This is a genomic window from Neochlamydia sp. AcF84 (genome assembly GCF_011087585.1).
Classification (GTDB): Bacteria; Chlamydiota; Chlamydiia; order Chlamydiales; family Parachlamydiaceae; genus Neochlamydia.
On record NZ_VJOT01000052.1, the window covers coordinates 1 to 57,671 of the forward strand.

The 57,671-nt window shown below is 38.2% G+C and carries 45 protein-coding genes, 1 tRNA gene and 1 pseudogene (1 of these 47 running past the window's edge); 28 read left to right on the forward strand and 19 right to left on the reverse strand.

The genetic code is table 11. The features are described from left to right. Positions 1-220: 220 nt before the first annotated feature. Complete coding sequence (locus NEOC84_RS05765) at positions 221-514, reverse strand: hypothetical protein (protein ID WP_166156492.1); 294 nt, start codon at positions 512-514, stop codon at positions 221-223. Positions 515-1,349: 835 nt separating this feature from the next. Then, positions 1,350-2,549: an aromatic amino acid transport family protein gene (locus NEOC84_RS05770; protein ID WP_166156495.1), complete on the reverse strand. Its 1,200-nt coding sequence runs from the start codon at positions 2,547-2,549 to the stop codon at positions 1,350-1,352. A gap of 293 nt (positions 2,550-2,842) precedes the next feature. On the opposite strand from NEOC84_RS05770, the gene NEOC84_RS05775 reads away from it, so the two are divergent. The 3 genes from NEOC84_RS05775 to NEOC84_RS05785 all read left to right on the forward strand — a co-directional run bounded on the left by NEOC84_RS05775 (position 2,843) and on the right by NEOC84_RS05785 (position 8,036). Beyond that, positions 2,843-3,760, forward strand: coding sequence for a glycosyltransferase (locus NEOC84_RS05775; RefSeq protein WP_166156498.1), 918 nt, complete (start codon positions 2,843-2,845; stop codon positions 3,758-3,760). 193 nt (positions 3,761-3,953) lie between these two features. After that, the gene (locus NEOC84_RS05780) at positions 3,954-5,048 is read left to right on the forward strand and encodes a polysaccharide biosynthesis/export family protein (RefSeq protein ID WP_166156501.1); all 1,095 of its coding nucleotides are present in this window, start codon (positions 3,954-3,956) and stop codon (positions 5,046-5,048) included. Positions 5,049-5,072: 24 nt separating this feature from the next. Next, the gene (locus tag NEOC84_RS05785) at positions 5,073-8,036 is read left to right on the forward strand and encodes a hypothetical protein (protein WP_166156503.1); all 2,964 of its coding nucleotides are present in this window, start codon (positions 5,073-5,075) and stop codon (positions 8,034-8,036) included. 343 nt (positions 8,037-8,379) lie between these two features. Here NEOC84_RS05785 and queF read toward each other — a convergent pair whose 3' ends face one another. Together queF and NEOC84_RS05795 are read right to left on the reverse strand one after the other, a co-directional pair. After that, positions 8,380-9,207, reverse strand: a complete 828-nt coding sequence (gene queF / locus NEOC84_RS05790; RefSeq protein ID WP_166156505.1) for an NADPH-dependent 7-cyano-7-deazaguanine reductase QueF — start codon at positions 9,205-9,207, stop codon at positions 8,380-8,382. Between the two features lie 478 nt (positions 9,208-9,685). Beyond that, positions 9,686-13,078, reverse strand: coding sequence for a penicillin-binding transpeptidase domain-containing protein (locus tag NEOC84_RS05795; protein ID WP_166156508.1), 3,393 nt, complete (start codon positions 13,076-13,078; stop codon positions 9,686-9,688). Positions 13,079-13,204: 126 nt separating this feature from the next. Between NEOC84_RS05795 and NEOC84_RS05800 the strand changes: the two genes are divergently transcribed. The 4 genes from NEOC84_RS05800 to NEOC84_RS05815 all read left to right on the forward strand — a co-directional run bounded on the left by NEOC84_RS05800 (position 13,205) and on the right by NEOC84_RS05815 (position 16,066). Then, positions 13,205-13,275, forward strand: a tRNA-Gly gene (locus NEOC84_RS05800). Positions 13,276-13,355: 80 nt separating this feature from the next. Continuing rightward, complete coding sequence (gene rpsB / locus NEOC84_RS05805) at positions 13,356-14,171, forward strand: 30S ribosomal protein S2 (protein WP_166156511.1); 816 nt, start codon at positions 13,356-13,358, stop codon at positions 14,169-14,171. 3 nt (positions 14,172-14,174) lie between these two features. Continuing rightward, the gene (gene tsf / locus NEOC84_RS05810) at positions 14,175-15,029 is read left to right on the forward strand and encodes a translation elongation factor Ts (protein ID WP_242678210.1); all 855 of its coding nucleotides are present in this window, start codon (positions 14,175-14,177) and stop codon (positions 15,027-15,029) included. Positions 15,030-15,145: 116 nt separating this feature from the next. Next, positions 15,146-16,066, forward strand: coding sequence for a DMT family transporter (locus NEOC84_RS05815; RefSeq protein WP_166156514.1), 921 nt, complete (start codon positions 15,146-15,148; stop codon positions 16,064-16,066). A 496-nt stretch (positions 16,067-16,562) separates the two neighbouring features. On the opposite strand, the gene NEOC84_RS05820 is transcribed toward NEOC84_RS05815, so the two are convergent. Further along, positions 16,563-17,306, reverse strand: coding sequence for a hypothetical protein (locus NEOC84_RS05820; protein ID WP_166156517.1), 744 nt, complete (start codon positions 17,304-17,306; stop codon positions 16,563-16,565). Positions 17,307-17,369: 63 nt separating this feature from the next. Continuing rightward, complete coding sequence (locus NEOC84_RS05825; RefSeq protein WP_166156520.1) at positions 17,370-18,812, reverse strand: bifunctional trypsin-like peptidase domain-containing/SEL1-like repeat protein; 1,443 nt, start codon at positions 18,810-18,812, stop codon at positions 17,370-17,372. 1,179 nt (positions 18,813-19,991) lie between these two features. On the opposite strand from NEOC84_RS05825, the gene NEOC84_RS05830 reads away from it, so the two are divergent. The 5 genes from NEOC84_RS05830 (at position 19,992) to secA (ending at position 26,875) form a co-directional block, all read left to right on the forward strand. Beyond that, the gene (locus NEOC84_RS05830) at positions 19,992-20,789 is read left to right on the forward strand and encodes a TatD family hydrolase (protein WP_166156523.1); all 798 of its coding nucleotides are present in this window, start codon (positions 19,992-19,994) and stop codon (positions 20,787-20,789) included. A gap of 67 nt (positions 20,790-20,856) precedes the next feature. After that, positions 20,857-21,717, forward strand: a complete 861-nt coding sequence (locus NEOC84_RS05835) for a hypothetical protein (protein WP_166156526.1) — start codon at positions 20,857-20,859, stop codon at positions 21,715-21,717. A gap of 285 nt (positions 21,718-22,002) precedes the next feature. Further along, positions 22,003-22,392 (forward strand): hypothetical protein, encoded by a 390-nt coding sequence (locus NEOC84_RS05840; protein ID WP_166156529.1) that lies wholly within the window; start codon positions 22,003-22,005, stop codon positions 22,390-22,392. Between the two features lie 5 nt (positions 22,393-22,397). Beyond that, complete coding sequence (gene asd, locus NEOC84_RS05845) at positions 22,398-23,309, forward strand: archaetidylserine decarboxylase (protein ID WP_166156532.1); 912 nt, start codon at positions 22,398-22,400, stop codon at positions 23,307-23,309. Between the two features lie 470 nt (positions 23,310-23,779). After that, positions 23,780-26,875, forward strand: a complete 3,096-nt coding sequence (secA, locus tag NEOC84_RS05850; RefSeq protein WP_166156535.1) for a preprotein translocase subunit SecA — start codon at positions 23,780-23,782, stop codon at positions 26,873-26,875. A 384-nt stretch (positions 26,876-27,259) separates the two neighbouring features. On the opposite strand, the gene NEOC84_RS05855 is transcribed toward secA, so the two are convergent. Further along, on the reverse strand, positions 27,260-27,709 hold the full coding sequence (locus NEOC84_RS05855) for a phage holin family protein (RefSeq protein ID WP_166156538.1): 450 nt from the start codon (positions 27,707-27,709) through the stop codon (positions 27,260-27,262). A gap of 93 nt (positions 27,710-27,802) precedes the next feature. Between NEOC84_RS05855 and NEOC84_RS05860 the strand changes: the two genes are divergently transcribed. The 4 genes from NEOC84_RS05860 (at position 27,803) to NEOC84_RS05875 (ending at position 31,852) form a co-directional block, all read left to right on the forward strand. Continuing rightward, entirely contained in the window at positions 27,803-28,498 is a 696-nt protein-coding gene (locus NEOC84_RS05860; protein WP_166156541.1) for a hypothetical protein, read from the forward strand. A gap of 788 nt (positions 28,499-29,286) precedes the next feature. Then, positions 29,287-29,766 carry an NAD(P)/FAD-dependent oxidoreductase gene (locus NEOC84_RS05865; RefSeq protein WP_166156544.1) on the forward strand — a complete coding sequence of 160 codons (480 nt, stop codon included), beginning with the start codon at positions 29,287-29,289 and terminating at the stop codon, positions 29,764-29,766. A gap of 182 nt (positions 29,767-29,948) precedes the next feature. After that, positions 29,949-30,929, forward strand: a complete 981-nt coding sequence (lipA, locus tag NEOC84_RS05870) for a lipoyl synthase (RefSeq protein ID WP_166156547.1) — start codon at positions 29,949-29,951, stop codon at positions 30,927-30,929. Continuing rightward, on the forward strand, positions 30,926-31,852 hold the full coding sequence (locus NEOC84_RS05875) for a hypothetical protein (RefSeq protein ID WP_166156550.1): 927 nt from the start codon (positions 30,926-30,928) through the stop codon (positions 31,850-31,852). The genes lipA and NEOC84_RS05875 overlap by 4 nt, the downstream gene beginning before the upstream one ends. Before the next feature lie 107 nt (positions 31,853-31,959). Here NEOC84_RS05875 and NEOC84_RS05880 read toward each other — a convergent pair whose 3' ends face one another. Then, on the reverse strand, positions 31,960-32,148 hold the full coding sequence (locus tag NEOC84_RS05880) for a hypothetical protein (RefSeq protein WP_166156553.1): 189 nt from the start codon (positions 32,146-32,148) through the stop codon (positions 31,960-31,962). Positions 32,149-32,203: 55 nt separating this feature from the next. Here NEOC84_RS05880 and NEOC84_RS10170 point away from each other — a divergent pair, with 55 nt between their 5' ends. The 4 genes and pseudogenes from NEOC84_RS10170 (at position 32,204) to NEOC84_RS05890 (ending at position 35,742) form a co-directional block, all read left to right on the forward strand. Beyond that, a complete protein-coding gene (locus tag NEOC84_RS10170) occupies positions 32,204-32,953 on the forward strand; it encodes a hypothetical protein (protein ID WP_207391814.1) in 750 nt (249 codons plus the stop codon). Between the two features lie 15 nt (positions 32,954-32,968). Then, a pseudogene (locus tag NEOC84_RS10175) lies at positions 32,969-33,082 on the forward strand (leucine-rich repeat domain-containing protein); the annotation flags it as partial. A 48-nt stretch (positions 33,083-33,130) separates the two neighbouring features. Then, the gene (locus NEOC84_RS05885) at positions 33,131-34,171 is read left to right on the forward strand and encodes a leucine-rich repeat domain-containing protein (protein ID WP_278248313.1); all 1,041 of its coding nucleotides are present in this window, start codon (positions 33,131-33,133) and stop codon (positions 34,169-34,171) included. Positions 34,172-34,464: 293 nt separating this feature from the next. Further along, positions 34,465-35,742: a leucine-rich repeat domain-containing protein gene (locus NEOC84_RS05890; protein ID WP_166156556.1), complete on the forward strand. Its 1,278-nt coding sequence runs from the start codon at positions 34,465-34,467 to the stop codon at positions 35,740-35,742. A gap of 101 nt (positions 35,743-35,843) precedes the next feature. On the opposite strand, the gene NEOC84_RS05895 is transcribed toward NEOC84_RS05890, so the two are convergent. Further along, complete coding sequence (locus NEOC84_RS05895) at positions 35,844-37,217, reverse strand: MATE family efflux transporter (RefSeq protein ID WP_166156559.1); 1,374 nt, start codon at positions 37,215-37,217, stop codon at positions 35,844-35,846. A gap of 798 nt (positions 37,218-38,015) precedes the next feature. Between NEOC84_RS05895 and sctJ the strand changes: the two genes are divergently transcribed. The 6 genes from sctJ (at position 38,016) to NEOC84_RS05925 (ending at position 42,687) form a co-directional block, all read left to right on the forward strand. Continuing rightward, the gene (gene sctJ, locus NEOC84_RS05900; protein WP_242678211.1) at positions 38,016-39,008 is read left to right on the forward strand and encodes a type III secretion inner membrane ring lipoprotein SctJ; all 993 of its coding nucleotides are present in this window, start codon (positions 38,016-38,018) and stop codon (positions 39,006-39,008) included. Positions 39,009-39,019: 11 nt separating this feature from the next. Next, the gene (locus NEOC84_RS05905) at positions 39,020-39,883 is read left to right on the forward strand and encodes a hypothetical protein (RefSeq protein ID WP_166156562.1); all 864 of its coding nucleotides are present in this window, start codon (positions 39,020-39,022) and stop codon (positions 39,881-39,883) included. Beyond that, on the forward strand, positions 39,880-40,536 hold the full coding sequence (locus NEOC84_RS05910; RefSeq protein ID WP_166156565.1) for an HrpE/YscL family type III secretion apparatus protein: 657 nt from the start codon (positions 39,880-39,882) through the stop codon (positions 40,534-40,536). Before NEOC84_RS05905 ends, NEOC84_RS05910 begins: the two co-directional genes overlap by 4 nt. Beyond that, positions 40,529-41,416 carry a type III secretion system export apparatus subunit SctR gene (sctR, locus tag NEOC84_RS05915; protein WP_242678212.1) on the forward strand — a complete coding sequence of 296 codons (888 nt, stop codon included), beginning with the start codon at positions 40,529-40,531 and terminating at the stop codon, positions 41,414-41,416. The genes NEOC84_RS05910 and sctR overlap by 8 nt, the downstream gene beginning before the upstream one ends. Positions 41,417-41,426: 10 nt before the next feature. Further along, complete coding sequence (gene sctS, locus NEOC84_RS05920) at positions 41,427-41,708, forward strand: type III secretion system export apparatus subunit SctS (protein WP_042241710.1); 282 nt, start codon at positions 41,427-41,429, stop codon at positions 41,706-41,708. 97 nt (positions 41,709-41,805) lie between these two features. Next, the gene (locus tag NEOC84_RS05925) at positions 41,806-42,687 is read left to right on the forward strand and encodes a flagellar biosynthetic protein FliR (protein ID WP_166156571.1); all 882 of its coding nucleotides are present in this window, start codon (positions 41,806-41,808) and stop codon (positions 42,685-42,687) included. A gap of 307 nt (positions 42,688-42,994) precedes the next feature. Here NEOC84_RS05925 and NEOC84_RS05930 read toward each other — a convergent pair whose 3' ends face one another. Next, positions 42,995-43,390 carry an IS1634 family transposase gene (locus NEOC84_RS05930; protein WP_166156574.1) on the reverse strand — a complete coding sequence of 132 codons (396 nt, stop codon included), beginning with the start codon at positions 43,388-43,390 and terminating at the stop codon, positions 42,995-42,997. 21 nt (positions 43,391-43,411) lie between these two features. Further along, positions 43,412-43,702, reverse strand: coding sequence for a DUF4277 domain-containing protein (locus NEOC84_RS05935; protein ID WP_166156577.1), 291 nt, complete (start codon positions 43,700-43,702; stop codon positions 43,412-43,414). Positions 43,703-44,222: 520 nt separating this feature from the next. Here NEOC84_RS05935 and NEOC84_RS05940 point away from each other — a divergent pair. Continuing rightward, a complete protein-coding gene (locus NEOC84_RS05940; protein WP_347566657.1) occupies positions 44,223-44,441 on the forward strand; it encodes a hypothetical protein in 219 nt (72 codons plus the stop codon). Positions 44,442-44,961: 520 nt separating this feature from the next. Here the strand turns inward: NEOC84_RS05940 and NEOC84_RS05945 are convergent. The 7 genes from NEOC84_RS05945 to NEOC84_RS05975 all read right to left on the reverse strand — a co-directional run bounded on the left by NEOC84_RS05945 (position 44,962) and on the right by NEOC84_RS05975 (position 54,940). Then, positions 44,962-45,897, reverse strand: a complete 936-nt coding sequence (locus NEOC84_RS05945) for an L-threonylcarbamoyladenylate synthase (protein ID WP_166156580.1) — start codon at positions 45,895-45,897, stop codon at positions 44,962-44,964. After that, entirely contained in the window at positions 45,882-47,120 is a 1,239-nt protein-coding gene (locus NEOC84_RS05950; RefSeq protein ID WP_166156583.1) for a cysteine desulfurase, read from the reverse strand. Before NEOC84_RS05950 ends, NEOC84_RS05945 begins: the two co-directional genes overlap by 16 nt. Beyond that, on the reverse strand, positions 47,101-48,447 hold the full coding sequence (gene sufD / locus NEOC84_RS05955) for a Fe-S cluster assembly protein SufD (protein ID WP_166156586.1): 1,347 nt from the start codon (positions 48,445-48,447) through the stop codon (positions 47,101-47,103). The genes NEOC84_RS05950 and sufD overlap by 20 nt, the downstream gene beginning before the upstream one ends. Further along, on the reverse strand, positions 48,444-49,229 hold the full coding sequence (gene sufC, locus NEOC84_RS05960; RefSeq protein WP_166156589.1) for a Fe-S cluster assembly ATPase SufC: 786 nt from the start codon (positions 49,227-49,229) through the stop codon (positions 48,444-48,446). The genes sufD and sufC overlap by 4 nt, the downstream gene beginning before the upstream one ends. Positions 49,230-49,235: 6 nt before the next feature. Further along, positions 49,236-50,675: a Fe-S cluster assembly protein SufB gene (sufB, locus tag NEOC84_RS05965; RefSeq protein ID WP_166156591.1), complete on the reverse strand. Its 1,440-nt coding sequence runs from the start codon at positions 50,673-50,675 to the stop codon at positions 49,236-49,238. Positions 50,676-51,177: 502 nt separating this feature from the next. Further along, entirely contained in the window at positions 51,178-53,742 is a 2,565-nt protein-coding gene (locus NEOC84_RS05970) for a toxin-antitoxin system YwqK family antitoxin (RefSeq protein ID WP_166156594.1), read from the reverse strand. Between the two features lie 34 nt (positions 53,743-53,776). Next, complete coding sequence (locus NEOC84_RS05975) at positions 53,777-54,940, reverse strand: MFS transporter (RefSeq protein WP_166156597.1); 1,164 nt, start codon at positions 54,938-54,940, stop codon at positions 53,777-53,779. Between the two features lie 586 nt (positions 54,941-55,526). Here NEOC84_RS05975 and NEOC84_RS05980 point away from each other — a divergent pair. Beyond that, positions 55,527-55,910, forward strand: coding sequence for a hypothetical protein (locus NEOC84_RS05980; protein ID WP_207391816.1), 384 nt, complete (start codon positions 55,527-55,529; stop codon positions 55,908-55,910). 895 nt (positions 55,911-56,805) lie between these two features. On the opposite strand, the gene NEOC84_RS05985 is transcribed toward NEOC84_RS05980, so the two are convergent. Then, positions 56,806-57,671 carry the final stretch of a leucine-rich repeat domain-containing protein gene (locus NEOC84_RS05985; protein WP_166156600.1) on the reverse strand. Its footprint extends 1,240 nt past the window's final position, so only the last 866 of its 2,106 coding nucleotides appear in the window; the start codon falls outside the window, past its right edge; its stop codon occupies positions 56,806-56,808.

The window sequence follows — 57,671 nt, forward strand, 5'->3', positions numbered from 1 at the left end:
GCCCTTCTTCCCCGTGCTTTTATTTTCCCTCCATCCTTTAATGGTTTCATCCGAAAACCATAAAGTTATGCTTCCTCTTTGTTCTAAAGCTTTGTTATACTCAGACCAATTACGTATACGGTAAGTGAGTTTTTTTTCCATAGCCTGCCTATATTTTTGTTGTTGCAAACTAATTTTATAGCTCTTATGTGTTAAAGGGCAATCTTATCGCATACGCTTCTTAGCATTTACGCAACAACGCCCCTTTTTGTAAATTTTTTTCTTTTTCCTTATATTGTTCTTCATACTCTTTAATTTTATCTGTAGTAATAGATATTATTTTTGGCAAAGTTGCCTTGCGATAACTAAAATCTTTTGCTGTCTCTTTAGTTATAGAAATAGCAATGTGAGTTTCATTAGCATTTAGGTAAACATATTGCCTCTTACCTTTCTTCTCTCCTTTTAAATAAGCTTGAGTATAGGGAATCCACTCGGTAAGAGAAATTGAGGGTAAATAATTACTGGGAGGTTCCATAACATTCTCCTTCAATTTTTCTTTTAAATTGCAACAAAGTTTTTATTATTATTATTATTATTATTATTATTTCTAAAATAAGTTGTTATAATTAATTTATATTAATTATTAAATACACAAATAAAAACTATCGGATATTTATTTGCTTATTTTCGAATAGATGTCTTGAGAATTATTTATAAGGTTGAATGACTGTGGTGAATAATTCGAATTTCCGCAAAAGATCTAGATAGGGAGAATGTAAACCACCTTTAACGAGTCCTCATAGGATTAATTAACAGAAATTTTCATCTATTCTAACTTTTTGATGCTGAATTTCTTTGAATAAAATCTTCCTTTAACAAATATTTTAAATAGGGTATTTGAAAACATTTCAAGCCATCTAGTCCCTATAAGGTTTTGTTTTTTTAAGGTTTAAAAAAGTTGCAAAGCATTTTGGAGGAATTAGGGTACTTCAACTTTTGTTTGCACTAAATCTTTGTTAACTTTATCTAATTATCTCGCGTTTGCATATTTAAAACTTCTTTATTTATAGGGCTCAGAAACAAAGAAGCTTCTTTTTTAAGATACTTTTATCAAATACTTCTCAAAAAATTCCCCTACAGCCAAAGGGAGTAATCAATTACATGCTTTATGCTTAGGAGGAAAATTATTTGAAAGGCATCTATTTTAAGAGACAGAAGAAGTTCAGTTAAAACACATAAGATTAAAAAGGAGGCTGCTGTTTTCTTATTTCTTGAAGCTTTTTATCTACAACTTTGCCTTTAGCCGTTTAAAATAAATTAAGCAGGTAGCCAGAGAAGAGCGCCGAGGTTAGCAAGTAAAAGCTTTATGGTTAGCCTCTCACCAGATGGTAAGTTTCTAGAGCAATGATCAATAATGTGAATGCTAATAAAGCTAATAACAAAGGTTTGCCACCTCTCACCTGTTCTTGCGTGGGTAGGTGAAATCTGTAGCGACCGAGCCAGACCATGCCAATAGGAAGCAGCCCATTAAGGATCGCTTCCCCAAAGCCACCCGCAATTCCTAAAGCCTCTAAAAATATTCCGGGATAGCTGCCAGCAAAGATAGCAGGAGGGATAAAAACTATTAAGCAAAGAAGTATACGCGTCCATCCTTGGCTTTTTGCCGCAATTCCATCGGCTAAAAAATCTACCATAGAAAGAGAGACCCCTAAAAAAGAGGTAATCAGAGCAAAATATCCAAAGTAGGTAGCTAGAAAGCCAATCCAAGGGTGTCCTGTAATGGTATGGAGAAGTTGAGTAACAGGGATTCCTTCAGCGACCGCCTTAGCTATTTGCGATTCAGGAATTGTTCCAATAATCATCCATTGCCATAAGGTATAGATAATAAAGGGTAGGCTAGTGCCTATCACAATAGCCTTCCGTAGTTGGTGCACATTACGATGCATAAGGGTGGTTAAAGAAGGTATAATATTATGGTAGCCATAAGCGCTAAAAAGGGTAGGCATTGCTAATAAAAATGCGTTCCAATTTCTCCGAGTAAGGAAGCTTATTTGTACTTCGGTACTTCCTAATCCTATGAGCAAAAAGTAAGAGAAAACAAGCGCTATCATAAGAATTAAATTTACCCGGTCTATGACTTGAGAGCCTAAGAAAACAATGAAACCAAAAAGGCTAGCAAACGCTATGTAGCCTTTATAACCGGTGAGATGAAAGCCCAAGCTTTCGACTTGGGAGATGAAAAGAGGAGTACCGCCAGCAATGTAAGAGACCTCCAAGCAATAATAAAGAAAGAGAAAAGCTGCGCCTGCTATCCACTTACCATAAGGTCCAAAAAAGCGTGCCGCCATAGATAATACGTTTGCCTCCTCTTTCATCCAGAGCGTGGCTTCCAAAAAAAGCAGGCCAGTGATTAGCATAAATATCCAACAGATAAGATTGACTGCCATAGCTGGTAAAAATCCTGAAAAGCCAGTCACAACAGGGAGGGCAAGCATGCCTGCCCCAATGCAAGTGCCTGAAACAAGTAATATTCCACTAAGAGTGCTGAATTTGTTATGTAGGGTAGGCATAGAAATTTAATTATCCTAGGGTTGGTACGCAGGAAAAGAGATGTTAAAAATTGCTTTAAGGCAGAAAATTATCAAAAAAACAGATAAAAACAAAATGTTTTTGCAAATTAGAGGGTTTTAAGCTTAAATTAGCATTTTTTAGGAAATAGGATGAAATTTGTTGGATTGAGAGTTAGTGTGTCTCCATCCGTTTCTTCTTTTTTAGGTAAAGCTCGCCATGAAAGAGAGATAGAAGGCCAAAAATTCTAACTCCTCGTACATTAAATGAATTTAATTAAGGTAGTTCAAAGGTTATGAAATCAGTGGGCGTAGTCGTTCTAACATTAAATGCTGAAAAGCATCTGGTACGCTGTCTTAGTCCTATCATGCAGTCTTCGTTAAGCCCAAAAATCCTTGTAGTAGATTCGTCCTCGAAGGATCAAACCAGATCGCTTGCTTATTCATTAGGTGTAGAAGTTTTATCAATCCCACAAGCAACTTTCAACCATGGTAAAACCCGCGAGTTAGCAAGGAAACACCTAGGCACCGATTTGGTAGTCATGTTAACCCCTGATGCCTATGCGGTAAATCCGCAAGTTTTAGAAAAATTGATTGAACCCATTTTACAAGGCAAAGCATCGATTGCCTATGCTAGGCAAATTCCCCATGAAGGAGCTGACTTTTTTGAATCTTTTCCTCGGCATTACAATTATCCTGCTCGAAGTGAAATTCGAAGTATTGCTGATAGGCGTCGTTATGGCTCCTATACATTTTTTTGTTCCGATTCATGTGCTGCGTACTTAAACAGCGCTTTAGATGAAATTAAGGGCTTTCATCCCGTTCTTTTAGGGGAAGATACTTTAGCGACTGCTCAGCTTTTAAAAATAGGACATAAAATTGCTTATGTAGCAGAGGCGGAAGTGAGGCACTCTCATCGCTATAGTTTACGCCAAGAATTCTGTCGATATTTCGATACAGGATTGATGCGAAAAAAATATGAAAATATTTTAAATTGCGCAGAAGGCGATCGAATGAGAGGCAATCACTATGCTGCATGCATGCTCAAGCAACTATATCAAGAAAAACCTTTATTGCTCCCTTATGCTTTAATGCATATAGGTGCTAAATGGGCAGGATATCGCTTAGGACAGGCTAGCATTAATGCTCCCTTGTGGTGGAAAAAAGCTTTAAGTAGCCAAAAGTATTACTGGAAAAAAATTACTACCTCTTAAAATGCAATAGGTTTAACATTATTATACTGCCTTATTATTCCCTCCAAAAAAGCTGTTGTAGATTCTATTATCTGTATGTAAAGCTATAATGCAATATTAAGAGATATAAATAAGGTAGATTGAATTAAGAGAAGAAAGATTGCTTTAATTCTATCCAGTTTAAAAATTCATTTTATTCAACGAGGCTTATGACATGCCTTTAAGCAAGAAAAAAAAGAAAGTAAAGATTAATTTTTTATTTTCACCTTTTGTTTTACTAAATCTATCTCTCCTTATAATTTTTGCTTCTTGCTCAACTGCTAATTTTGATTATCCTATTATGGGACCTGACGAATTTGTGATAGACTCTTATCGCATACGTCAAGGAAAGCTAGCTATCTTGGAGCTTGAGGGAGTAGAGCTTGGAGAGCTAGCAGAAGAGGATATGTTAGAGTATCGCGATGTGATCGCTGAAGATGATATTTTAAACATCGCTGTTTATCACCCCACGCGTAAAGATTTAATGCAGTCTATTCAGTTTATCAATGAGTCAACGGGTGGATTTAAAGTCTATCAAGGAAAAATAGATGTGCCAGATTTACCTCCCCTTGAAGTCAAAGGGCTCACTTTAGAGGAAGCTCGTGAGGAATTACAAAGAGCTTTTAGAGACCAAATTCAGGATATAGAAGTTTATGTCAATTACCGGGATCGCCTACAACGCCGTGTAGAGTTAATAGGTTTAGTTTCTATTCCTACAGTACCGGTGGATGGAAAAATGCGTCTTTATGAAGTGCTTGCCAGATCTCATATTCCGCCAGGCGCTAACTTATTTAAAAGTTATGTAATGCGCGAAGGACGTCAATTGCCTATTGATTTGCATAGGTTAATCAATGAAGGGGATATGAACCAGAACATTGTAATGCGTGGAGGGGATAAAATCTTTATTGCTGCTCCTTCGGATGCTACAGTTATGGTGATGGGAGAGGTGCGGGCTCCTCGCCCAATCAATGTTCCCTACGGCTTTATTTCTCTACGTGAAGCTTTAGTAACGGCCGGAGGTATTCCTTTTACGGGCAATGGCAATTGTATCCATGTGATCCGTGGAAATATGCTTTGTCCTAAAGTTTACCTAGTCTCTTTAGATCACATTGTGCATTTGCCTAACGATAGCCTATTATTGATGCCTGGGGATACTGTCTATGTAGCCGAAAAGCCTTTGACGCAATGGAACAGATTTATTGAGCAGTTGATTCCTAGCTTTACTGGCCTTCAAGCAGGATATGGAACATATCAGTTAATTAACGATTAATTGTAGTAGAGGTTTACTTTAAAAATGCCGCCAATAGATAAACATCCCTCAGAAAGTGTGATTACCATCACTGATCTTTTGCATATTTTAAAGATACATAAGGTTGCTATTATATCTACTGCCTTATTTTGCTGCATCTTGGCTGCCTGCTTTGCTCTATCTCGACCGGTTATTTACAATATTTCTGGCACGTTCAAAGACAAAGGTAAATCAAAGTCGGGTCTTTCTACATTGAGCCAGCTTCTTATTTCTGGTGCTAATGAGACTGAAGGTGAAGCTTTAGCTACTATCAAATCTCGCAAGCTTATGGAGAAGCTAATCTACCGACGGGGCTTGCAGGGCTTATTGGTTAAAATGGAACCCCGCTTTGATTTACTTGGATCCATACCGGAAAATATTCTAGTTGAATATGCTCATTTCGTTGCCCTTAAAAAGCCCATCTTACCTGATCATCCGCCAAGTTTATGGCTTCAAGATGTAGCTTACAACGATGAGATTTCTAAAGTTTTTACTCTTCATTTCATTAACGAAGAATTTTTTGAAATTTACGATGAAAATAATAGAAAGATAGGGAAGCATGAGTGGGGGCGAAAAGTAACAGGTAAAGATTATGCTTTTACTGTCATGAAGAAATCCTCTGAGCCTTTGGCCGGTACTAAATGGTATTTAGAGTTGATGCCCTTGCACAGAGTATCGGAAGATTTATTGGCCGCCTTATCTATCCAAGCGGATCAAAATGACCGCAATCTCCTTCATATTAAATTACAACATGCTAATCGCCATGTAGGCACCGAAATTTTAAATTCTATGATGCTGATTTATCAGGAACATATTCGCCAGGAGCAAAAGCGTATTTCTCAAGAGCAGATTGCTTACTTAGAAAAACGCCAGCAGGAAATGGGAGCTAAGTTGCGTCAAATGATGGTTGCTCATGCAAAAAATATGTCATCGGATATATCTACCAGTGGATTTTTTAATTCCCTTAAAGCCATAGAGTTTTATTCTGCTAATCAAACGCATTACCAGCAGAAATTATACGATATAGAATTAGCAATTAGGAGATTAAGCCATGCCCAGCAAGAAAACTGCGCTTTTTATGATCTACAAGGCGATCCAGGGGTTATCAACCAATCATTGGCAGAAATTAGAGCTTTAAAGCAGCAAAGCGATGCCTTAGATATGGCTTTAAAAAATGCTTATCCTGTTGGTAATCCTACTTTTCATGATAGCTTTACAGAACAGTTATTAGATTTAGAACAAGCCAAGCGTTTATCTACAGAAGCTACTTGCTTGCTAAGAAGCTTAGAAAGTGGGCAAGACCAGCCTACTATAGATAATCTAGTTAATGATTCAAGATTTGCTGTACAAGCTTGGCAAGATAAATTGTTAGTCGCCCAAAATGATATGGATAGTTGTTTTTCTGAAGAAGAAAGGAGTGACAGGGCTTTAGCATTAAAAACAGCGAAAGAAAACTTTATAGCCTATTTAAAAAATTTAACACATCTTTTTGATGTGCAAGAAAAAGTCATTCAAGAGCGCTTAGCCTTTCAGCAAAGCCCTCAAAATGAATTTCAAGGGATTGATATTACCACTTCTAAGGAATTATATATCTCTTACACTCGCATGCTTAATGAAGTGCAAGGTTTAATCCGCCAACTAGATTTTATGATTGAGCAGTTGAAAAATCCTCACTTTGAAGTTACTTCAATGAGTGGAATTCAAAATGATTTTGTCACCAACGAGATGATTTCTAAAGCTTCGCAAATTGTTCAGGCCCTCAAAGATCAAAACAATCGTAGTGCTAAAGAAATGGAACGTTTGAAAGAACAATTAGATGTTCAAAAAGATTTCTTGCGTCAACACCTAAATCAAGCTGCTACGCTTCATAAGCTTAAAGAACAGCTAATTAAGGAAAAAATTGTTTCCCTACAAAGTGTAACACTAGGCCTGTTACGTCAGCAAATTTCTATTTTAGATAAGCACATGCAGGAATACATGGCTATACGCTTAAATGACTTAAAGCAGGAGACTAACCTCATCGTTCAGCATCAAGAACAGCTGCGTAAAGAAATGAAGGATCTACCTAACAAATGGGTCGAAGAGCGTTTAATCGATCAGCAGCTACTCATCAATCAAAAGATGGTGGAAGAAATTACAAGTTTAGTAGAATCAAAAAATTTGACGAGTAATTTAGAGATCTTGCAATCTTATCCTCAGGATTTTGCTCTGCCTCCTCTGCATCCAAAGTCTCCCCGTAGTTTGTTGTATGCTGCCTTTGGTGCGTTTACCGGGGCCTTTATAACTTTTACCTTCTTTATTATTAAATCTACTATCTCTGGCATTCGGGTGAGCCCCTCTAATCTTAAAGCTAATGATTTACACTTCTCTGGCCATCTAACTCCTAAAGCTTCTAATGAGTCTAATGAAAATTTGATGGATCAAGATTTAGATGTGCTGCGTCGTATGATTGCTTATATGACCAATAGCTCGCAGGCGCCGATAGGACAGTCCTTACTTCTCCTTAATGGAGCAGGAATTGATTATTCTTATCATTTAGCCAAGCTCTTAACCAAGCTTGGCCAAAAGGTTGTCTTAATACCTATCTGCTTCAAAGCAACAAGCCAAGGGTATGGAACGGGATTAATTCAATACCTGCAAGGAGAGATTGAAGAACCGATGATTACTTCCCAAGGCTCTTTCGATTGCATTTACGAAGGAGGTGTCTCACGTTTTGCCGTAGAATTAATCGGCTCTCACCGTTTCAAAAATTTATTAGACCAGCTTGTGCAAAGATACGATTGGGTTTTAGTCGTTAGTGATGCCATGCCGGCTAGTGGGCAAGCGGATCTCTTAATAAGAATATTTGGTCATGTGGCTGTTAACTTGACTCATGAGTCTCTTTCAGATTTGAAAACTTATATGCCTTATAAAGAACATTTAGCAGATAAGAAAAGAGTTACTTTTGTTTTTAGCCCTACAGAAAGTTAGAGGAGAAGTAAATGTTTTTGCTATCAGCTTCTTTGCATCTACTTTGAAAGCTCGGAAGGAAAAAGTTTTTTTCTCTCTATAAAAATAACAATAAGGGCCATCAAAAGGAGGATCCAGAGAAATTAATGGGATTGCATTTCTCCTCACCAGGAAAATAATAGGTTTTAAAAAAACTTAGTCTGCATACCTAGCTCTCTGAAACATGTCTCTCTGCTCAAATAAAGAGATTTTATAAAGTAGGGGACTGTCTAAGAATTGGCTCAAAAGGTATGATCAGGAAATATTTTTCCTATTCTTCTCTTAAAATCTTTTTTTGCTTTACGCCTTTTCATCTTTTGCCCACTTATTGGCGATAGTCCCGGATATTTCTTAAGGAGCTTTCAAAATTTGAACGAAAGGGATTTAAATCTATGCCCCCTCGTCTTGTGTACCGGCCATAAATTGTTAACTTATGACAGCGACAATGTTTTTGCACATCCATGAAAATACGTTCAATACAATGCTCTCCAAATTCGTAGTGGCTGCGAAAGGAGATAATATATTTAAGAAGGGCCTCTTTGTTAATTTTAGGCCCTATATAATGAATGTAAAGGCTTGCCCAGTCAGGTTGTTTAGTAACCGGGCAATTAGATTTTAAAAGATTAGAATAAAATTCTTCCTCCACAAGTTCTGCTGCATGTTCAAGAATGGAGGGATCGACTGCATAAAGATTGGTTTCAATATCTAAGTTGTCTAAGCAAAACCCCGGGAGGTTTTTAAAGCAAAGGCTTGCATAATCTTTAGATTGAATAAGGTTAACTTTTACTGGCTGGCCCACACATTTTGTTAAATCTTTTTCTAAGATGGCCTGAACATCTTCAAGATTGGCAAAAGTGGTTTGATGGAAAGAGTTCAAATAAAGCTTAAAGGATTTAGATTCTACAATATAAGGGGATTGGCAAGGAAAGAAAAATTCTCCTATCGCTAGGAGAGGTTTTCCTTTTACGTTAAGCCATGACAACTCATAAGCATTCCAAACATCGTAGCCTTGAAAAGGTAAATTTACATCGGCGATCCCAAGGGCTTGGCGTTGTTTATCTCTAGGTAAAGGGCATAGTAAGCTAGGATCATATACAGTCACATAAAAGGTCTGTTTTCCTAGCGGTGAATTGATAAGAGTTTCATCCTTCATAAAAGCCACTTTTCCGATAAAATAAAGTTTAATTTAAGCATCCACCATACTCTGCAAAATGATATTTTTCAATGGTTAACTCTTAAGAGAGCTAGCTTAAGCATCTCTAAAAATAGAGCTATACATGGAAGTAGAGCTTTTTTTGCAAAATAAAGAAGGGGCTAGTTTATAAATCTGAGAGAAAATGGAATCTAAATAAGCACTTAAATCTTCTGAAAATTTTCTTTTTAATTAAAGATAGTTTTTTAAAATGTATAGTTTTATTAAGAATTGCTTAAAAGCTTATAAATAGACAATTGGCTGTTTTCTAATAGTATTTTTTTTATAAGCGGCTGTCATATAAAAAAGAGCATTAGATTTAAGCGTGGCTTATTTTTTAACCCTCTAAGAGGGGAAGAGTATAAGCTTTTAAAGAAAAACTCTTAAGAGCTGAATGAAGTAAAATTTGGTTTAAAATCTCACGTAAAACATTTCGCAATTAGCGATGAGCTTCATGACGAGCTTTGATTTCTCGCCATTTTCGCACCATTTGAGCTCCTAAAGGAGCCGATTCTTTTCCCCAGGCGCCATATTTTAGGTAGACCACGACCACCAATTCAGGATTGCCCCAGCGATCCAGATAGAGGAGAGCATGCGAATCGTTAGGTATTTTTTGATTAAAAGCAATGCCTCCAAACCAGACGTGAGTATAAAGGTTTGTCCCCTCGTAAAAGTCTAAGTCAATATTCTCCATGGATTCAGCTGTGCTGGTTTTTCCAACCATTTCGTCTTTGAGCTCAAGATAATCGGCAATAGCCTCAGGATACTCACGATATAAGCGGGAAAGGCTAGTCAATCCCTCAGATAATTGTTTTAAAACTACTTTATGCATTCCAATAAGCAAAATATTGCGAATAATATCAGGCATAAACAGGTTTCTTTGAACGAAGGTAGGAGCTTTTTTCACGATTTGGGAGTGATCAAGGCAGGCAGCTTCAAGGGGCTGTTTACTCTGTGCTTGTGAACGGTATCCGGCTGTTAAAGAAACTATCTTGGGCTTCAAAACATGTCCTTTATTAGCTATCGCAGACAGCATGATGCCAGCCTGCAGGGGAGTAACGACTAAAGTATGTTGACCATTAGCCATAGCATAAAGGCCTGTACGATTAGTTATAAGATCATTAGGAACTTTTCCTGCAATTTCACCAGGCAAGTCTATACCTGTGCGGGTGCCATAAGAGAAATCTAAAGCTGCCCGCGAAAGATCCTCCGGAGAGCTTAAATACTCTGCAGCTAGAATAGAAAAATAAGGATTACTAGAGGTTTCAATTGCCCGAATCAGATCAATTTTACCAATGTTTTTTGCATGGCTTTTAAGCATACGGCCCCCCTTGTAATATTGAGGAATAGGAGTGCCATCTTGATGATAACCTACAAAAGTATCCCTACCTTTTTTAAAGATCTGGTCGACCATAATCAAAGGATTGAGGCTGCTTGGGGAGAGCTTATCATTGTTCAGATGATGATAGCGTTGCTTTAACGCTTCATAAGAGGTAATTAACTTGAAAATAGAGCCCTGCGTTGCAGCTTGCCTATAGGCTTGAGAACGCCCGTAACCATATCCCCGTAGAGGATAAAAAGCACGAGCAAGATCTTTTTCTATTTGCTTTCCATTAGTTTTGTTGAGGTAACGATAATATCCAAGTAAGGGTCTATCCAGATGGTGAAAGCTGCGAAAAGTACGCAAGTAATCTTTCGCCAACCCATCATCTAATCCTTTCAAAACAAAAGATAAATTAAAAAAGGCATTTTTCCAAGGAAGCGCCGCATGAGCACCTGCTTGCAGTTCGTTATGCCAGGTTAAGAAATGATTAAGATAGGGTATAATTTCTACCGATACATGAGGTGAAATGCGACCCGTCAAAAAGGCTAAAAGTAAGTCCCCTTGATGCTCATTCCAAAATGAATTAAACATCTCTTTTTCTTGCCTATCAAAATAGTCTATATAAGGCTTGGGGTATTGATGATGAGCTTTTTCTTCTGCCCGTTTTTCTTTTAAAAAAAGCTTTTCATTTTCTTGGCGCCAGGGTAGGAAATGTTGTTCATGAAATAATTCCTTAGCCATCTTTTGCGCTGTTTCTTGTAAAGAAATGTAGGCAGCGGAAGAATTTTTATAATCCTCAAGCGATTGGTGTCCTTTTGCAGCAAGGAGCTGGGGAGAAAAGCGATCGCTGCAGACGGCAAGGCGGCATAGATCCATAAGTAAGATCTTATCATAATGTAATAATAAAGCAGAAAAATAGGGATCTAATATTTTTTTTTGCTGCTCAACACTGTCGGCATGTACTTTTAGATTATTTTCAATCGCCATTTTTGCTTGAAGGGAAATTTTTTCTTTTTGGACGTGAATTCCATCTTCGCCATACAGTAACTTTAACAGCAGATAGATATTACAGGTGCCACTTAATTCAATTAACTGATCGATAGCTTGTTGGATGCTTACCGCTTTTTGCACGCTATCCACCCCTTGGATGGCCTGCATGATTGGAGTATCGGCTTTTAGTATAAGTTTTAAATAATTATTCCAATCAATCATTAAAGTATCTTCATAAAATTCTTTAGCTTCCTCCTGATAAAATTCTCTTTCTAACGGGCGTTTTTGATCCCACATTTCAGCTACATAATTCTCACTTTCAAACCAGCGAATGATGCTGGCCATTTTCTTTTTTGCCACCTCGGGATTAGCAGCGGGAATAAAATCGTTAGGATCTGTGCGGGGGTAAGAGGCCAAAGCAAGAACTTCTCCTGATTGGGGATCTAATGCTACTATAGCCCCCCCTTTAATCCATGGTTGCTTGGTAGGCTTGGAAAGGTATTTTGATAAACGCGTTTCGCGAATGCGCTCATTTTGAATGAGAAGTTGTTCTGCATATTCCTGCAGCTCAGCCGAAATCGTAAGAAGGATACGCTGTCCTGCTACAGGCTCATGCGAGCCTGATAATTCTCTTAAGAAATTGCCACGAGAATCAGAGTAATAACTTTTCTTGCCATGATAGCCTCTTAGATTATTTTCAAAGCTGCCTTCAACACCTGCTTTCCCTACATAGTCATTAATCGTATAAGCATGATCGAGGAGATCTTGAAGGCGCTGGCGGGCTTGAGCTAAATTGTCAATACCGGAGGGAAGAGGTATTTCGTCACCTGCATCACTACCTTGAATGTATGCTTCTAGTACTTTGATCTCCAGCATGATCTTATCATATTCCTGACGGTTGATCGCCCCCATATAGCCAATGATATCCGCCGCTACACGCCCTTTAGGATAGTGGCGCTTAGGTACTTTTTGCACATGAATACCTAACCAGTCTTTTTCAAGCATTTTCAAGCGATAATATTCTTTTTCGGTAAGATCTTCTTTAATTACGAAAGGTATCTGCCCATAAAATGAGCTTTTAGCATGAATAAGGTCTTCAAGCCTTAGAGGATCTAAGTGAAGCTCTTCTCCTAGTAGCTGGGCCAGCTGTGTAATATACTCTTTACGTTTAAATTTCTTTTTTTTATTTCCTTGAGCATCCTTTTCCCATCTAATAGAAGGAATCTGGCGCAGCTGAGAGTAGATGATAGCAGCCCGATAAGAAATTTTATTCAGAGCTAAGGGATAGTTGAAGCGGTCGCGAATAGTAGCTCTTTTAGAGGGTTCAATGACAGTCTTGCGTTGAGGCTTAAGGGCCTCCTCTAATTTGACCTCATATTGAATAACAGCCAGGTACCAAATGCGCAGGATAATTACAACCAAGGCGATAAAAATCAGATTAAGGATTTTATTAGCCTTTTCGGGTATATTAAGATTGCTTTTTGCTCTGCGAGAAGAGGAATGTATATGTCTTGCCATGATTTTATTGCCCGGCTTTGAGAATATACGATTTTGAATTCTAAAGCAAAATAGGATTGCAAAAATTGAATTGATGTTGCAAAAGAATTAGCCTATCAGGTATAATTTAGCTCGCAATCATTAAATGCGCCTGTAGTTCAATGGTAGAACAGTAGCCTTCCAAGCTACGAGTGTCAGTTCGATTCTGATCAGGCGCTCAATTTACAAATTCTAATATCAACCAAGACCGAAATTCTATCCTAAGTAGAATGCCGTCGTCAAAATAAAGGGACAAGGCTTGGCAACACAACAACAAGTTAATGTTACTATTAAAGATCTTCTAGAGGCTGGTGCTCACTTTGGTCACCAAACCCGTCGATGGAATCCAAAAATGAAACGTTTCATTTTTGAAGCGCGCAATGGATTATACATCATAGATTTAGCTAAAACACTTCAACAAATAAGATTGGCTACAGAAGTAGTTAAAGAGGTGGTCGCAAAACATCGTTCCATTCTATTTGTGGGGACAAAAAAACAAGCGAAAGTAGTCGTACGTGAGCTAGCTGAGCAAGCGGGAGAATTTTATGTTTGCGAAAGGTGGCTAGGTGGTATGTTAACTAATATGTCAACGATCCGTCAATCCATTAAAAAGCTTGAACGTATTGAAAAACGTATTACTTCTGGTGGAGAAGGGTTAACAAAGAAAGAGCTTTCTTTGCTAAATAAGGACTACTTGAAACTCAATGGCAATCTCTCAGGAATAAGAGGGATGCGTAAGCTACCAGGCCTGGTGATCGTAGTAGATCCAAGTAAAGAACATATCGCTGTAGCTGAAGCTAACAAATTAGGCATTCCTGTGATGGGCTTAGTGGATACAAACTGTAATCCTGACCCTATCGAATATGTCATTGCCTGTAATGACGATGCTCTTAAAAGCGTTAAACTTATCATCCAAGCATTAGCTCATGCTATTATAGAAAAGAAAAATGAAATGCAAATTGCATTCGGCAAAGGCGATGTAAGAGAAGATGAGGAAAACGAAGAAGGTGTAAGCGGCAAATATGATGAAAAAGATGAGGCCGATGAAAAAGCTTCTGCAATTTCGGAGGTTTAATTTATGTCCAAGATGCCTATTACTGCTACAATGATTAAAGAACTGCGCGAGAGAACCGGCGTAGGGATGGGAAAATGTAAGGAAGCTTTGGAAGAGGCTCATGGGGATATGGAGCTTGCTATTTCAAATCTCCGTAAAGCAGGCATTGCTTCTGCTGTTAAAAAGGAAGGTCGTACCACTAATGAAGGGATGATTGGCTTTTTTGAAAATGACAAGACTGCTGCTATTGTTGAAGTTAATTCAGAGACAGACTTTGTAGCCAAAAACGAGCGTTTTAAAGAGTTTTTGGAAAACATTGCTGCAGAAATTGCTAAAACCCATCCTGCTTCTTTAGAAGCATTTCTTGCGCAGCCTTATTCTAAAGATACTTCCATATCTATCGACCAATATCGTGCAACAGTCGTCCAAACGATTGGCGAAAATATCCAGATTAAACGCTTGTTTACAACTGCAAAGTCTCCATCTAAATCGATTGGTATTTATTCTCACCTTGGTGGTAAGGTCGTTACAATGGTTGAGATAGAAGGCTCGGATGCGGAACAATCTTTAGCTAAAGATATCGCTATGCATGTAGCGGCTGCTCATCCAGAATTTCTTTCTCCTGAAAAAGTTCCCCCAGAGCTTATAAACAATGAGAAAGAGATTGCAAAAAGCCAGATCAAAAACAAGCCAGAGAATTTTATCGATAAGATTGTGGAAGGTAAGCTCAATGCCTACTATGAAAGTGTATGCTTAACCAAGCAAAAATTCATTAGGGATGATAGCAAATCGATTGCCCAGATCGTTGAAGATCGAGCCAAGCAAAGCGGCAAGCCTCTTCAATTGACTAACTTCTTGCGTTGGACTGTGGGTCAATAGTTAAAGCTCTACTTTTTATAGTTTTAAAACGGGAGAAAAAATACTCCCGTTTTTTCATTTGCGATTATTTCTTTGTTATAGGTATCATGAATACAACAATTATTCTTTAGTTTAATATGACACCTATCAAGCGATCGCTTTTAATACTGGCTCTGACATTGATGTGGAGCCCTTGTTTCCTCTTGATAAAACTTGCGTTGGTTGATTTTAATCCTGCCACTATTGTTTTTCTGCGAGTTAGCCTAGCTAGCTTAATATTTTGGATAGCTTTACGCTTACAGGGAGGATCTTTACCAAAAAGCCTTACTTTTTGGAAACATTCAGCTTTTATGGCCATATTCTCTTCGGGACTTCCTTCCTTCTTATTTTGTTATGCTGAGACCTCTATAGAAAGCGCTCTTGCAGCAATACTCAATGGCTGTTCACCCATGTTTACAGCCATTTTGGCTCATTTGTTTTTACCAAATGATAGAATGTCTATTCATAAACTCATAGGAATTTTAATAAGCTTTTGTGGAATTTTATTACTATTTTCCCCTAACATTGCTCAAGGCATGGATGGAGATTTTATAGGTATGTCTGCTGCTTTAATAGGTGCTTTTTGTTATGCTATTAGCCATGTGTATGCTAAAAAGTTTATTGCTGGGCAACCTCGTTTTGTAGCTCCAACAGCCCAATTATTCATGACAGCATGGATGATGTTACCTTTTGTTTTAGGTTCTATAGAGACAAAATCTACTTTTATCTTTCCCTCATTAACTAGCATACTAGCTATTCTAGGGTTAACTTTGCTAGGTACATATTTAGCTTTTTTGATTTATTACTATCTTTTAGAGCACTGCGGTCCCACAGCTATATCAATGGTTTCTTGTTTCTTTCCTGCGGTAGGCATGTTATTAGGCTATTTATTTCTTAACGAAGCTTTAACGGCAGGCGGCATTTTTTCAGCAGGTTTAATCCTTTTAGGCATGTTGATTGTCAATGAAGTCATTAGCTTTAAATGGCGGCGTCCAAGATTTTTTCAGCAAGAAGCTTAAGCCTTGAAACTTACCTATTTGATAATCGGAAAGATTTTTTCTTAAGCGTTATATTTATTAGGAAGTGCTGAGGATTTTTTTATCTTGTATGCTTTGTTTCTTTATAAGGGTTTAAGTTAACGCCCTTGCCCAACGCTTTTAGACTAAAATCCCATTCTAGTTTCTCTATAAATATTTTTTAGCAAAGGTTTTCACTAGGAGTGGATTGGCTGGCAAAGAGAATACTTTCTAAAAAAGCTAAGGGATAGCTTATTCAATAAATAACCTTGAGCAATTAAGTTTTGTAATCTTTCGTTTAGCCTTTAAAAGCGCTTGCGAAATAGATTTCTATTTTTCTTTTGCTGATAAACTTACTGGGCGTTTTTCCAAGCTACTTTTAATCTAGGCCGAGTTTAATCTTTATACAGACTTTAGCAATAAGATATTTAAATTTTTTTCCTTTCTTCTTACTGTTGACTAAGAGAAGGCTCTAGAAACAGCAGGTTAGAATAGAAAGCTATAAATAGACCACCTTACAAACAAGCGGGTCATATTGGGATTTCTTAAAATTTACAAGAGCTAATTCAGCATATTTATTGTTAAGCTTATCAAGCATGAGCTCGAGAGTTTCCTGGATGCGAGGGGGATAGTGTTCCTTATAATATTCTAAATCTTCAGCCTCTAGGTAATAAGGATTATGATTATAGGCTTTAGAAGTTGAAATTTGAATAGATAAAAGCACATAAAAAGAATCATTTTTAAGATTAAATCCCCGCCCTTCATAACCTTCATCCCATAGGGAGTGACCGTAATATACATTCTTCAACTTTCCTTCAGAGTTGAACTCTAATTCAGCTAGGTTACATTCTTGAGTATTAGCATATTTAAGGGAGTCATCAAAATTAATAGACAAAATAGCTGAGGAAAGGGATTTTTTTAAAATTTTCAGGTTATTGTCGGTTAATTTATTTAAAGGGTGATTTTCATAATATTTTTTCCATTGAATTTTGTGTTTATAAGAACCTAGTATTTCTTTGGAAACGAATATAATTGTATTAATGATAGGCACACAATAGATTAGAGCTGTGAATAAGCAAACGATTTTCTTGCTAATGGATAGGGGTTCTAGCTGATCTGAGCAGTAAGCCTTATTACAAAAAGTTATGCTAAAATTTTTATAAGCTTGCTTAAAAGGTTCTTGGAATATTGTCTTAGCTGACAGATGAAAATCTCGTTGATTCCTCAAAAGAGCTATTTGCATGCCTAAATCGTTTCCTTGGTATAAGTGTCCTCAAAAACTTTTTATATACATTTTTTCGTACAATTACATCAATAGGCAATTTGGTCCCTCAATTTTTATTACATCTTTATGACCGAAGGCATGAGCGAGGTCAAAATAATATTGAGCTAATTTTGAGTCTTTCTCCGTTCCTATTCCACTTTCATAGCACTGGAATAAATGGTAAGCCGCATTTTTATAGCCATTATCGAAAGACTTTTTAAAACACTCAAAAGCTTTCCTTAAATCTCTTCTTGTACCTAGTGATCGTTCATAGCATATGCCTAAATTGCATAAGGCTTCTCGATGATCTTCGATAGCAGCTTGGCTTAGATATTTAAAAGCTTTTGCTTTAACCGAGCAGATCCATGCTTCATCTTCCTGGTCGGAAATACAAATGCTAAGATAGAAATTTAGGTAATGAGCTCCCATTTCACTTAACTCAGCAGTCTCTAGATTTTTATTCTGCTTTTTTAGCTTTAATTTTTTTAAATGAATTTTTACGAAAGACATGCCATGAGTGGTTTGGCACAAATGGGTGCGGTTGGTGGGGTTAGGCCTTAATTGGTTAGTAGGAAGATTCATTTTTGTGCTGGCTTCATAGCCAGATGGTGTGGTCCAGGGCTTATTACTTACATTTCCTGCAAAAAGGATGCTTACTACTTCTAGATTTTCGTCGATTACCGGGGAGCCTGAATTTCCATGAAAAGAGTCTAGATTAGTTTCAATATGTTGATCACTACATTCTTTTTTTACGGAGGCCCCTAGATGAATTTTCAAGGGTAAACCCCGAGGGTGTCCTAGCATAAAGATTTTTTTATTTAATAAAGACTTTTTTATAAAATTAACTGCTAAAGGTGGACGCCCGATAACTTCTCTATCTAACTTTATTAGAGCCCAATCAATTAGGTAATCCGGCGCACATGTATAATTAAAAAAAACAACTTTTTTAAAACTGTAAACATCTGATTCGCAAAATTCATAATCCTCAGTCCTCATGTTTTGGCTTTTCATCTGAAAACCAAACACAAATTTAATACGTTCTAATTCGCTTTGCGCTTTTAGACTTGTTCGAACAATTACGCCCCTTGCTTTTTTGGGTTTTAATTTCGTATAGGGGTTTGAACGTGTAACACAGTGAGCCACAGTAACAACATGTTGAGGCGCGACTAAGAAGGCTGTACTTAATCCAGGGGTAGGCTCGTGGAGAAAAGAATCAGTATGACCTAGGGGTATTCCTTTAGCTTTTTTAGAAATACGTTCCCCTAACGTCCTAACTCTCTCCGTATCAAATTTATAAGTAATAAAACCCTGATTATTGATTCTATTTAGCTTATGATCTGGCATCATGCATGCTACGCTGTCGGCTTGCTCTTGAATAGTTTTTTCTAGAGACTCACCTAAATTTAGTTCATGGAGTTTATAAAGGTTTTCAATGCAAAAATCTTGAGAGTAAAATTGTGAATTAACGCTTTGTCCAATAGCCATGTTACTTCCTTTTTACAAAAACTATTAATAAGCTTTATTGTTTGATCCCTAATTCTTAGATTCGCAGATTTATTATATTTCCTTTCCCTATAGAGAAGACTCTATAGAGAGAAAATAGCCGCTAGGATAGAAATTCTACTACCGAATAATCAAACGACTAAAAAAATAAATAATGAACACTTCTTACCATGCCAAAAAAGTAATTTTGCTAAAAGTTAAAAAGTTAATTCTTATTTCTTTAAGCATGTAAGCTTTATTTTTAAAGATTTATCTATACACTTGCTTTTAGGTTAACTCCATTTTGGAAAGATTTTTCTTTTATGAAGAAGGCTGTCTGGCTATTCTTTGTGAAGAAATTTTAAAATGTTAGAGCTCTCTTCCTTCCCTTTAGCTATCCATGGACAACTCTCATCAAGCCACTTGTAAAATTTTTTATCCTTTAGCTTATTATCGCTTTTAGCTGTTGTATTGTTTACTGTTTTTAATGCCCTCTAATCCAAAATTTAACTTGGGAGAAAAGAGTTTCCTGCTTGATAAAATTATTTAAAGGCTCGCCTCAGGTTGGCACTTTTATATTGCTTCTATTGGCTAAGAAAATAACGCGTGAGCTTAAAAGATGAGGGTAACAATATTATGACTATTAACAAAGCTATAGCAGAAAACAAAATAATTAAAGAGGGATCTTATATAGGTGGGCTAGAGAACGAAACAATAGCTTCTTTAGCTCTTTAGGTCTTGCTTAAGCAGGCTTTCGTGAGAAAAAAATATAAAATGATGAGGAAATAAGCGGGGATTTTAGCTAAAGACTTCTTTAGAACTTTTTACGCTGGAATTAAGATTAATCGACCTAATAGCACCTAAGGAAAAAAAAAGATAAATAAATTTTTTTATATTAATTATTTGCCTAGAATTGTATAGCGTAGATTTTCTACCAGTTAAAAAAGCAGGTTATTTTTATCTTCCTTATTGCTCTTGTTTAGAGTAGGAAAGGTTGACTAAGATTAAAGCAATTAAGGAGGATAAATAATGTTTTCTTCTATCTAAATTAAGAGATACAGCTAAAAAAGCTTTGATTGGCTTTCTTGGCACCTAGTGGAAAGGTGATTGTAAATTATTAGAGCTATATTCTATGATACCCGAGCTAAGAAAGAGCAAAGGCTCCTTAAAGAGGATGAAGTAATGGTGGCAAATGCAATGCAATGGGTGGATTCGCATGCTCATTTAACAGATTCTACCTTTACGGCTATTGATTCAATTTTACAACGTGCGCAGCATGCAGGTGTATGCTCAGTTATAAATATTTGCACCAGTATTAGCACCCTAAACGCAGGCTTAGAATTAGCTAAAAATTATCCATGGATTTATAATGCTGCCGCTACGCCTCCTCACGATGTAGAAAAAGAAGGCGAAAACGTTTTTGCTGTTATTGCTAAGCATGCACATAGCGGACATTTGGTCGCTATAGGTGAGACGGGACTAGACTACCATTATTATGCTTCTTCGTCTGCTATTCAAAAAGTTTTCTTGCGACGTTACTTTCACTTAGCCTTAGAATGTAAGTTGCCGGTGGTGATTCACTGTAGAAATGCTTTTAAAGATTTCTTTGAAATTTTAGATAAAGAATATATGAGTAGTAAGGGTAAACATCAGCCAGGAGTTTTGCATTGCTTTACGGGCACTATAGAGGAGGCTGAACAAGTCATAGAGCGAGGATGGTACTTATCAATAAGTGGGATATTGACCTTTAAAAAAAGCGAAGAGCTGCGCCAGATTGTAAAAAAAATTCCTCTAGATAAATTGTTGATAGAGACAGATGCTCCTTATTTAGCCCCGCAGACTCGTCGGGGAAAAATAAATGAACCTGCTTATATAGTAGAAACAGCCCAAACTATTGCTCAGCTAAAAGATATCTCTTTGAAAGAATTAGCAGACCAAACAGTTAGAAATGCTTGTGAACTATTTAAAATAAAAATTTGATAAAGCTTTTAAAAATTGTAAGATTAAGTTAATATCATGCACAGTCACATGTTTATATGGTTAATGTATGGCAAATAATATTATGCGCATCTGCAGCTTAGGGGATCACTTTTGGTATCCTGAAATAAATAAACAGATTAATTTGCTTATAAGGCATCCTAGGCACCATGTAGAGGTGGATTGTAAAGTCCTTTATAAAAAGCATTCAAAAACACTTGCCACGCAGATTACTGTAATTGCTTCTAAAATTTTTCATAGTTTGAAATTATTTTTTCTTTTCCAATACCGGCTAGATTTTGACCGTGCCGTTAAAACTCTTATTTATTCCGAAGAAATAAAATCAAGAGTATTCAGTAAGCCATTTATTGCTTCGGAGTCTGAGCCTCTTAAGCCTTTATCAGAAGATGAGCCTTTTAAACCTTTAACGGATGTACTGGTGGCTGAAAAGATTGCAAAAAGAGAACAGCTAGCTTTATTCAATAAAAGAAATCAGGCAGCAATAGCTATTCAAAGATTTTACCGCAAAATGAAATATATTGATAAAAAAATAGAAGAAGAAAAAGCTTCCCGAATCCATGTTCTAAATGCTTTTTATGATTTAATTCAATATAGTACCCATAAAGAAAATCTTAAAAGATTGGATGAAAATCTTAATTCTCAATGGCGTATAGTAAGTTTTTTTAAAAGCGAGAGCGACCTTGATCAGCATATACGCCTGACAGCTTTAGAGCAAATGAAGACTTTACGAGAAAAATTATGGGAAAATGCTAAAATTTCTTCTTCCGTAAAAATAAAAATAGACGATGAGAATTTAGATCCGGCTACCGTGCTAAAAGAAATTAACCGCGAGATCAGCATTCAAGGAACAAATTTGGCAAAAATTGATAAACGTATTATAGAGTTGAGAAGTCAAAAGATAGCTAAGTAGCCATAAAATGCAAAACATTTAAGCATTTGTTCATAAAAAGCCTATCGGTGGCCTTTTTTCTTATTATGCGACAACTTTAAGCTTTTTACTAAAGAGACAATTGTTTTAAAGGGCTTATAAGCCTCACTAGGAAAAAAGCTACAAAGCAGCTGAAAGTACATAGGCAGATTAAATGGGTCAGAGAAATAGGTAGAAAGCCTAAATTTTTTTACGCTCTATGCCTGATAGATTAGCTCAGCCCTTAACAAAAATCTCCTCCCTACTCATTAAAAAATTTAGGACATAATGAACTATACACTCTTTTTAATAGCTATATTTAGTTGTTTAAATCGTTTAATTGCTGTTGAACCTTTTTATAATTTGAAGGAAACAGAACCTGCAGTAGTAGTAAAAAATGAACTTAAACGTTTAGACCAGCTAATCTTTGTTACTGAAAGGAATTTAGAGCAGCAAAAAGCTTTGCGCGAAATTTTTCTCCATTACCAAGAGCGGCAATCTTTCTATTTACAAAATCCTCAGGATAAAGAATCTACTCTACATATGGTGAAAGCTGCTTATCAATTGTTAGAAGCTATAAAAGCCAACCATCTGCTTCAGACTTTTGACACAGAGTTTATAAGCCAATTGACTTTCTTCGCGCAATTTGCGACTAAACAGGGCAGTTCCACCCCTTAAAAGATATGGATATTATTTACTATCTCGATCGAAAAAATGGTAAGCGTGAAATAGAAAAAGTGTATGGGGCCAGAGCCCTAAGACTTTTATACGGTCAGGATTGGATAAGCAAAATAGTAGGCCCTCTACTTTTACATAGTTTAGTAAGATATTCTTTTTTTTCAGCTTGGTATGGTAAATGGCAAGCCTCACGAAAGTCTAAGAATAAAATAGAGCCTTTCATTCGTGAATTTGGCTTAGACCCCTTGGAATTTCTAGAAGAAGTTTCTTCTTTTAAGTCTTTTAATGATTTTTTTATTCGCAAGCTTAAGCCCACAGCTCGCCCTCTTGCTTCTGGAGAGGATGTAGCTATTATTCCTGCCGATGGACGTTACTTATTCTATCCCGACCTATCACAAGTGGATGGTTTTATCGTTAAGGGAGAAAAATTTGATTTAACAAGCTTATTAGACGATGCTGATTTAGCCGCACACTATGCTAAGGGAGCTATGGCCATTGCGCGGCTTTGTCCTACCGATTATCATCGTTATCATTTTCCATGTGATTGCGTGGCCGGCAAAACAAAAATCATTAATGGTTGGCTTTACTCTGTCAATCCTGCGGCCTTAAAAAAAGATATTCATATCTTTACTAAGAACAAGCGAACGCTTTGTAAATTAGCTACATCCTGCTTTGGTTGTATTTTGTTCTTAGAAATCGGAGCGACTAATGTAGGTAGTATTCACGAAACCTATCAACCCGATGTACTGCAAAAAAAAGGAGATGAAAAAGGCTATTTTTCATTTGGGGGTTCTTCCCTTATTTTATTATTTGAGCCTGGTAAGATTCAATTTGATCAAGACCTGCTAGCTGCTAGCCAGCAAGGCTTAGAAATTAAATGTTTAATGGGTCAGAGTATGGGAAAAGCACTTAGCTGACCTTGGCAAATACCAAACGGCTCTTTATTCTTATTTTAAATAATTTTTCTATAAGTTTATAGAGCTTATCATTTTTCGCTTTAGGTAACCTTTCTTCCTTACCAACTGCATGCCTAATCGTATATCTAATTCTTAATCTCAAGCCTTCCCAAGCAAGAAACTTTCCACAGATTCTGTTGAAGGTATGCAAAGGAGGGAAACTTTTATCTAGATAACTTAATTTTTCTTTTAATGAATTTAAAAAAGGAAAACTTAAGCCTGCATTTAAAAAAAAGTACCCCTTTAGCGACTTTCTAGCTTCTTAAAGGCTTGTTTTTTTTAATAGATGATCGCGTAAGAAGCTTCCCTGAAGCATATAAATAAAGAAAATGCTTTTGAGGCTTATTTCTAGAGTTTATGCAGGTTGCTTGTATTAAAAGCAATTTTTAAGTATTCTTATCTTCTTAAATGCCTAAAAAAGTTGAGATATCATGTTTGGATTTTTAAAAAAAATTTTTGGTTCAGCTCAGGATCGTCTAAGACGAAAATATTTTAAAATAGTACAAGAAGTTAACGAGTATGACGCTAAATTTCAAAATTTAAGTGATGAGGCACTGCGGGCAAAAACGCAGGAGTTTCAGGAACGATATAGAAAAGGTGAAACATTAGAGCTCTTACTTCCAGAAGCCTATGCAGTGGTAAAAAACGCTTGTAGACGCTTAGCAGGCACAGAAATTCACGTTTCAGGTTATCATCAGAAATGGGACATGGTTCCTTACGATGTTCAGGTAGTAGGAGCCATTGCTTTACATCATGGCTCCATTGCAGAAATGCAAACGGGCGAAGGTAAAACCCTAACGGCTGTAATGCCTCTTTATCTAAATGCTCTTACTAAAAAACCTGTTCACTTAGTCACCGTTAACGATTATCTGGCCCAGCGTGACTGTGAATGGGTAGGAACGGTTTTTCGTTGGTTGGGATTGAGCACAGGTGCTTTAACCAATGAAACGCCAATGGAAGAGCGTAAAAAAGTTTATCTCAGCGATATTGTTTATGGAACTGCCTCTGAATTTGGCTTCGACTATTTACGCGATAATTCCATGGCTTCTAGCCAAGAAGAGCAAGTTCAACGTGGCTACTATTATGCTATTATTGATGAAGTGGACTCCATTTTAATCGATGAAGCTAGAACTCCCTTGATTATCTCAGGGCCTGTACCTGTCAGCCGACAAATGTATGATGAGCTTAAACACAGCGTAGCAGATATGGTGCGCTTCCAACGGGATTTATGTAATCGTCTTGCTTCTGAAGCTAAAAAAACTTTAGATAGCCTAAAGCTTAGTGAAGGTTCTTCTATAAAAACAAAACGCGATAAAAAAGAAGAAGAACAAGAAAAAGAGGCTTATCGCAAGCTATGGTTAGTAGGTAAGGGCACGCCTAACAATAAAATCTTAAAACGTATGAAAGAGGATCCAGATGTTCGAGCTGCGATCGATAAATGGGATTTATACTATTATGCAGATCCTAATAAAGAAGAAAAGCATACAGCTTTAGCAGAGCTTTATATTCTCATCGATGAAAAAAGCAACGAGTATGAATTAACAGACAAAGGCATTAATCTCTGGAAAGAAGTTGTAGGAAGTGATCATGGCGATGACTTTATCATGCTAGATATTAGCCATGAATACCTACAAATCGATGAAGATACCTCTTTAGATGAAACTGCTCGAGTACAAAAAAAACTGGAAGTGCAAGAGGAGGATGCTAAGCGGAAAGAACGAGCTCACAATCTTCGTCAGTTATTGCGTGCGCATTTACTGATGGAAAAAGATGTCGATTATATTGTTCAGGATGACAAAATTATTATCATTGATGAAAATACCGGGCGTCCTCAGCCTGGTAGGCGTTTTTCTGATGGCCTGCATCAGGCTATAGAAGCAAAAGAAGCTGTTTCTATCCAAAAAGAGACGCAAACGTATGCCACCATAACTTTACAAAACTTTTTCCGTATGTATGAAAAGATAGCAGGGATGAGCGGGACTGCTGTAACAGAAGCTAATGAATTTAAGCAAATTTATAAACTAGACGTATTAGAAATACCTACTCATAAACCTTGCTTGCGCAAAGATTTCAATGATGAAATTTATATGACCGAACGTGAAAAATACAGCGCAATTTTAAAAGATGTTCGTGAGGTGCATGAAGCAGGCCGTCCTCTTTTGATTGGAACAGAATCGGTAGAAGTTTCAGAGAAACTTTCCCGTATTTTCAAACAAAATAAATTAGAGCATACCGTTTTAAACGCTAAAAATCATGCTAGAGAAGCGGAAATTATAGCGAGTGCGGGTAGACGGGGAGCTATCACTATTGCCACTAACATGGCAGGTCGGGGAACCGATATTAAACTTGAAGCTGGTGTCGCTGGAATAGGGGGTCTCTATGTCATGGGGACCACTCGTCATCAATCACGTCGTATTGATCGCCAATTGCGAGGCCGTTGTGCTCGTTTAGGGGATCCTGGTTCATCTAAATTCTATGTTTCTTTTGAAGACTCTTTACTGCGCTTATTTGCTTCTCCTCGCTTGACAGCTGTGTTGCAGAAATTTCGTCCTCCTGAAGGGGAGCCGATTTCTGCTTCCATGCTTAATAAATCTATCGAAACTGCTCAGAAACGTATCGAGCAACGTAACTATACAATTCGTAAGCATACCTTAGAGTATGATGATGTAATGAATAAGCAAAGAAAAGAAATTTACTCTTTCCGCAATGATATTTTACATGCGCTAGATATTAAGCCTCTGGCTATTGAAGTTTTAGAATCTGTTTGCCAAGCAGCTGCAGAGAAGTATTTTAAAAATCGTGGAGAGGAGAGCGGATGGGATGCAGAGGGGTATCGCCATTGGTTAATTAGCCACTTTCCTGTAAGCTTTCCTGAAGGATACTTCGATGATGAGCATGCAGATATGATAGATCTTGAAAAAAAAGCGATCGATCAAATCGTAAAAGCCTTTAATGAAAAATATGAACGTGAAGATTTAAAAGCTCCTGTCCAAGCTGGGCAAGGGGAAAAGCTAAAATCTGCTACCAAACCTGTTAATGAAGCTATTCGTAATCTAATGATCCGTAAGCTAGATCAGCGTTGGCAAGAACATCTTTTAGCCATGGATCATTTGCGCGCAGATGTTAACTTACGTACGTTTGGCCAGCGCGACCCTTTGATGGAGTTTAAGCAAGAAGCTTTTACTCTTTTTGATGAATTAGGTAATTTATTAAGAGGCGAGATTGCCCAAGGACTCTTTCGTTTTGAAATCTTAACGCAGGATCATCCTGCTATCCAACATTTATTAACCCAGATGCGTCTTGAAACCCAGCGCTCGCTGGTCGCCGACTTAGATGGAGACTCTCAACCTGCTTTTTCTACAAGCCATGCTGAAGAGGCAAGGGAAAGTAATGCTCCTACTGTTCGTTTACAACCCTTAGTTGTCGAGCCCAAGGCAGGACGTAATGAAAGCTGCCCCTGTGGCAGTGGTAAAAAATATAAAAAATGCTGTGGGCTTCAACAAGAAGTGGGAGAGCAAGTTTCTTAAAAGCATGGATTAGGAGCTCTTCTTATCAAGAGGGCTCCTTTTTTGCTTGTATCTTTTAAGGTCTCTGCTTAAACAAAAAAATCTTAGCTAAATTTTTAGAGTTTATGAAAAGCAACAGCAAACAGTCGCCCTCATTCTCACCTGAATTCTCTTAAATTTATTTAATGATTTTAAAAAAGGGGAGGGGCTACTTGATCTTTTAAGATCTTATTTCTTCATAGGCGCTTTGCTTATAGAAAGCAGCTTAAAAGCACTCATTTTCTGTACAGAAGAAGGCTTAAAGTTAAGGAAAAAGAAAGAAGAAAAGCTTATAAGATAATCGAAAGGTTTCTTATATAGCTAACCAATACTCTTACCCCTTACTCTTGAAAGTATCCCTACCTGCTAATTCAAAGGGCGCATGGCTCGCCAACCCAAAAAAATTAAAAGCCCAGCAGTCCCTAAATATAAAACCCAATAATTAGCATTCCATTGTAATGTTAGAATGCCTTCTTGAGAAAAGCTGAATAAAATGATTCCAAAAATAAGAAAAACAGAGCCTGTGAGTAATAAAACAAAAGGTAGCAGAAAGCTTGCTGGATAATTAGCAGAAGAATTAGCTGCCTCCAAGTCTTCTTCCTCAGAAGATTCTTCGTCTACTTTATTGATATCATAAGCTTCAGAGGGATCTTGACGATAAGAAGGAAAAGGAGCAATATGGGTCAAGCTTTTATCATGCTGGGTAAGAAGAGAAGAAGAGCTTAGATACACACCACAATAAGGGCAGTTCTCATCAGAAAATGCGACACGACCTTCGCAATTCCAGCATAACTTCTTTTTGGGTAGGGCACTCATAACTGGCTCTGTGTTAAATGGGTTAAAAACAATTTCATGGCCTTATTTATAATTTCTTGCAAGAAATAATTCAACTGATGTTAAGGAGTTTACTTGTCTAACTACTTTGCCAGAAGCTACTTTTTCTATCTACCATTGTGTGTAATGATTGGATTATTTTATAGCTGTGCTGCTTACAAGTACCCTACAGAGCGTTATTATGTTGAGCCTCCAGGCCTTTTAAAGCAGGAAGAGAAGATTTTATATGATACTTATCATTCTCAAGCTTCTTCTCATTGGCTTTATTATCTAATTCCTCGGCATCGTAGCCAAATCTATTGGTTTGATTTAGGCCATTGGTGCACATGGGCTCTTTTTGGAAATGATGATCATGGACTTTTTGCTGAAGCCCAACTACCCTTGTTTAAACCTTGCAGGCCTACTAGCTTTCTTAAGGCTTTTGCTTGGATGGTGCGCAATCCTTTACATAACTTCTGCCATTACGTGATAGGGAATGCTGGATGTGTAAATGACGAATTTACCCTTTTAAAAATCAATAAAAACCATTTTTCTTGCTTGCATTACGAACCCATAGCGCGCACAGTTTTTGCTGGTCGTTATACATCTTTCTACTTAGGGTTACATGGAGGAAAGCCCTTAATCTCTTTACGTTTATCCTACGGGTCTAAATGGAAAAGTGATTTTTATATTGGATGGCGTGAAAGGGGAAATTTTGGAATAAAATTTTTGCCCTTAACTAAAAACTCTTTAGTCGTCTGGGAAAATCTTCCCTATGAAGATGCAGAATAAGGGTCTTACCCTTGATAAGGCTTTTGTATTCTAGTACTTCTATAACTCTAGCTTAAGCTTAACGTCCATTCTTTACTCATCCCCTGAGGAGTAGTAATCTGAACAGTTGATAAAGCAACAGAAAAGAAGATGGAAAATAGGCCATATCCTCTTGAGGGGGCAGCTATAGGGAAAGGACTAACCTATGTGATCTGGCTGCTATCCACACCATGCAAGCTGGCAAATCTGTAGCGTTGATGGATGTAAAAAAATGAAGGGGTGCCTACTTAAGTAGGGGATGTATCCTTTCTAAAGCTTTAATGGCTTGCTCGGCGATTTGCACTTGCACTCAAGAAGCTGAAGAATTTGGCATTGAGGCTGAGAAGTTAGGTTTTGATTACGCGCACATGGTAAATAAGGTGGGATTTTGGTTAGAATATGTAAAGGTTTAGAAAGATTAATAACTGATTAGTTTGAAAAAGTAAGTCTTGCCACTGGCTCGGAGCTTTGCAATATTTCCACTTTTCCTTTCGGCTAAGAAAAAATTCATGCTTCTATTTCTTATTAATTCTAATAAAACCTTTCTAAGAAAGCTGTCACGGTAGGAGAATCTATTGGATATGAATTTGCTTCACTATTTGCCTTTTTTAGATCAGGAGTAGTGAGGTTGGAGATGTTGCCCTGTCTTTTGCCCCTGGAAAGTAAGGCTGTTTTTGCGGTACTTACTCAAGCATTTCGGAAAGCTAATATTATAATAGACGTGAGGAATAAAGGTAGAAGGGATTGACAAAACCTCAGAAGGTATTAAGGTGCAGCGGGCGGAAGGAAAGAGCAATACAGCCAAGAGGGGATGGATAGCTATAGATTGCTTTATAAATAGCTTAAAAAAAGCTGGAGTAATTTTTAATGAGAATAGTTTGATGGCTGTGAATGTTAGTGTGGAAACAAATCTTCCTGGCATTTATGCTGTGGGTGAACTCGCTTCCAACTGCTGTTTACCTCATGGGGCTACACATCAAGGTTGCGTAGTTGGGCGCCATGCGGCTGGAAAGGAAGTCTATACGCTTTATGAGGCGATCCCTTATGGGGTTTTGGCATGCCCGAAAACTGCCTCAGCTGGAGTGTCCTTAGAAGAGGCTTTACGGAAAGGGTATCAAGTAGAGGTAAAAGCTTTTCCTTTGCATGCTTTGGACAAGTTTCAGGCCACCTATCTCATAGAAGGATTTACACGAATAATAAAAGATAAATTTACAGGGAAAACTTTAGGGGCTCCACGCTGCGGGATATGAAGCTTCTACTTTAATAGTGCAAATGGGCTGGGCGATAACGAATAAATTGACTATCGAGCCAATTAAAAAGCTCATCCATGCCTATTTAAAGTCAACGGAGGCTGAGCTAGAAGCTGCCTTTATAGCGGCTGATCCACCTTTACATTTTCTTTCTAAAATATAAAAGAGCAGGCTTAATTCTTATGAATCCCTTAGAACTGTTTGATAATACGCCTAGGATAAAAAAGAAAAAGTTAAACATTCTTCCTATTAATCCTGACGTAGCCCGCCAGGATAGAGCTGTTGGTCTTGGGCGTTTTCCTTCTTGGTTACATCGTAAGCTCCCTCCTGGAAGCAACGTATGGAAAACAGGACATATCTTTAACCAAAATCGCTTGCCCACAGTTTGCGAGGAAGCCAAATGCCCTAATCTAATGGAATGCTGGTCTAAAAAGACAGCGACCTTCTTGGTGATGGGCAAAGAGTGCACCAGAGCTTGCGGTTTTTGCGATATTGATTTTTCAAAAGCTCCTAAGGCATTAGAAGCTGATGAGCCCCAGCGTGTGGCTGAATCGGTATTAGCGCTAGGTTTAAAGCATGTGGTAATTACTATGGTGGCTAGAGATGATTTGCTTGATGGAGGTGCCGAGCATTTATCTAAGGTGATTGTTGAAGTTAGGCGGCAAGTTGGTGAGGTTACCATTGAGGTCTTAACCTCCGATTTTGCCGGTGAACATGCCTCCTTAGATGTTATCCTAAAAGCCTGCCCTGAAATTTTTAATCACAACTTGGAAACGGTGCGTGCCTTAACTCCACGTGTACGCCATCGGGCAACTTATGATAAAACGTTGAGGGTGTTAAGCTATGTAAGGAAACAAGGAGCGCCAAGCCTACTCCTTAAGTCTGGCATAATGGTAGGCTTAGGGGAGAGTGAAACGGAAGTTTTTGAAACGCTTAAAGATTTAAAAGCAGTAGGCTGTGATATCATTACCCTGGGGCAATATTTACAACCACAAAAAAATAAGTTGTTGGTTAAAGAATTTATTACCCCTCAGCAATTTAAAAAATATGAAGAATATGGATATTCCTTGGGAATCAAAAATATGTATTGCGGACCTTTTATTCGTTCTAGCTATAATGCTGAAGCGGTTTGGAAGCAGACGCGTAAAGGAGAAAAACAATGAGAGATGAAGAAGCAGCTATCGAAGATCTACCTTTGGCCAACGCCTTAGATCATGCGATTCTTATGCACCGTGAGGTGCATTTTGGAGGAAAGTTTGATGTCATGCTGGATTATTATCTTAATGAAGGAAAAGGGGTAAACCCTGAATTTGAATTAGAAAGAATTCATACGTTAGCTAAAATAGAGAAGAAAATGAAAACAGATTTGGCTCCTTTAATGCTTGCAGGGGTTGAGGCAGAAAAAATTGCAGAAGCCAAAACAGCTTACAAAAAACTTAGAAGCCTATATGAAAAGCCTAAATCGACAACGAAAAATATGCTTTTAGTGGCTGATTTAATTTTATCTGAAGATTTAGAGGCTGCTCAAGAAATTGAAGCGATTGTCCAGGAAAAAGGAGCTATAGTACCTGCTTTAATAGAATTGCTTAAAGCAGAGGATTTTTATGATCCTCTGTTTCCAGGGTATGGTCTAGCGCCTTCTTTAGCTGCCAAATGCTTAGGAATGATAGGCGATAAACGTGCTATTATTGCCTTATTCGAATCCTTGAGCCAAGGAGATTTTTTTGAAGAAGACATCGTGTTGGCAGCTTTACGTGCCATAGGAAAACCAGCCAAAGATTTCTTGCTAAAAGTGGTGCATGGCCGTCCCATTAACGAGGATAATGAAAGAGCAGCTATTGCTTTGATTGCTTTTAAAGAAGAGGAAGATGTGGCCAAAGCATGTTTAGAAATGTTAAAGGATCCTCAGGTTCGTAAGGATATTCCTTTGGCAACCTATTTGATTTTAGCTTGTGAAGGCTTAAAAAGCTTAGAGGACCGTACAGCTTTCCAACTTCTTGCACAGGAAAGCAGAATATCAAAGATGCTTATACAAGATATTCATGCTGTTGCTAGCCTATGGGAAACAAGTCCTAGCGAACCTTAATGAGAGATGAATAAATTTATTTTTTCTTTCACAAACTAGGGGCTATACACTAATACTTAGGATGGTATAAGGAAGGAAATAAGCTTTAAAATACTTTTTTGAAAATTTTAAAGGGTAGAGAGAATATTTGACCTTCTACCTATAGATGGATCTAAAGGCATGTCGTTCCCTGCTAAAGCAAAAAGGAATTTTAAAAGTGTTTCATTTATGTTTTTTCTAGTCTTTTGAGCTTCAAGTAGAGTGTAAGAAGCTGTTTTTTGATATTTTCTTGTATGTCTTGTTTCTTTTTTATTCATCTATGGTTTAAAAACGCTTGATAATAGACATCAGTTTTAATAAGGAAGCCGTATAATGAATCCTAGCTCTTCTATCACTATCGAGCATTTACCTAATGAGATATTAACCCCTATCTTAAAGAATTGTGCTAGCCCCTCGTTATTTAGCGTTTGTACAAGATGGCGACATTTGTTGGATACCGAGGTAATGCCTTCTCTTTATAAGCAAATAGGTAAAATGCACTTTCCTCAAGGAGATATTAACGAACGGGCTTTTATTTTAGATAAAACTTATAAGCTAGAAGATAGATCCTTAGAAGGAGAAAAAGTTAAGGCAATTTTCAAGCAAACCTTTACTTTAGCTAAATCCCTTGCTCCTACGGAGCTAGAATTTAAATGGAAAACCGAGGAAAAAAGGTGCTTTACGCTGGCTAACTATGCCTCTTATCTTATAAATATTAATCGTCTGTTAATGTGGAAAACACTGCCTGGTAGAGGGGAATACTTAAATCAAGAAAAAATCAAGTATTTACCTTTAGAAAAACAAGGAGAGCTTCTTAGAGATTGGATTGAAAGCCAGGGTAAAAATATTGAAAGGTTATATTTAACGGCACTCGGCTTAACCCTTTTACCAACAGAGATAGGGCAGCTATCGCAGCTACGAGCTCTTAGCTTAATCCATAACCAGCTTACCACTCTTCCTGCAGAAATAGGAGAGTTGTCTCAGCTGAAAGAGCTGTACTTAAACGACAACCATCTCACCGCCCTTCCCACAGAGATTTGGCAATTCTCTCAGCTAAAAGCTCTTAACTTAAGCGATAACTAGCTCACCTCTGTTCCTACAGGAATAGGGCAGTTATCACAACTACAAAGCCTTTGCTTAGGCCGCAACCAGCTCACCTCCCTTCCTGCAGAGCTAGGTCAGCTGCCTCAGTTGCGAGATCTTAGCTTAGTCAATAACCAGCTTGCTTTTCTTCTCGCAGAGATAGGACAGCTCTTGCAATTGCGATGGCTTTATTTAAACAACAACCAGCTTAGCTTTGTTCCTGTAGAAATAGGGCAGTTATCACAGCTGCTAGGCCTTGAATTGGATGCCAACAATCTCACCTCCCTTCCTGCAGAGATAGGGCAGCTATCACACCTCGGTAGACTTTCCTTAAGCAACAACCATCTTACCTCTGTTCCTGCAGAAATAAGGCAGCTCTCGCAATTGCACCGCCTTGATTTAAAAAACAACCAGCTCACCTCCCTTCCTGCTGAGATATGGCTGCTCTCTAAATTGGATTGGCTCGATTTAGAGAATAACCAGCTTACGTTCGTTCCTGACGAGATTAAGCAGCTATCCCAGCTGCAAAGTCTTTGCTTAGGCGACAACCATCTTATCACTCTTCCTGCAGGAATATGGCAGTTATCTCAGCTGCAACAACTTCATCTAAACAGCAACCAGCTCACCTCCCTTCCTGCAGAGATAGGGCAGCTCTTGCAACTGCACTACCTTAATCTAAAAAACAATCAGCTTACCACTCTTCCTGCTGAGATATGGCTGCTCTCTCGATTGAAATGGCTCGACTTAGAGAATAACCAGCTTACGTTTATTCCTGCCGAGATCGAGCAGCTATCGCAGCTGCAAATCCTTCGCTTAGGTGGCAACCACCTTGCCACCCTTCCTGTAGAGATAGGGCAGCTATCTTATCTGGAAAAACTTCATTTAAACAATAACTATCTTGCCGTCCTTCCAGCAGAGATGGGGCAGCTCTCGCGAATGCAAGAGCTTGATTTATGCGATAACCAGCTTGCTTCCCTTCCTGTAGAGATAGGGCAGCTATCTTATCTGGAAAAACTTCATTTAAACAATAACTATCTTACCGTCCTTCCAGCAGAGATGGGGCAGCTCTCGCGACTGCAAGAGCTTGATTTATGCGATAACCAGCTTGCTTCCCTTCCTGTAGAGATAGGGCAGCTACCTAAACGTTTAGATCTGAGGTTAGATGGAAATCCGCTGAAAAGTATTCCTAATGAACTAAAAAAACACTTTAGACTGTAGCTGAAAAGGTGCCTTTTTTCATCATTTATAACATTAAAATGGCAAATTGGCAGGCTTAGAAGCTTTAAAGATGTAGAAAGCCTTTGGTTTAATAGGCATAGGATCTAAAGCTCTGTTTCTCAGCTAAAATTAAGGCAAAAATTTTCTAACAGCTTTTTATACTCCTTCATTTTCAATGCTAAATGTTAAAGTTTGATTTCTACTATTTTTTTGCTTATTTTGTTTTTTTATGTATAAGGCGATACTTCTACAAAGCGACTAAAAATATATACGCATCTTAAAGAGGTCATTTCATGAATCCTATCTCTTCGGCCTTTATAGAAAGCTTGCCCAATGGATTGCTGCTCCCTATCTTAAAGGTTTGTGCTAACCCCTCCTTATTTAGCGTTTGCACAAGATGGCGTCATTTGCTAGCTACTGAAGTCATGCCGCCCCTTTATAAGCAAATAGGTAAAATGCACTTTCCTCAAGGAGATATTAGCAAGCAGGCTTTTATTCTAGATAAAATTTATAAGCTAGAAGATAGGCTTTCAGAAGGAGAAAAAGCTAAGGCAATCTTCAAGCAAACCTTTGCTCTAGCTAGATCGCTTGCCCCTTTGGAGTTAGAATTTAAATGGAGAACCGAGGACAAGAGATGTTTTACGCTGGCTAACTATACCTCTTATCTTATAAATATTAATCGCCTATTAATGTGGAAAAAGCTTCCTGGTGGAGAAGAATATTTAAGTCAGGAAAAAATCAAGTATTTACCTTTAGAGAAACAAGGAGAGCTCTTTAGAGATTGGATAGAAAACCACGGTAAAAATATTGAAAGGCTATATTTAAGGGGAATCGGCTTAAGCTTTTTACCCCCAGAGATAGAGCAGCTCTCTCAGCTGCAAGCTCTTTATTTAAACAACAACCCACTTACCACTCTTCCTGCAGAAATAGGGCAGCTTTCTCAGCTGAAAGAGCTGTACTTAAACGACAACTATCTCACCGCCCTTCCCACAGAGATTGGGCAATTCTCCCAGCTAGAAGTTCTTTATTTAAACAACAACCATCTTACCGCTCTTCCCTCAGAGATAGGGCAGCTTTCTCAGCTGCGAGCTCTTCATTTAAACAGCAACCAGCTCGCCACTCTTCCTGCAGAAATAGGACATCTCTTACCGCTTCAAACACTTAATTTAAGCACCAACCATCTAGCTGCCCTTCCGACAGAGATAGGGCAGCTCTTGCAATTGCGATGGCTTTATTTAAGCAACAACCAGCTTACCTCTATTCCTGCAGGAATAGGGCAGTTATCACAGCTGCAAAGCCTTTGCTTAGACCACAACCATCTCACCGCCCTTCCAACAGAGATAGGGCAATTCTCTCAGCTAAAAGCTCTTATCTTAAGCAATAACCAACTTACCGTTCTTCCTACAGAGATGGGGCAGCTCTCGCAATTACGTTGGCTTAACTTAGAGGACAACAAGCTTACCTCTCTTCCTGTAGAGATAGAGCAGCTACCAGAAGAGTTAATTCTCATGTTAAGGGGAAATGCCTTGAAGAACATTCCAGATCAACTAAAACAGCACTTTAGATTGTAAAGCTTTGCTTGTCTTTTAAATTAATTAAGAGTAAAGAAATAGAAAAAGTTACGCGTGAAGAATTAAGGAAGCGTTCGTTAGCTTTTTGTTGATTGTTCTGCCTATAAGATAGGCTTTTCTAAGATAATAGACTTGCTTTTCCATAAGCCAGAGGCATAGCGCCAATAGTAGATGATCACTGTTCCTATACTAAAAAGCAGCCAAAAATAAAGAGCCACTTCTACGGAAGCTTGATTTTTTACTACAAAGAAGTAGACAGGAGCAACCATCAGTATCCATACGCTTAAGGACCCTGCAATTAATAAAAATGTAGTATCGCCAGCTGCTGTTAAAATTCCCGATAGCAGCCAGCGAATGCCTTCAAAAAATACATAGATAAGAGTGGCATATAAGCAATTCATGAGTTTTATTTCAATAAAAGCTCTATATTCAGGGGTAGCATAAGGGAGAAATTGGTCGATAAGTAGAGGGTGAAAATAGACAAACAGGGTAGAAATAACCAATAAAAAAAGCAGATGAATACGTATACCGGCCTTTAATACGTGAGAAATGAACCAGGTGCGTTTAGCACCAATAAGATTTCCGCAGATAGTAGTAGCAGCTTTACTTACACCTTCTGCAAAAAAAAGCAGCAGCATAAATAGACTTTGGCAAATTCCTGCTATAGTAATATGTACTTCGCTCAATCTTGTCATCATCTGATAAAAAGCTGCCCAACCCATGATTTCTATTAATGCAAACATTGCTCCTGGAGAACCAATTTTAAAACATTGCCAAAAAGCTAGAGGGCGAAAGTAAAAATTTCCTGTACCCTTTTTTTCTCTATTTTCTTTCTTAAGAAAAAAATAAAAGAGGACCAGCATCTGAAATAAAGATCCTAGGCTTGTGGCAATAGCTGCTCCCAGGATGCCCATTGAAGGCACCACTCCCTCAATACCAAAAATAAGAAAGATATCTAAAAAAACATTAATAATATTGGCACCAATCGCTAAAAGAGTAATCAATTTAGTTTGGCCCTGCCCAACAAAGAAGCCACTGAGGGCGGCATAAGCAGCAAAAGTCGGGCCAAATAATAACATCCAGCGCATATAAGTTCTTTCCATGGCTGTTTGCGGGGAAGAGCCATAAAACCATTCGCTTCCCCATATAGCCATAGGAATAAAGAAAAGGAAAGAAAAGAGGGAAAGCCAGATCATCTGCCAAACAGGCTCACCCATACGATTAAACTGTTGAGCGCCATGATATTGAGCCACGAAAACTTCAGTAATATTGGTCAGCACCACCCATCCAAAGAGTAATCCCCATCCTAAGGTAGAAGCATTGACTGCTGAGTTAAGGGCTGCCGTAGAATAATGGGCTAGCAGTAATCTATCGACAAAAAGCATGAGCATCATAGAAAAAGAGGAGAGCATGAGCGGCAAAGAGATAGAAAAAAGCTCTCGAAAGCTGCCTTCTTGATATTTAGTAAGTGCCATAGGACCTTATGAAAAGCAAAGATATTTTAAATTTTATATAAAATTAAAATGGTCATAAAGAAAGAGATTACATCAGTAAAAAGGCTTCTTGGCTAATACCATAACAAATGAGCAGGGGATTGTAAACAATTTTTGTTGAGAAAAAACCCTCTGGCTTTTTAAGAGGTAGGAAGAAAGCTTTTAATTAAGCGGTCACGGGGCTAAGCCCAAATTTAGATGGGATTCTGCGGGCATCTACAAAGACAAAAAAGCTCTCAAATAACTGTTTTTCTATTTACTGCGCTTTCTGATTACATTATCTTCTGCTTATCAAGAGCTTAAGTATTTCTTTTCGCCATGACCGTTTACGTTTTTGATGAAAAAGATAGAGAAAACTAACTATGTAAAAAAAGTATTTAAATTCCTTGCTTAAGTTTTAAAGAAGAAAGATAGGTGTTTTCTTTCTTTAGCCTTACGATTGAGCAGCAAGTAAGAGGGGATTTTTAGAATAAAAACAAGAAAGATAGAAAAAGCTTCTTGCTTTCTTTAAATCTATCACTTTTAGTGATAAACTTATTGACTGGGAATATTTAAATAGCCTTGCCTTGTTGAAAATGGGGAAAATGCTAGAAGGATACTCCAAATTTTATATGAAGAGAATAAGGTTGTAATTGCCTACTGTTTTTAATCAAAGTAAGCCCAGCTTGATAAAGCTCTTCCTTAAGGAGAAGCTTGAGTTTCATTTTTGCAAGAAAGAAAGTATAGCAAAAATATATCAATATGCTAGGATGCATTTAATAACAAAATTGAGATATAAACATGTATAACCTCATTACTTTAGCTTCCCATCAAATGTTACGCTTCTTTGCCTATTCACTTCTTATCGCTTCTTCCTTTCTATTCACTAGTTGCGAGTCACAAAAGACAATTGTCAATAGTTTGGATGAAAGAGAAGCTAATGAAATTCTTGTTTTTCTAGAGAGCAAAGGAATCAATGCCAACAAGATACAATCTGCAGGGGGAGGAACCGGTGCCTCTAAAATAGTTTTATGGGATGTAAGCGTAAACGAGAAAGATGCTATTCAGGCCATGGCCTTGTTAAACCAAGCTGGTTTGCCTAGGAAACGTAGTCAAAATTTACTTTCCATTTTTTCTAATGTAGGGTTGGTACCTTCTGAAAGACAGGATAAAATTCGTTATGAGGCTGGACTAGCCGAGCAGATTGCTAGCGTTATACGTAAGATAGATGGTGTTTTAGATGCTGAGGTCCAACTTTCTTTTCCCGAGGAAGACCCTCTAAGCCCTGGGAAAACTAAAGGCAAAATCACAGCTTCTGTTTACGTAAAACACAATGGAGTGTTAGATGATCCTAATAGCCATTTAATTACCAAAATCAAACGTTTAGTGGCGGCAAGCATAACCGGACTAAATTTCAATGATGTAACAGTCATTTCTGATAGAGCACGAGGAAGCGATCTATCTACCTCATTTTCATCGGGCGAGCATGAAGAAAAATCTTACGTGAGTATTTGGACAATTGTTTTAGCTAAGGAGTCGGTGACACGTTTTCGAGTCGTTTTCTTTACTTTTTCTTTTCTTCTTCTACTGATGGCTTTGTGTTTAATTTGGTTAACTTGGAAAATTTATCCTTTATTAAAAAGGCATGGGGGTTTTAAAGAACTGTTTCATCTCCAACCATTAAAAATTGGGACTTCTGAAGAAGAGAAGATCCAGGATGCTGAAGAACCGACGGAAGATAAAAATTCCTCGGAAGACAAAGGCTTGGTTGATAAAGATGTTGATGAGACATAAGGCTCTTTATCATGCACGCCAAAACGCAAATTCTTATACGTATTTTGCTAAATCGCTTTCATCCTAAGACTTCTCAAGAATTTCTTAAGTGTTTACCGGAAGATGAAGCAAAGCAAATAGCTGGACATCAGATCATCACGGCAGAGATAGATCCTATCTTTGTTAAGCCGCATGAATTTCTTAAAGAAATTCATTATTCTTGGGTGGCTCCTTACCTTCGCAAGCTTCCTACTCATCTTCAAAATCTTATGGTTTCCGCATTGCCTAACCCTTTAGCCACTAGCTTAAAAAAATATTTAAAAATTAATGGCCCCTTTGTCTCCATGCCTAAGCTTGCAAGTGCATTTTTTACTAAGAAGCTATACGATCAAATTAAACAAACTGAAATTCTTTCACCCGCTTTTTTGCCCAAGCAGGATTTATCCATATTGCTAACCCTATCGCGCATGGAAATTATTTACTTAATTGATTTTTTAGGCTTATATGATTTAGCGGAAGAATTGCGTCATGTGGTAGATAAGAAAAGTTTACAAAAAGTTTATGCATGTTTAGATAATAAAAAAATCCAGTTTGTTCGTCTCTGCTTACATCAAAAAAGTAGGTTTATTACTGCTAAAATGGATCTACAGAAATGGAAAGGGGAGGGCGCTGAGCTACAAAGAAAAATTCACCAAAGAGGTCTTTACCGCTTAGGAAAGGCTCTAAGCGGCACTCACCCTCATTGTATGTGGTACTTGCTAAGGAAATTGGATACAGGGCGTAGCGCTATTATAGAAAAACATTATAAACCACAGAGTAATCCTGCTATAACCTCGGTACTTATCCAGCAAGTGATAAATGTTATAAACTTTTTAAAACTGAAGAGTGAAATGTGAAAAAGAAATTTTTTTCTCTGATTCATGGCAATAGCGTTCATGTAGCTCCAGAAACACGTGTGATTCCTGCCGAAGAGTTTTCGCAAGCATTGGAAGCTTACCAACTCATGGAAGAAGTAAAAAAAGATGCCCTTAAGTATAAGCAAGGAGTAGCTGAAGAAATCGAAAAACTTAAGGAGCAGGCGCAAAAAGAAGGCTTCGAGGAAGGCTTTAAGAAATGGATAGAGCAAATCGCTAAAGTGGAAGAAGAGATTATAAATGTACGCCATGAAACAGAAAAAGTAGCTTTACCCATTGCACTAAAAGCTGCTAAGAAGATTGTCGGTAGAGAGCTGGAGCTATCCGAAACTGCTGTCGTAGATATTGTTAGCAATAGCTTAAAAGCAGTGGTGACACATAAAAAAATCACCATTTACGTTAATAAAAAAGATCTCGAAGCTTTAGAGAAAAGTCGTCAGCAAGTAAAAGATCTCTTTGAAAGCCTTGAAACTTTGATCATTCGAGAACGTGCAGATATTGAATCGGGCGGATGTATTATTGAGACCGAAGGCGGTATTATCAATGCCCAGCTTGAAAATCAATGGCGTATTATTGAAAATGCTTTTGATAGAATGATGAAACAACATGAGAAGGCGGCACAGGGGCATGGCTAAAACAAAAGCAATTATTAAACGATTATTTTCTTTAAACTGTCTGTCATGGATGCTAGTACTAGCTCTATTATGTATGATCTCCCCTGAATGTTGGGCCCAAAGTTCTCCTCCTCGGAGTACGACTTCGATAGAAGCTGGAAAAGCTGTAGTAAGGCCCGGAGAGAAAACCCCTGCAGAAAAAGAGCTAGATATACAGTTTGATAATTTTAGAAAACCTTCCTTGATTACTCAAGCGGCTGTATTATCTCTTTTGGCTATGCTGCCCTTTATAGTGATGATTTTATCTTCATTTATGAAAATTGTCGTCGTCTTGTCGCTTTTACGTAGTGCGCTGGGTGTCCAACAATCCCCTCCCAATCAAGTGATCAACGGGGTTGCTTTCATGCTTAGTATCTATGTGATGTATCCTACGGCTTTAAAGATGTATGATGCCTCGATGCATGTGGTTAACCAGCAAGCTGCTCCAGAATCTCTTATTTCTGCAGGATCTTCTGCATATATAATCGCTTTGGTAGAAGCTGGGAGAGAGCCTTTGCGTGATTTTTTGAAAAGAAATTCTTCCGTTAAGCATCATGCCTTGTTTTACCGTATGGCTTATCGCGTTTTACCCGATAATTATCGGCCCACGCTAAAGCCTGATGATTTTATGATTTTAGTGCCAGCTTATATTACTAGCCAGCTTAAAGATGCATTCGAGATAGGAGTGCTCATCTACATTCCCTTCTTTGTCATCGATCTCGTCGTATCAAACGTTTTATTAGCGATGGGTATGATGATGCTATCTCCCGTAACCATATCTATGCCCTTAAAATTATTTTTACTTGTGATGCTGGACGGATGGACGATGTTAATTGAAGGCTTGGTAAACACTTTCCGCTAAGGATGAGATTATGTTTCAAACACAGGTTATACAGCTTGCTTATCATGCTCTTTTGCTGATTCTTATCCTTTCAGCACCACCCATTTTGGTGAGTATGTTTTTTGGGGTGATCGTAGCGATCTTTCAGGCAGCCACACAAATTCAAGAACAGACCTTATCATTTACTATAAAATTGGTCGCGGTAACGCTTACTTTGATGATTTTGGGTGGATGGTTGGGAGCTCAGATCATGGAGTTTGCAGGCGATATATTTTCCCACTTTGCGCAGTGGAGTTTAGCTTCTCAAGGGTGAGAGACAACTGGTAAACACAATTGCACTTTCCCTTGGTTCTATTTAGGCTTTAAAGACTACTAGCTAACCTAGAGATAAAAAACATAAGAATGTGATAATGGCTGAAACTACCGACAGTTTTATAGCGTTATTTTTAAATAGCGCCTTCAACACCGAAGGGGGATTGCTCTCTTTTGTTGCGCTTTTCTTTTTATTTCTCTCTCGCTTTTTTCCCATTCTTTTGCAATCACCCTTTTTTGGAGCAAGGGTAATGCCTCAGCCTGCCAAAGTGGCGCTAGGGATTGGTCTCTTCATTATCTTTTTGCCGCAATTGCTATTAGTCACCCATAAAATTGATTTCAACCTAAAGCTAGTTTTTTTAATATTTAAAGAGTTGTTCGTAGGGACAATCATAGGATTCCTCATTAGCTTGCCTTTTGTGATTGTACAAAGCGCTGGTATTATCATTGATCACCAGCGGGGGGGAGCCAGCTTAATGGTTAATGATCCGACCATTCAAAATCAGTCTTCGCCTCTAGGGACATTGTTTAACTACGTGATGATTTGGATTTTTTTCATGATCGACGGTCCTTTTTTATTCATGGATGCTATCCTTACATCTTATGAAGTGATTCCTGCTGATCAAATTATCAATTCCAAATTTTTCGAACGGTCCTCAGTATTCTGGGCGAACGAAATTGCCCTGTTAAATAAAATAATGGTCATCAGTATTCGTTTGGCATCACCTGCTTTAATCATGATTATGATGACAGACTTCTTTTTAGGAATTGCTAACCGCCTAGCCCCACAAGTACAGATTACTTTTTTAGGCATGCCCTTAAAATCCTTGTTAGCCCTATTAATTGTATGTGTAGGTTGGAAAATGCTGAATGAAGAAATGGCTAAGCAAGGCTATGTATGGATAAATGAAGTGATCAACATGCTAAGGACGATTAAAGGAAGCGTGAGTGGATTTAATGAGGTGGGGGTAGTATCATGACTTTTTGCCTGAAAATCCCGGTTTAAAAAACAGGCAAGCGGTTAATACATAGGCTGGCAGAAAACTCTTGAATGGCAGGCGCCTTTTAAGTATTTATTTTTCATTTGGTAAAATTAGGTCTAAAAAAGTCACGTGCTTAGCAAAGAACACATTTATCTCATTTGTTAGCGATCGGATGTGTAGCTGAGCCATATGCGATCATATAATTCTTTAAAAAAGCTTTGGATTCTTTTTCACTGCCCTTAAGATAATGCCTGGCTAAAGTGCGGCATTCTCTTTGATAGGCCGCTTGGTTAAAAATAGCTACTCATTTTTGTTCAACATCTGCATAGCAAGAGGTGCTCTCAAAAGCTCGATAGCTTTCTGCTATTTCTACCGCCTTGTCGTAAGGCACTTCAAATATAAGCTCTTTAGCCTCTTTAATCTGCATGGGCACACGCGTGATAAATAAGCTTTGTTCTTCTTTAAAAACTTGCAAGGTAGCTGGTGTATAAAGAGCCCTGTCTCCTACTATATAACGATTCTCTACGGCTTGCCGAAAGCTTTTAAGGTATTCGCCAACAATTTGCGTAAAGGCTGTTTTATCGCTGCTATTGCCATCAGCCGCTTGCATGTATAAAGGAACATTGCCTTCATTGGAGGTGATAAGCTGCAAGAGAGCTTGGTTTAAATCAGGCTTATGGTCTCTACTGTAGCCTTGCACTAGACGAATGCACCCTTCTCCTTATTCTAATAGGCTCTCATAGTTTCTATCTACGTGAAAACTTATCGCATCTAAATGCAAACTTTTTACTTGGATGCCAAGTACTTTGATTGTATAGAGGGCTATCTTAGTAAAAAGATGAGTCACGCCCAATTCAAATAGCCTATCCAGTGCTCTGCCTAGAACATTATCATCAATCTGCTTTGGTATAACTGGCGTACCTAGCAAATGATCGATGGGTTTGCCTTCAAAGTATTCAGAAACACGTAAAGCGTCCGACTTACAAATCCCAATCCGTTTAAGATCATGCATTTAACAGCTTATACATAGGTTATATGCTTATTCTTCGCCTGATTACCTACTGCTTGATCAATAAGGTCAGCTAACCCTATATCTCCTCACACATTCTAAGCTACCAATTCTAAATGATCGACGTTTTGCGTATCTATTTGCATAACTTTCAGTCGTTTAGCTTAAAACCTTTAAAGAAAACATCTTACTCGATTAGCATTCAAAATCCCTAATTATTTTTTTTTGCTGAGGAATGTAAGGTAGAAGACAATAAGAAGAAGCCACAGATCTTGAAGGAAAGAATTATTTGCACGTAGAGCTTAAAGAGAGCAGAAAAAGATCGAAAAGATAGAGAGCGATTAATTCACAAAGCCATGGAGAGGTTAGATCAGGGTACAGCTTCTTTAGAATCGAAAAAAGGCGCTAACAGATATCTAAAAAATGAAAAAAAACAAGCATCCTCGCTAGGATTAGATCTAGAAAAATTAATGAAGATAAGCAATGGGATGGATTTTATGGAATTCAGGTTTCAAAGCAGAGTATGAAAAAAGAAGAGATCCTTTCTAGCTATCATCGGTTATGGAAAATGGAAAAGTCTTTCCGCGTCATGAAACATTCTTTAGAAATTAGGCCCATCTACTTATCCAGCCCAGAAAGAATCATAGGACATATCGTGCTTTGTTTCCTTGCCTTTGCAATGCATCGTAATTTAGAGATCGCCTTAATTAGAAAAGGAAAAGATCATACTGTTGAAAAATAAGGGAGGCTATTGGTGAATTAGAAGCTTCTCTATTAGAAGTAAATGGCAAGCCTATCTTGCTAAGAACACCAGCAAAAGGATTATCTAAAGAAATACTTCAAACCTTAAAGCTTAAACATTCAGGGGAAATGGTAATGGATGGGTTGTTATGAATAAGCATTAGTTCAATGGAGTGTAGTGGCAATATTGCCATCTTTCGAAACAACGATCTTTGATAATCAGCAATTTAAGTCTAACAAGTGTCAAAGTCAGGAAGAAATAGAAGACTGCCTTGCATTTTTTAGAGAGCTTTCTTCAGAAAATTTTTTCCTTAGAAAGCGCTTGTCTTTGGCGCTGGATAGGGAGAAATACGAGAGTTATTGAGAGAATTAGATAAAAGATAGCTAACTTAATGAATAGAACCTTAAAGCGCCACTTATATTTTGGATAATTCCTTAGGCTTTAGCCAAGATCGTTAACAATAAAGCTGCGGCTAACGTTTACCCTTTTCTATGGCAAGCATATGTTTATACCTCGTTTACTAAGCTCCTTCGCTTGCTCGATGTAAGCGTTCAGACAAGGTAGCCAAAATTCCACTTTTTAAAAAGTTTACATCCACATAGGCTTGCCTGTGCTTTTCCTGGTCGAGTTGCCGAAGAGTGGCATATAGATTAGAAACAACGAGCTCAGGTTCTACAAGAGGCCCTAGAGTTAAAACTTTGCAGCCTGCAGGGTAATTTCGATCGCTGAAGCCAATAATAACGCCTTCGGTGATATCCTGAAAAGATTGTACAAGGGTTAATTTAGCTTGGGGAGCATAGTGGCGATACATGCCTCCTGGACACAAAGGTTTTTCACCTTTTTGTTGTTGAATTCTAGGCATATATCCTAAAGATGGATAAAAGCTCTCAGCAGCTAAGGCACCCTGGCGTATAATTTGCCAGCCACCTTTTCTATACATTAAGATGGTGGATTCTAAGCCTTTTTGGCATGCCCCTCCGTCTAGCACAGGAAAGTGTTTACCAAAATCATGCTCCACATGCTCAGGATGAGTGGAGGAAGGGTAGCCTGAAAGGTTGGCTGAGGGCATAACGAGAGGGCCTGTTTGTTTCAATAACTCTAAAGCTAAAGGATGCTGAGGAATGCGAAAAGCTGCCGTTGGTAAATCGGCGCGTACTTTTGCCGGAATTAATTTACATTTGACGGGTAGCACGATTGTCATAGGGCCTGGCCAAAAGCCCCGTGCCAAACTCTCTAAATCGCTGACTTTTCCTTCCAGGTAAGATAATATATCATTCAATTCAGCGACATGGATGATTAAAGGGTTATTCGAGGGGCGCCTTTTAAGGGTGTAAATATAGTCGATAGCTTCCAAATGATCTATAGAGGCGGCTAGCCCATACACCGTCTCTGTCGGTACACTCACCACTTCCCCTGCCCTTAACAGTTGAATAGCTTCTGTTACTGAGATGCGCATAATAGAGCAATAACCTCTTGCAGATAGATAATGAAGTGATCAATTTCTTCTTTAGTGTTGTATAAGCCAAAAGATATTCTGGCAGTAGCTGGTACACCAAAATGGCGCATGGTGGGCTGTGCACAATGATGTCCTGTGCGTATAGCTACTCCTTTTAAGTCCAGCATAGTGCCAATATCGAGCGGGTGTGCTCCTTCTACGATAAAGCTGATGATAGCAGCTTTTTCTTTAGGCTTTCCAATGATGCGTACTTGCGGAATGCTTTCCATTTTTTTAGTGGTATACTCTAAGAGCTCCTGCTCATGAGCGTGGATAGCAGAAAAGCCGATCGTATTGATATAATCAATAGCAGCGCCTAAACCAATCACTTCCGCGATAAGGGGTGTCCCTGCTTCAAACTTTAAAGGTAGTACATTATAGGTAGTTTTTTCCCAATCGACCTTATCAATCATATCGCCGCCTCCTTGATAAGGCGGCATTTGATTGAGAAGCTCTGCCTTGCCGTATAAAATTCCTATTCCTGTAGGCCCGTAAAGTTTATGACCTGAGAAAGCGTAAAAATCTGCGTCTAAGGTCTGGACATCAACTTTCATATGCGGAACAGCTTGCGCGCCATCCACCAGTACTTTGCTTCCATAGGCATGAGCCATTTGGATCATCTCTTGGACGGGATTGATAGTGCCAATAGCATTAGAAACGTGCGTTAAAGCGACTAGTCTAGTTTTAGAATTTAAAAGCTTGGCAAACTCTTCTAAATTTAAATTTCCTTGGCTGTCGAGGGGAATAAATCTTAGAACAGCTTGTCTATCTTCACACATCATTTGCCAGGGAACAATATTGGCATGATGTTCAATCTGCGTTAAAATAATTTCATCCCCAGGTTTGATAAAGGCTTTTCCAAAAGAATAAGCCACTAAGTTGATAGAGTCTGTGGTGCCGCGCGTAAAGATAATTTCTTCGCTTTTTGAGGCATTAAGAAGCTTTTGAACTTTCTCGCGGGCTTCTTGGTATTTTTTAGTAGCCAAAAGAGAAGATTCGTAAATGGTTCGATGGACTGTACTGTAATGATTTTGATAAAAATCTTGGATGGAATCAATCATGCACTGCGGCTTTTGAGCGGTAGCGGAAGAGTCAAAATAGATAAGCGGTTTTCCATGCATCGTTTTAGCAAGCATAGGAAAGTCTTTCCTAATTTTTTCCACATCAAAAGAAGCTAGTTTCATCGCCTGGCTCCTGCATAAGGTATCGGTAGGCTTGCTTGTTAATGGCATTCATAAGAGAAGGGTAGGGGATCATCTCAATGATTTCTTTACAGAAGCCGTAGACTAAAAGATTTTTAGCGGCTTTCTCTGAATACCCCCGTGTTCTTAAGTAAAAAAGCTGTTCTGCATCGAGCTGTCCCATGGTAGCTCCATGGGAGGCTTTAACATCATCTGCAAATATTTCGAGGTTAGGCTTACTCTCAGCTTTAGCTTTATCACTAAGCAGTAAGTTGCTATTCAGCTGAAAAGCTTGGGTCTTCTGGGCAGCTTGATGTACTAAAATTTTGCCTTCAAAGCTAGAATGGCTAGCATCGTTTAAAACACTTTTGAAAAGCTGCATGGAGCGGCAGTAAGGGGCTTGATGTTCCACTAAAATATTTGCGTGGGCTTCTGCTTGATCAGAAAGCATCCAAAGGCCATTTAAGCTAGCCTCTGCATTTTCTCCGGCGAGAACTACTCGATAGTCGTTCCTTAAAGAAGTAGCGCCTTTGCTAGCCAAAACAGATTTGAAGGTACTACCTTTTTTGAGGTTAGCGCGAAAAGCTTCAAAATACCAATGTTTATTTAAAATTTCAAAAGGAGCTTGGAAGTAGCGTAAGTGAGATTCTTCATCCATTGCCACTTCGATAGAAATATTGGATAAAAAGTGCTTTCCTGGCCCATCCACGTGAGTGGCTATTAAATCAAGCTGGGAGTGAGCCCCCATGAAGCCTTGGATTCTCGGGTTTGTCCATAGAGAAAGGTCGGTCTCATGGCTATTAAAATGTAATAGCTGCAAAGGGACATCTACCAGGGTTTTAGGGGGAGCGTAGATAAAGATTCCTTGACGATGCAGCGCCGCATTAAGAATTGCAAAAGGATCTTTTTCTTCTTTGAGCAGTTTATTCCATTGATTGTTTAGAAAGCTTCCATAAGTCCGCCAAGCTTCCTTTAAAGGTAGAATAACCATTCTTTTAGGAAGAGCAGACAAATTAGATAACTCTGGATAATAATTTCCATTAATCATCACTAAAACAGAGCCCACGCATTCGGGCAAAATGTGCGGTGCAATAGAGTCAGCAGATAAGGGGATAACGCGCGCGGGCTCAAAGGCTTGTATGTAAAGATTTCTTAAACGAAGATATTGAAAAACTTCAGATTGGCGAGTGGGTAAACCGATTTCTAAAAAACGCAGCCAGGCTTTTTCTTTAAGCTTTTGTGTAGGATCTTTTTCTTCAATAGCCTCAACATACATCTTTTGAAGCATCTGCTGAAAAGCTTGTTGATCGGTATAGCTCTCCGTGATCATCTTAGGGCCTCGCTTTGAGGGGCCGGCACTAACCAATCGTACCCTTTATCTTCTAGCTGGTGGGCTAATTCAGGACCACCGGATTGCACTATTTTTCCTTCTACCATGACATGGACAACATTCGGTTTAATATAGTCGAGAAGCCGTTGATAGTGAGTGATAAGAATTAGGCCCATCTGAGGATTCATCAATTGATTGACACCTCGAGCCACAATACGCATGGCATCAATATCAAGCCCTGAGTCAGTCTCGTCTAAGATCGCAAGCGCAGGCTGTAAAACAGCCATTTGTAAGATTTCATTGCGTTTTTTTTCTCCCCCTGAAAAGCCTTCATTCAGGCTACGTTCTTTGAATTCCGTTTTAATTTCCATACGTTTCATAATCTCATCGAGAGATTTCTCAAACTCTACTAAAGGCATTTCAGGGTTACCTTTGGCTTTCAATACAGAATTATAAGAGGCATGTAAGAACTGCAGATTACTAACCCCAGGAATTTCCAAAGGATATTGAAAGCTCATAAAAATTCCTGCATGGGCTCTATCTTCTGGGGCCAATTCCACTATATTTTGGCCTTTGAACAAAATCTCCCCAGATGTAATTTCATAAGCCGGATGGCCTGCTAAGACCTTTGCAAGGGTAGATTTTCCTGCACCGTTAGGACCCATGATGGCATGAATTTCACCGGGTTGTACAGTTAAGTTTAATCCTTTTAAAATAGGTTTGTTTTCTACATTGGCATGAAGATTTTTAATTTCTATTAGCGCTTGGGAAAGGTGAGTCATGAATAATTATCCAACCGAATTTTCAAGTTTTAATGTTAGCAATTTTTGAGCCTCTGCAGCAAACTCAAGAGGTAATTCTTTAATCACATCTTTACAAAAGCCATTAACGATCATATTGACAGCATCTTCTTGAGAAAGACCGCGACTTCTCATATAGAAAAGCTGCTCTTCATTCATTTTAGAGGTAGAGGCTTCATGTTCAACTTGGCTAGAAGAGTTGCCTACCTCAATATAAGGAAAAGTGTTAGCTGAGCATTGATCTCCTACTAGCATAGAGTCGCATTGCGTATAGTTACGAGCTCCATGGGCTCTTGGCACAATTTTAACTAAGCCACGGTAACTGTTGTGAGAGGTATCGGCTGAGATGCCTTTAGAAACTATGGTTGAACGGGTGTTTTTTCCTAGATGAATCATTTTTGTTCCTGTATCAGCCTGCATATGATGGTTGGTAAGGGCTACAGAGTAAAATTCCCCTACAGAATGATCACCTTGAAGAATGCAGCTAGGATATTTCCATGTAATAGCAGCTCCAACTTCTACTTGGGTCCATGAAATTTTAGACGAAATACCTGCGCAGCGACCGCGCTTAGTTACAAAATTATAAATTCCACCCTCTCCGGTTTTTGGATTACCTGCATACCAATTTTGCACGGTAGAGTATTTAATTTCTGCATGATCCAAAGCAATAAGCTCTACGACTGCAGCATGGAGCTGATTATTGTCATAAGCAGGCGCTGTGCAGCCTTCTAAATAGCTAACAGATGAGCCTTCTTCAGCAATGATAAGGGTGCGTTCAAATTGGCCGCTTTCTTTATCGTTGATGCGAAAATAGGTAGAAAGTTCCATGGGGCACTTAACGCCTTTAGGAATGTAAACAAAAGAGCCATCAGTAAACACTGCAGAGTTTAAGGTAGCATAGAAGTTATCACCAATAGGAACTACACTGCCTAAATATTTTTTTACAAGATCAGGATAAAGGTTAATCGCTTCAGAGATTGAGCAAAGAACAACTCCTGCCTCCTCTAAATTTTTCTTAAAAGTGGTCCCAATCGAAACGGAATCAAAAACCATATCGACCGCGACATTGGTTAATCTCTTTTGCTCATCTAAAGGAATCCCTAATCTTTCAAAAGTACGTAAAATTTCTGGGTCTACTTCATCTAAGCTATTATACTTAGCCTTAGTCTTAGGAGCGGAATAGTAGCAAATATTTTGAAAATCAATAGGAGGATAGTGGACATTAGGCCAGACGGGTGGGGTAGATTCAAGCCATAGACGATAGGCTTTAAGGCGAAAATCTAGTAAAAATTGAGGTTCATTTTTTTTTGCCGAGATGGCATGTATAGTCATCTCATTGAGCCCTTTAGGTAGACTATCCATTTCAACCGCAGTTGAAAATCCGTATTTATAATCGGATTGTCCCCTAAATGCTTCTTGTGTAGCCATTAAATTCTCCTTATAACTTGCTAAGAGGATATCACAGTCTTGACAAATGTAAAAAGTAAAAAGTTGACGAAGAATAGCCTTTAATCAAGGCATCAACTTTAAAAAGATTAAAAATATACTATATCATTTAAATGATTAATTTTCAAATAATTAAGTAATAAATAAATTATTTTGTTAGTTATTTTTCCAATGGGTAAGAAGTTCGCGTTTAGCTTTTTTCCTTAAAAGGGTTAGTAAAATACTCATAACCTCCATCATGTCGCCTTAAAGGTGTAATCTTTGAGACCACACTATCATGCTAAAGGCCGAGGATAGCTATTCAGATCTAAAACGCTCTCAAATCCCCAAAGCTTATGTAATCCAGACTTTTTGGCTATTCGATTGAGCGGCTTGTAAGGCATCTTTCTAGAAGAGAGAAAGAGAGGCAATAAAATATAACTTTCATAAGCTTCTAATTGTTAACAAGCCTTTAAACCTAGATAGGTATGGTAAAAAGATTTATCTAATGATTGATCTCTTCATTGAGCTTTTTTTTATCTATCAGCTTATCTTCTTGGTAAGTTTGTAAAACTCGCGGATGACCTATCTGATCGTATTTATTAAACTTCCCATGACGTAAATCATTTTTATATTCCGCTTCAAAATAGAGTACTCCTCTGTTATTCCAGTATTGAAAAAGGCCTTCTTTTTTTCCGTTTTGGTAGGTGCCACGTGAAGCTAGTTGCTCATTTTCGTGATAAGATAGAACTTCTCCATTTTTTTTTCCCTGAATATACTCTTCTTTACGACGAACTTTTCCATTGGGGAAGTATTCGAGGAGGGGGCCTTGCATAATATCATTTTTGTAAGACAAGGTGCGATGAGTTTTACCATCCTCGTAGTAGGTGGTACTCATCCCATCACGGACGCCTTGATGATAAAAGGTACTGCTGACCTTATTGCCAGCTTCATTATATTCTGCTAGCTCACCTTCAAGAAGTCCATTCACATAGTGAGCCTCTAGGGCTTTAACTTTAGGGTTAGCATCACCTGAAGGATAAAAAATTTGATGCAGGCCTTCCAAACGATTATTTTGGTAATGGGACTTCACGATAAGGCCATTTGGTTTACGGGTTTGATAAGGGCCTTCTAGATTACCATGCTGGTAATAACCTTGCTCGATAAGGATGCCCTCTTGATTCCATAAGGCCTTAAGGCCATGAAGGATGCCATGATCATATGTTAGTATGGCTTGAGGCTGGCCATTTTTATAAAAGCTTTTTTGTTCCCCATGCATCTTTCCTTCTAGATAATTTAACAGGTGGGAAAGATTTTGCTGACCAGTTATGGCATCAGGAGGATAAAGCTCACGCGCAGGCCCTGTTCGCAAGCCTTGCTGATAAGTGTATTCTTGATGAAGCGAGCCATTCTCGTACCAGGTAAAGGAATTGCCCTCAACTTTTCCGTGCTGATAGTTTAGCTGGCTAGCTTTTTGCCCATTAGGCCAAAATGTTTCTTCTTTGCCGTGTAATCTGCCTTTTTGATAGAAGCTGATGCGTTTGAGTTGACCATTACTGTGCCACTCTTGAACTTTATGAGTAGGTAGGTTTTGCTCAAAATGAGCTTCATATAAAAGTGTGCCTTCTTCATTCCATCGACGAAATTCGCCTTGTTGCTGGCCATGAGAATAGTTAGTGCTGTTTTTAAGTTGGCCATTGGGAAACCATTCTTCATAGAGCCCATGAAGGGCTCCTTTGATATAATGGGCTTGAATATTGAGTTTTCCATTAGGATACCATGTTTGACTAAGGCCATCCTTCGCATTTTCTTTATAGCTCTCCTTTAGAAAGAGTTGGCCATCCTCAAACCATTCTTCAAACAAGCCAGTTTTTTGATAGTTTGCATAGGTTATACGAAGCTTAGGTTGGCTATTTTTATGAAACTCTTCTTGTTTTCCATCTAATTGCCCGTTTTTATAGAAATAGCTACTTTTAAGTACTCCTGTAGGATACCATTCCTTGTAAGAGCCTTCGTAATTTCCATGGATAAGCCTATATTCAGCAAGTTTATTGCCGCTAGCGTCCAATTCTAAGATAGGCTCAAGTAAATGCCCATGAGGATCATAATGGGCGGATTTAGCGATTTTACCATTAGGATGGTTAAGAAAATGCAATCCTGTTGGAATGCCATGAATAAATTTTCCTTGGCCTATTAACTGCCCATCCTCATTAAAAAATTGTTCCAAGCCCTCTTTTTTTCCTAATGTATAGCTAACTCTGTAACTTTCTTTGCCATTAGGATGATATTTTACATGCTGACCGTTAGGCTGCCCATATAAAAAATCTTGAAACTCTTTTGTCATACGATTAGGATAATATAGATGGAAGGCAGGAACAGTTTTTCCATTATCAAGCAGCCCTAGATGGTAATGGGCTTCTGCTTTTAAAGAGCCATCCTCATACCATTCTTGGGCAAGTCCTTGTTTCAAACCTTGGTAATAATAGATAAGAGAAGCTCTTATTTTATTGAGATAAAAAGTTTCATATTGACCACTAAGCTGATCATTTTCATAAAAGCCTTTTTCTGCTATTTCTCCATTAGAATAACGAATCTCTAAGGGACCATGCTTAACATCTTGCTTCATATAATGAACACTTTCAATTAAGCCATTAGAAAAATATGTTCTGATGGGCCCATGAAGCTTGCCTTTATCGTAGAAAATAATTTTTTGAACAGAACCGTTTTCATTAAAAAATAGTCCAGGACCATGATAAACAGGACGTTGATCTAAATAGAGTAAATCCACTTCTCTTTCCGGATTAGCATTTTTTCTAAAGTGTATTTCTTTGGCCGGAACCCCTTCTTTACTCTCTCCAGAGGGTGCGTAATATAAGATAATTTTAGGGGTGCCATCCGGATGACTCTCGATAACTTCCAGGCGCCAATTGGGTTGAATTTCTTTTAAAGTGGTGATCACAGCTTCCGTAATGGGAAGCTCACCAGCTTGGTGCAAGGTCTGATCTTGGCTAAAGCCTTTAGTAAAGAAGCTGAAAATAATAAGAAATAAAGTAGGGCATAAAAAATACATGAAATACCTTAAATGAAAACTTTTTTTAATTTAACTACCCTTTAATTTCATTTTTTTCTAAAGTTGGCAACGATAAAGTAGCAATTATTCCTATAATGAAAAAAACACCTAGGATGCTTAAAGCATAGACAGGAGCATGCTCATTAAAAAATCTCGTCATTAAACCACCCCCGCCCTGTCCTAAGCCTTCCGATACACACCAAGCCATACCCATCAAGAAGGCGCTTACCATACCGGGACTTTCAGGGACCATCCAATGGCCAAAAGCGATCAATACTGAATTAACAGTGGTGAAAAAAGCCCCCAATAAAAAAATTAGAGCAACGAACGTAATATTGTCAAAGGTAGGATAAAGCAAAAATATATAAAAAGCTATCATGGCCGCCACTGTAGCCCATAGGATAACTCTCTTAGGCGAATATCGATCAGATAGATAGCCTGCCGGAATCAACATCACAGCGCCTCCTAAGATAAGAAAAAGATGGCCGCCGCCATGGCAAATCCAAGGGTTGTAGCCTTTACATATTAAAGTGTCGGGCAGAAGAAAAATGGTAGCCCAAAAAAGCGTTTGATTGCAGACTTGCGCGATATACAAGAGACGTAGATTGCGATTTTTGAACATCCTAAAAAGAGCTCTGAGATTAACATCATGGGCAGATTGAATAGGGGTAAAATTGTGGATTCCTTGGAGACCATAGAATGAAGTAAATACCAAAAGGATTGCCGGTAGGACTAAAATGGCCGTGGCACCATGTAAAGCAGAATGAAAGTAAGTGTAGATAATTTGGCTGCTTGCAAGCCCTAAAGCTCCTCCGGAAGCAAAGATAGCAATTACCATTGCTTTGCGATGAGGTGTTAAAGCTCCAGCTAAGCTAGTCGCTGCAGGATGAAAAGCTCCCGACCCTACACAAGTAATAGAATAAATCAATAGAAGCATCCAATAGTTTGTAGAGTAAGCTAAAAAGGTGTTGGCAGCCGTAAATAAGACGCCCAGGCAGATAAGCTGCTTACGCCATCCTCGGTCGCTCAAAGGCCCGAAAAATATTTGCATCCCTTCCCCAAAAAAAGCTCCTGCAGCCGATATAGTCCCAGCAAGAAATAAGTCTAAATGAGCCAATGTCTTATACATAGCCCATATCCCTATCATAAAATCTACGAGAAAGTGCGCTAACCAGATAAAGATTAACGGGCGGATCATAAAAAAGTCATAAAATAATAATTTAAAGAAAGTAGGTGCTATTATAAAGTTTTGGAATTAAGTAATAAAGGGAATAGTAGGCTAGCTAGGCCTTTTAGGATCTTCTTTAATTTTAACCTTCTAAAAGTAGCTGTCTACTTTTCTGTGATATCTTTTATAACAAAAAAATTAGTTTAAACAAAAGGCAGAGAAAAAATTCTCAGAGAAGTTAGCATACCTAATCGAAAAACGAGCGAACATAGGCCTATTTGGCTAGCCTCATTAATTTTTTCTGGCTTTATGAAGAGGCGTGCCGCATTTACTCATTTCCCTCTTTTTCGCTTAACATTCTTGCTTTCTCCTTTGGAAGAATCTTTTTAAGCAAAAGTTGCAGGATTGCTCTCAAGTGAAACATGAAATGAGTATGCAGGCCTTGTGGAAGAAAATGGCGGGCCTCTGCGCAACAAATTGAGTGGATAAAGATCGTGGCAGAAGAATTAAATAAAGCTTTAGAGGAACAAACTCCTATACGCGAGGTAATAAGAAATGTTCAGGTGAGTTATGAAGAAGAATATTTAAATAATAACTTTTAAATCAAGGTAATAAAATGATTAGATGTCTTATCCATCCTCTTACAAATTCAGTTGTAGCCGAATTGATTCCCCAAAAGGAGGTCAATATCCTTGATGAGAAAATGCTAGAAAAATTAACTATCACAGGTATTACCGTCTCTTCAGAATTTAAAAACCTACACCGCGTGAGCTGGAGAGTTTACCCTAATGATAATAAAGAAGTATATGCTAAAGCCTTTGAACAATTTTATTTCGTGCATGGCTTGCAGCAACAGGGATATTTTTGGAAAGATAAAAGCGAGGGGGATATTCCTATGGGAAAGCTAGCTGAAAGTATACTCTCGCACTATTATGATAGCATGAAATCACCCCCAGATTCGGATAGCTTATCTAATATCCAACAACAAAGAGACTGCTAGCAAATCTTATATACATGATTAGAGTAGAGTAACTCCTATAACTTTACGTTAAGTATTTATTTTGCGATATTTTAGAGGTCCTATCTCTGCTCTTTAGAAAAATGGCTAGCTTAATTGATTCTCAGATTTTAGTTTTTGATCATTTACTTTGGCAAAAAATTTGGTTAAAGGTCTCATTATAAGAACTGTGTGGGATAAGAGTTTTATAAGCTATAATGAAAATTCATTTATAAGTGTTACCTAGATTGTCTTAATTAAAAAAAATTTGGTTTTTAAGCTTCTTTGCAGAGGAGAACTTACATCCAGCATTTAAGCTATCAGCTTTTTAAATCTGTATGCGTCCTCTCTGCCAGTTATACCTAAATATTCCTAGGTTAGGCAAAATGATGATTAATTAAGAGGGGAGGCTGGCAGCTTAATATCACACCGGGCTATTTCCAGAAGTTTTTCTCTCATACGTTTTTCCTCTTCCAAAGAAAGCTCCATTAAATTGACTATTTCTTTTTGCTTATAATGTTCACATAAGAAACAGATAAGATTATAGATAGGCTATCTCATTATGCTCGACTTTATGAGCAGCACTTATCAAGGCACTATCATTAGAATTGGATGATTTGCAGAGGGTATACAAAGCTTAAGCTGGCTATTCTTATGAAATTCTTCTTGTTTTCCATCTAATTGCTCATTCTTATAGAAATAGTTACTTATAAGTACTCTTGTAGGATACCATTCTTTATAAAAACCTTGTTTAGAATTGTGTTAAGGATAGAATAGGTTTCATGGCAACTTCTTAGTCGCGGGAAGAAAAGCTGATTGCTTCTTTAAAGATAAGATGGCTAAAAGTTTTTTTATTTTATTTTAGCTCATCTCAATCTAAAAAGTGCTTACGACCATTCTACAATTGAAAACGCTGTCTTATTTTTTCGGCGATATCCTTCAGAGGATTTTCTGCTAATTCAAGCTTGGTAAGCTGAGACAATAGACCTATTTCTGCAGGAAGGCTGGTGAGTTGGTTTTGATTTAAGTGAAGCTCTTTCAGCTTAGGCAACTCCCCGATTTCTGCAGGCAGGCTGGTGAGCTGGTTTTGACTTAGTTCAAGCCGTGTCAGCTCGAACAACTCCCCGATTTCTGCAGGCAGGCTGGTGAGCTGGTTTTGATTTAAGAAAAGCTGTGTCAGCTGAGACAATTGCCCGATTTCTGCAGGCAGAGTGGTGAGTTGGTTTTGATTTAATTCAAGCCGTCTCAGCTCAGACAGTTCCCCAATTTCTGCAGGCAGAGCGGTGAGCTGGTTTTGATTTAAGTAAAGCTGGTGTAGGAGCTGAAACAACTGCCCGATTTCTACAGGCAGAGCGGTGAGCTGATTTTGATTTAAGTAAAGCGTTTGTAGTTTAGGCAGCTGCCCGATTTCTGCAGGCAGAGCGGTGAGCTGGTTTTGATTTAATTCAAGCCTTTGCAGTTTAGGCAGCTGCCCGATTTCTGCAGGCAGAGTGGTGAGCTGATTTTGATTTAAGTAAAGCTTTTGCAGCTGAGACAGCTGGCCTATCTCTCCAGGAAGACTGGTAAGCTGGTTTTGGCTTAATTCAAGCTCTCGCAGCTTAGACAGCTGTCCGATTTCTGCAGGAAGGCTGGTAAGCTGGTTTTGATTTAAGTAAAGCGTTTGTAGTTTAGGCAGCTGCCCGATTTCTGCAGGCAGAGCAGTGAGCTGGTTTTGATTTAAGTAAAGCGTTTGTAGTTTAGGCAGCTGCCCGATTTCTGCAGGCA

What these genes read in the sequence shown, in the direction of transcription:
- NEOC84_RS05975 (WP_166156597.1), bottom strand. Translation starts at nt 54,940, where the DNA reads ATGATCCGCCCGTTAATCTTTATCTGGTTAGCGCACTTTCTCGTAGAT.
- NEOC84_RS10170 (WP_207391814.1), top strand. Translation starts at nt 32,204, where the DNA reads ATGAATCCTAGCTCTTCTATCACTATCGAGCATTTACCTAATGAGATA.
- NEOC84_RS05855 (WP_166156538.1), bottom strand. Translation starts at nt 27,709, where the DNA reads ATGAGTGCCCTACCCAAAAAGAAGTTATGCTGGAATTGCGAAGGTCGT.
- NEOC84_RS05820 (WP_166156517.1), bottom strand. Translation starts at nt 17,306, where the DNA reads ATGCAAATAGCTCTTTTGAGGAATCAACGAGATTTTCATCTGTCAGCT.
- lipA (WP_166156547.1), top strand. Translation starts at nt 29,949, where the DNA reads ATGAATCCCTTAGAACTGTTTGATAATACGCCTAGGATAAAAAAGAAA.
- NEOC84_RS05765 (WP_166156492.1), bottom strand. Translation starts at nt 514, where the DNA reads ATGGAACCTCCCAGTAATTATTTACCCTCAATTTCTCTTACCGAGTGG.
- NEOC84_RS05875 (WP_166156550.1), top strand. Translation starts at nt 30,926, where the DNA reads ATGAGAGATGAAGAAGCAGCTATCGAAGATCTACCTTTGGCCAACGCC.
- queF (WP_166156505.1), bottom strand. Translation starts at nt 9,207, where the DNA reads ATGAAGGATGAAACTCTTATCAATTCACCGCTAGGAAAACAGACCTTT.
- NEOC84_RS05940 (WP_347566657.1), top strand. Translation starts at nt 44,223, where the DNA reads ATGAAAAAAGAAGAGATCCTTTCTAGCTATCATCGGTTATGGAAAATG.
- NEOC84_RS05785 (WP_166156503.1), top strand. Translation starts at nt 5,073, where the DNA reads ATGCCGCCAATAGATAAACATCCCTCAGAAAGTGTGATTACCATCACT.
- NEOC84_RS05815 (WP_166156514.1), top strand. Translation starts at nt 15,146, where the DNA reads ATGACACCTATCAAGCGATCGCTTTTAATACTGGCTCTGACATTGATG.
- sctR (WP_242678212.1), top strand. Translation starts at nt 40,529, where the DNA reads ATGGCTAAAACAAAAGCAATTATTAAACGATTATTTTCTTTAAACTGT.
- NEOC84_RS05780 (WP_166156501.1), top strand. Translation starts at nt 3,954, where the DNA reads ATGCCTTTAAGCAAGAAAAAAAAGAAAGTAAAGATTAATTTTTTATTT.
- NEOC84_RS05775 (WP_166156498.1), top strand. Translation starts at nt 2,843, where the DNA reads ATGAAATCAGTGGGCGTAGTCGTTCTAACATTAAATGCTGAAAAGCAT.
- sufB (WP_166156591.1), bottom strand. Translation starts at nt 50,675, where the DNA reads ATGGCTACACAAGAAGCATTTAGGGGACAATCCGATTATAAATACGGA.
- NEOC84_RS05890 (WP_166156556.1), top strand. Translation starts at nt 34,465, where the DNA reads ATGAATCCTATCTCTTCGGCCTTTATAGAAAGCTTGCCCAATGGATTG.
- NEOC84_RS05970 (WP_166156594.1), bottom strand. Translation starts at nt 53,742, where the DNA reads ATGTATTTTTTATGCCCTACTTTATTTCTTATTATTTTCAGCTTCTTT.
- NEOC84_RS05795 (WP_166156508.1), bottom strand. Translation starts at nt 13,078, where the DNA reads ATGGCAAGACATATACATTCCTCTTCTCGCAGAGCAAAAAGCAATCTT.
- NEOC84_RS05980 (WP_207391816.1), top strand. Translation starts at nt 55,527, where the DNA reads ATGATTAGATGTCTTATCCATCCTCTTACAAATTCAGTTGTAGCCGAA.
- NEOC84_RS05770 (WP_166156495.1), bottom strand. Translation starts at nt 2,549, where the DNA reads ATGCCTACCCTACATAACAAATTCAGCACTCTTAGTGGAATATTACTT.
- NEOC84_RS05925 (WP_166156571.1), top strand. Translation starts at nt 41,806, where the DNA reads ATGGCTGAAACTACCGACAGTTTTATAGCGTTATTTTTAAATAGCGCC.
- NEOC84_RS05830 (WP_166156523.1), top strand. Translation starts at nt 19,992, where the DNA reads ATGGTGGCAAATGCAATGCAATGGGTGGATTCGCATGCTCATTTAACA.
- tsf (WP_242678210.1), top strand. Translation starts at nt 14,175, where the DNA reads ATGTCCAAGATGCCTATTACTGCTACAATGATTAAAGAACTGCGCGAG.
- sufD (WP_166156586.1), bottom strand. Translation starts at nt 48,447, where the DNA reads ATGATCACGGAGAGCTATACCGATCAACAAGCTTTTCAGCAGATGCTT.
- asd (WP_166156532.1), top strand. Translation starts at nt 22,398, where the DNA reads ATGGATATTATTTACTATCTCGATCGAAAAAATGGTAAGCGTGAAATA.
- NEOC84_RS05895 (WP_166156559.1), bottom strand. Translation starts at nt 37,217, where the DNA reads ATGGCACTTACTAAATATCAAGAAGGCAGCTTTCGAGAGCTTTTTTCT.
- secA (WP_166156535.1), top strand. Translation starts at nt 23,780, where the DNA reads ATGTTTGGATTTTTAAAAAAAATTTTTGGTTCAGCTCAGGATCGTCTA.
- NEOC84_RS05835 (WP_166156526.1), top strand. Translation starts at nt 20,857, where the DNA reads ATGGCAAATAATATTATGCGCATCTGCAGCTTAGGGGATCACTTTTGG.
- NEOC84_RS05905 (WP_166156562.1), top strand. Translation starts at nt 39,020, where the DNA reads ATGCACGCCAAAACGCAAATTCTTATACGTATTTTGCTAAATCGCTTT.
- sctJ (WP_242678211.1), top strand. Translation starts at nt 38,016, where the DNA reads ATGTATAACCTCATTACTTTAGCTTCCCATCAAATGTTACGCTTCTTT.
- sctS (WP_042241710.1), top strand. Translation starts at nt 41,427, where the DNA reads ATGTTTCAAACACAGGTTATACAGCTTGCTTATCATGCTCTTTTGCTG.
- sufC (WP_166156589.1), bottom strand. Translation starts at nt 49,229, where the DNA reads ATGACTCACCTTTCCCAAGCGCTAATAGAAATTAAAAATCTTCATGCC.
- NEOC84_RS05945 (WP_166156580.1), bottom strand. Translation starts at nt 45,897, where the DNA reads ATGCGCATCTCAGTAACAGAAGCTATTCAACTGTTAAGGGCAGGGGAA.
- NEOC84_RS05840 (WP_166156529.1), top strand. Translation starts at nt 22,003, where the DNA reads ATGAACTATACACTCTTTTTAATAGCTATATTTAGTTGTTTAAATCGT.
- NEOC84_RS05935 (WP_166156577.1), bottom strand. Translation starts at nt 43,702, where the DNA reads ATGCATGATCTTAAACGGATTGGGATTTGTAAGTCGGACGCTTTACGT.
- NEOC84_RS05825 (WP_166156520.1), bottom strand. Translation starts at nt 18,812, where the DNA reads ATGGCTATTGGACAAAGCGTTAATTCACAATTTTACTCTCAAGATTTT.
- NEOC84_RS05880 (WP_166156553.1), bottom strand. Translation starts at nt 32,148, where the DNA reads ATGAATAAAAAAGAAACAAGACATACAAGAAAATATCAAAAAACAGCT.
- NEOC84_RS05950 (WP_166156583.1), bottom strand. Translation starts at nt 47,120, where the DNA reads ATGAAACTAGCTTCTTTTGATGTGGAAAAAATTAGGAAAGACTTTCCT.